This window comes from Allosediminivita pacifica, assembly GCF_003054175.1.
GTDB classification, from domain to species: domain Bacteria; phylum Pseudomonadota; class Alphaproteobacteria; order Rhodobacterales; family Rhodobacteraceae; genus Allosediminivita; species Allosediminivita pacifica.
Genome location: NZ_QBKN01000023.1, coordinates 1 through 57,450 on the forward strand (window position 1 = coordinate 1; position 57,450 = coordinate 57,450).

A 57,450-nucleotide genomic window follows, 5' to 3' on the forward strand; every position below is an offset into this window, starting at 1 on the left:
TCCTCCGAATAAGACACGTGCATAACGACGTCGTTATGCACGTGTCTTACCTCGGAACCCCAGCCTCAGGCAGGCGGCCCCAATCGGTCGGTTACAGAGCGAGCGTCGACGCGCCTCGTCATTCGACGCCGGCACCATTGTGCGTATCGATCTCGACTACTTCAAATCGGTTAACGATACTCTCGGACACGAGGCCGGCGACGCCGTCCTGCGACGTGTTGCCGATGTCCTTCGCGCGAGCATGGGCGTCGACGACTTCGCCGCTCGCATCGGCGGCGACGAGTTTTCAATCCTGCCCGCCCCCGGAAAGTCGCTGTCCGAAGTCTGCACCATGGTCGAGCAGATACGCGAGAAGATCGCAGAGCCGCTGTATTTCGAAGAAAGGCAATGCAGGTTCGGCGCGAGCTTCGGTATCGCGCGCACCGAGGATATGGCTGCCGACGCAGGCGATCTACCGGTCTTCGCGGATACCGCACTCTACAAGGCCAAGGCGGGCGGGCGCAACCGGCTCGAGTTGTTCACCCCGGAGTTGCGGCAGAATATTCTGAGCGATCGCAGTCTGGCCGTGGAACTTCATGAGGCGCTCGAGCGAGACGAATTCGAACCATGGTTCCAGCCCCAATTCTCTGCAAAGGACGAAAAGCTGGTCGGCGTTGAGACGCTCTTGCGCTGGCGCAGACCAGACGGAAGCATCCTTGCGCCGGAGACCTTCATGCACGTGGCGGAACACTTGCGTATCGTACCTGAAATCGATCGTATCATGATGCTCAAGGCCGAGGCGGCTCTAAAGGGATGGCGGCGCGCCGGAGTGGCAGTCCCCAAGATCAGCTTCAACGTGAGCTCCGGGCGAATGCGCGATCCGGACGTAGTCGAACTGGCACGACAGATCGCGAAAGGCGAGGCACGGGTCACTTTCGAGCTTCTGGAGTCGATCCTTGTCGAAGAGGAGTCGGATGCTTTCTGCTTTCATCTCGACCTGGTCCGCGACGCCGGAATCGAGATCGAAATCGACGACTTCGGGTCCGGTCATGCGTCCATCATAGGCCTGATGCATATCGCGCCCTCGGCACTCAAGATCGACAAGCGCATCGTCCTGCCGGTCGCGCAAGACGCCCGCTCACGCAATCTCCTCCGCGCCATCATCGAAATCGCCGAGACGCTCGGGATCGCGACGATTGCGGAAGGGGTCGAAACCCGGGAACAGGTGCAGATCTTGCGCGGGATGGGCTGTGATGTCCTTCAGGGCTTCTACTACGCCCAGGCGTTGGACGCGGCGAAGTTTACCGAGGCGGCGCGAGGATGGCGTGTGCGAGCGGCCTGACCGACAATGAATTTTCCCACTTCCCGCAGTGATCCCTTAGGAGAGTTCACCTTGTTCCGATGTGTTCCAAGAGTTCCAAGAGTTCCAAGACAGCCACGCGCCCCACAGCCCCCAAGCTGGATCCGTGGATCTGCGGCGAATTGCCTCGCAAGGCGCCCCGCCATGGTGATCCCCCCTTCCCGTTCTGCAGCCTGAGCGGTGCAAATTACTCGAGAGCATTTCCGAACCCACATGCCCGGACGACTGCATCGCAGCGCCCCTGTTCAGATTGATAACGATCAAGTTCGAACGCTTATGCCCCGACACCACCCTTCCGTCTCTTTGTCCGCGTCACGATGAACAAGTTCAGCACGAGCAGCATCAACACGACGAGGGGCGGTAGCGCATGGTCGTATTCGCCGTGGATCAGCACGGTCCCACCCGCTGCAAACATTAGTGCGCAGCCCAGCAGGCTCCCGTAAATCCGCGTTGCTGGAATCGCCAGAAGCAAGGCCGCAACCCATTCAAGCATGGCCGTCACGTAGTGGAACCACCCCGGATACCCCCACCTCTGGTAGTCGGAGAGAATATCTTCGGAGGCAAAGAAGTTGAGGGTGCCCCCCAGAACGAAGAATGCGGCAAGCGAACACGGTACGACATGGCGCCAAAGGGATCTTTTCACGACGGGACTTTCCAATCTTGAGATGACAGAGTTACGGCACCAGCGGGCGCAGCTGCCTTCAGAGCGGCCGGACGAGGTTAAAGCCGCGATCATGCCAGACCAGCGGTGCGCTAGCGACATCGAGGTCGATTTTGGTTGGCGAAACCACGAAGAGGCTGTGCCCGCCGACTTTCATCTCGTCGACGAGTGCGCAATCCATGCAGGCCAACGCACCGTGAAGCCGTGGCTGCCCCGAGGGCCAGGCACTCCACTCGCCCACGTCGAAGCGAACTGCCGGTGCAAGATGCCCGGCAAAGGCTTCAGCGACAGGGCGCTGCGTCTGAGACAGCATTGTGAAGGAAAGGCCTACGGCACGTCGCACAGTTGCTGCGAGTTCGGAATCCTCGCGGATGGAGATGAGGAGCGAGGGGGGATCAACTGCAAGGGAGAAGACCGCAGTCACGGTTCGACCGAGGCGCTGACCATCGCATTCGCAGGTAACGACGCAGGCAGTCGCCGCCAGCGCGGCCATCGAGTCGCGGAATTCCTTCGACGAGGCCGATGGCTCAGGGGAGATTACTTGACCGGTCGACATGTTCAGCTCCCCTGCCCCGGTTCGGGGGAAAAATGAGTTTGCAGCTTGTTTGGCACACCATCCATTGCCTCTGCGTTCGCCGGCGGATCACCGGCGGCAACAATAACTGGCCATACCTCGGAATATTTTCTGTTGAACTCGACCCAGCGTTCCATGTCGGGGTCGGTATCCGGACGGATCGCATCGGCAGGACACTCCGGTTCGCATACCCCGCAGTCGATGCACTCGTCGGGATGGATCACAAGCGTGTTTTCACCTTCGTAGAAGCAGTCGACCGGGCATACTTCGACGCAGTCCATGTACTTGCAGGCGATACAGTTCTCGGTGACGACGTAGGTCATTTGGCCTCGGCAGGAGGGAATGGTTCGCCGCGCGCGGTTCGGGCGCGCGACGGAAATGAGATCAGGAGAGGTTCGATTCCGCGAACTCGTAATTCGCCAGGTTGTCGAGGAAATTGCTGACGTAGTCCGGGCGCCTGTTGCGGAAATCCACGTAGTAGCTGTGCTCCCAGACGTCGAGGCCAAGGAGTGCCGCGCCTTCCCCGGTGGCGAGCGGGTTCACACCGTTCGGGGTCTTCGTGACTGCGAGCTCGCCAGAGGGTTTCTGGATCAGCCATGCCCAGCCCGAACCGAACTGACCGACCGCGGCCGCCTTGAAGGCCTGCTTGAACTCGTCGACAGAGCCGAAGTCGGCGACAAGTTTCGTCTCCAATGCCCCGGGCATCTTGCCACCCTCGGGCGAAAGTGCGTTCCAGAAGTGAATGTGGTTCCAGTGCTGTCCAGCCTGATTGAACACGCCAGCGAGAGCGTCGTCTCCGTAGCTCAACTTGACGATTTCATCGAGCGACTTCCCTTGGAGGCCAGAGTTTTTCTCCACGAAGCCATTCAGGGCGCTAACATAGGCTTGGTGGTGCTTGTCATGATGGAGCTCGAGCGTATCCTGGCTCATGCCGCGCTCTGCCAGTGCGGAATGCGCGTAGTTTAGGGCGGGAAGTTCGAAGGTCATGATCCGGTTCCTTTCCTACCGGCGCTTGCGTGAGCCGGCGATTTTCAATATTAAAACAAGTACTACCTTTGAAAAACGTCGGAGGCATTATGTCAAGAGATGACTTGGAAAAGAATATGTGGTCCCCTAGGGCACCTTCTGAGCGCATCCTGATGTTTCTCAAGATGCAGGGAGCGCTGACCTCCGCTCAGTTGGGTTCCCGCCTTGGCATAACAGGCGAGGCGGCCCGCCAGCAGCTTCAGAGGCTTGCGTCGGAGGGCCTCGTTTCGGAAGAGCGCCGGTCCGGGGGTCGGGGTCGTCCCTCCGTCTACTGGCATCTCACCAAAAGCGGACAAGCACGCTTCCCCGACACCCATGCGGGGCTGACGGTGGACATTCTGCGAAGCATCTCAGATGTGCTCGGACCAGACGCTCTCGATCGGATCATCAGCGCACGGGAAGCGAGCACTCAAACGCTCTACGAAGAGGCGATGGTTGGATGCCACGACCTTGTCGACCGGGTCGAAAAGCTGGCCGCATTGAGAAATGCCGAAGGCTACATGGCGACCGCCGAAACCAGTGAAGACGGCGAGTTGATGCTGGTCGAGAACCACTGCCCGATCTGCGCTGCGGCAAGCTTTTGCCAAGGTTTCTGCCGTGCCGAGCAAGGCGTTTTCGAAGCCGTCCTGGGCGAAAACACGTCGGTCGAGCGCGTCGAGCATATCGTGGGTGGCGGCCGTCGATGCACCTATGTGATCCGCGAGGTGACGACGTGATGCCCACGAAGTCCACTGCCGTACCGAAATCGGAGGAAGCAGTCGCCGAAGGACTTGATGAAGCAATGATCCGTCTGGTGGTGCATGCCTTCTACGCCGAGGCGCGCGAAGACCCCGTCATCGGCCCGGTCTTCAGGGCCCATGTCGCGGACGAACGCTGGCAGGGTCACCTGGAGAAAATAGTAGCTTTCTGGTGTTCAAGCTTGCTCGGCACGCGAACCTATGACGGTCGCCCTATGCCAAAGCACCTGGCAATTCCCGAGCTGACAGACGATCACTTCCGGCGCTGGCTTGCGCTGTTCCGGCACACTGTCAACAATCTCTGCCCGCCAAAGACCGCCGGCCTAATGATTGCCCGCTCGGAACGCATCGCAGAAGCCTTCCGCATCAACATTGCCATGCACCGGGGCGAAGACCTGACGTTCCGCCCCCCACTGACACGCGAGCCCTACCCCTGACACCCACACCCGATTTCCTCACCCCCGACTTCGATCTTTCGCACCGCAACACCCTCCAACTTCGCTCGATCGCTCGCTACGGGGGGCTGCTTCAGAACGTGGAGCGGATCTCCGAGGCAATTCGGTTCGCCGAAAAGTTGGGCCTTCCCTTTCACCTGCTCGGCGGCGGCAGCAACTCCGTGCTCCCGCCGCGGCTGGAGGCGGTAGTCGGAATCTCGGCTATGGCGGGGCGAAGTATCGAGCAGGTCCGCGAGGGGATACGCCTTACCTCGGCTGCAGGAGAGACCTGGGACAATCTGGTGGGCTGGAGCGTCCTCCAAGGTATTGGCGGCCTCGAGAATCTTGCCGGCATCCCAGGCACCGTCGGCGCCGCCCCGATCCAGAACATCGGGGCTTATGGGCGCGAAATTAGCAACGTTTTCGAAAGTCTCACGGCCCTCGACACAGAAACCGGTGAAACCCGAACCTTCTCCAGCGAGGAATGTGGTTTCGATTATCGCCACAGCCGCTTCAAGGAACAGCCAAGCCGCCATCTGGTCACGGAGGTCACACTGCTCCTGCCCTACGAGTGGCAACCCTGCCTCGAATACGACGGCCTTGACAATTTGCCGGGCATTGTAACCCCCGAGGATGTCAGGACGGCGGTACTTGCCCGACGCAGAAGTCGGCTTCCCGACTGGCGCCTCACTGGAAATGCTGGTTCATTCTTCCAGAACCCGATCGTGTCGGAGGAAGTCGCGAGATCCATTCCCGAAGTACCAGGCCGAGCAGTCCATGGCGGCATCAAGATTTCCGCCGGCTGGCTTCTCGAGCAATGCGGGCTCAAAGGACATCGTCATGGAGGTGCCGGATTTTCCGAGCAGCACGCACTCGTGCTCGTGAACAACGGCGGCGCGACCCTTGATGATGTCCTCCACCTCGCCGATCAGGCACGCAGCGAGGTACGGAGACGTTTCGGGATCGATCTTGCTCAAGAGCCTGTGGTCATCGCCGACAGTTGACCTGAAAAGATCAACCGGCGTCCGCTCCAGCGAGGGCACCGCAACGACCCAACCTACGCTCGCAGCATTCTGCGCTAGGGTCATTCCGGAAAACCCTCCCAATACATCATCATGCCTTTCGGGCAGCCGGAAGCTTGCCAGCTTCGCAAGGCGGCCCCCGTATTGCCAAGAAATCCGGCATTCGTGGCGGCGGCCACTGAACTAGGCACGGCCAATAGGCCGAAAGATTGTTCCATCCTCCGCCCATCCGTAGGCTACCGCTCATCCAACCGCAGCCGCGACGGGAACTCTGTCAGGTAACCGGGATCGGCCGCTCCAATTGTCAGACGACCCATTCACAGAACATGGTCCGGCCGCGACGACTTGAGCCCACCCGGGGGCGAATGGAGACAAGAATGCAAGAACATTTCAGCGCCCTCCCCAAGGGGGCTGCCAACTACGTTGCTCTGTCGCCGGTGTCCTTCCTCGAGCGAGCCGCCGACGTGCATGCCGACGCCATTGCCGTCGTCGACGGCGGGGTTCGCCGGACCTGGGGTGAAACCGCAGATCGTGTCGCCCGCGTCGCTCGGGGGCTTGCGGATCTCGGCATCAGCAAGGGCGACACGGTCAGCGCGCTGGCAGTAAACTCTCCGGAACTCTTCGAGCTTCATTTCGCCGTCCCCGTCACGGGCGGCGTGCTTTCGACCATCAACACCCGGCTTGAAGCCGAGACCATTGCCTACATCCTGGATCATTCGGACAGCCAGCTTGTCCTTGTCAGCGCTGGCCTTCGCCCCCTTTTGGACGAGGCCCTGTCACTTGCCGAAACCGCGCCAAAGGTCGTGCAGATCGGAGGCGAGGACGATACGTTATCCGATCTCCTTCAGGCTCAACCATGGCAAGGCAGCTGGCTGCCCGACGACGAATGGGACGCCATCGCGCTCAACTATACATCGGGGACTTCGGGTCGCCCCAAGGGCGTGGTCTATCACCACCGCGGCGCGTATCTGATGGCGCTGGGGACCGTCGCCGCCTGGCAGGTCGCGCATCACCCGGTCTACATGTCGGTTGTCCCGATGTTTCACTGCAATGCATGGGGTCACCTCTGGAAGGCGGCGATCGTCGGCGGTACCCTGGTTTTCCCGCCTTCGAACCGCCCCGAGGATCTGTTCGAAACGATCCTTCGGGAAAAGGTCACCCACTACGGCGCCGCACCGGTCGTTCTGCAGATGATGGCCGAAAGCGAGGCAGCGCCGACCGAGCCGTTGGAGCCGCGCCTTCAAGTCACGACCGCGGGCTCTCCGCCGCCCCCGTCCGTGCTCGAAAAGACCGATGCGATGGGGATGGACGTGATGCACGTCTACGGCCTGACCGAGACATACGGTCATATCCTGCAGTGCCTCCCACAACGTGCCTGGGACGAGCTGGACACGGAAGAGACCGCCGAACGGCGCGCGCGTCAGGGCGTTCGCTTCCCCACGGTGGAGGCCGTCGACGTGATCGAACGCGAAAGCGGGAAGAAGGTGCCGCGGGACGGAGAAACACAGGGAGAGATCTCGATCCGGGGCAACACCGTGATGAAGGGCTACTACAAGGATCAGGCGGCGACCGAAGAGGCGTTCGAGGGCGGCATGTTCCGCTCCGGGGATGCCGCGGTGATGCAACCCGACGGCTACATTCAGGTCAGAGACCGGCTCAAGGATGTGATCATCTCGGGGGGAGAGAACATCTCGTCCGTCGAAGTGGAGGCGGTTCTCTATCGGCATCCCGCCATCTCCGCCGCCGCGGTTGTCGCACGGCCCGACCCGAAATGGGGCGAGGTGCCATGCGCGGTTGTCGAGTTGCGCGACGGCGCCCAGACCGATCCGGCAGACATCATTTCCTTCTGCCGGGAACGGCTTGCGGGCTTCAAGGTGCCAAAGAGCGTCCTCTTCCATGAGATCCCCAAGACCGCCATCGGCAAGGTCCAGAAGTTCCGGCTCAGGGACCTCGTGCATTCGCTCGACGAATAGCGCCCGGAGGCACCCACATGGAAACGTGGCGGCGGTTGCCTTGATACGACGGACTGAGGTGAACGCCCTCCGCGACACGGCGGCCAGGTCCGGAATTTCGCGCCTGACGAAGGCCCCACCGTTTGGGAACTCAACTCGCGACTGCCGGTTGGCTTTCCAATGACCCCAACGGCGCCGTGCTGAGACCATGATCCAATTCCGAACTCTGGCCCGACGCGGGGCTTCGCTGCGTCGGATCACCCCCTTGTTGGCCGCGTTCCTGCTTTGCCTGCTTGCGTTGCCGGTCATGGCACAGGATGGGTCGGAGTACTGGTATGAAACCGAAGCCCTGAATCCGGGTCTGTCCGGCGCGGCCTCGGCAGAGGTGGCCCCTGAGACACCAAGGCAATCCCTCCGGGAATTCACCGCAGCGGCCGGGGCGGACGACTACGACAAGGCCGCCCACTACCTGAACCTGTCTAGGCTCAGCCCGGACGAGCAGGCCCAAGAGGGCCCAGAGATCGCGATGAAACTCGCCTCGATCCTGGCCCGTCGGGTCTGGATCGACTGGTCCAGCTTGCCTGCTCGCCCGGATGCCCGGATCGAGAGCTCGCAGGACTCCAGCGGACGCGCCGGCCAGCCGCGGCGGGACCTGCACATCGAGACCCTCGAGGCAGGACGAAGCGCCTATGACATTCGGATCGCGCGCTACAAGCCATCTGACGCAGACGCCGTGTGGTTGTTCACGCCCCAGACCGTCGCAAACGTGGGTCCGCTATACGCGGAATTCGGCCCGAGGCGCTACGAGAGCATGGTTCCCGACACGCTGAAGCGACGTCTTTTCGGACTATGGCTCTGGGAGTGGATCGCAGTCCCCGCGTTCGCGTTCGCGGTATTTCTGCTGGGATGGGGTACCTACAGCATGGTGGAGGCCTTTTCACGCCGCGTAAGCCGGGGCTGGCTGAAGGCCGGCCTTGATCGCAGCGCGCTGCCGATGGCCATGCTCGTGATGGCCGGCCTCGTGCATATCCTGCTGACGTGGGTGATCTCCTTTTCCGGACCGGTCCAGACATTCCTTCGCCCGGCTTTGACCATCGTCATGGTGTGGGGTGTCGGCATGACCGCCCTGCGGATGCTGGACGCCGGATTGCACCGGATCACGCTGCGCTACGTCGGCGACATCGACGACAAGCTCGGACGCGACGAGCGCGAGTTCTACACCTCGATCTATGCGCTGAGACGGCTGATCGTTCTGGTCATGGTCGGGTTCGCCGCCATCGCGATCCTCTCGCAACTCAACCTGTTCGAGAGCGTCGGCACAACGCTTCTGGCCTCGGCCGGTGTGCTCACGGTCATCTTCGGGATCGCCGGGCAGGCCGTGCTCGGCAACATCGTGGCGTCGCTGCAGATCGCCTTTGCAAAGCCGATACGGATCGGCGACGCGATCCTCTTCGAGGGCGAGTGGGCCTATGTGGAGTCGATCTTCTACACGTTCCTCAGGCTCCGAACGTGGGATCACAGGCGCATCGTTGTCCCGGTGAAACACTTCGTCGGCCAACCGTTCGAGAACTGGTCCGTGACCGAGGCGCGCATGATGCGAGGCGTGCATCTCTGGCTCGACCCGCTTTGCGATCTCGATGCCTTGCGGAAAACCTTCGACACTCTGCGCCACGAAGACCCGGACATAACGGAACCGGACGAGGCCTTCACCTATGTCACCGACCAGCGGCCAGAGGCAATCAAGGTGAGTTTCTACGCGATGATGCCGGACCCCTCGACCGGCTGGGCCATCCACTGCCGTCTGCGGGAAGGGCTCCTTGCCGATATTCGCGACAACCATCCTGAATGGCTCCCGCGGGAACGAATTCTCGACGTGGCAGAACCGGAAGAGACGATGTCGGCGCCGGCCCATCGTGCCGGCGCCGCGGACTAGGCCAGGGCGTCACGCTGGTCCTTTCAAGGGCCATGATCCTCTGGCGTCCGGACGCGGAACTATGGAGATCCGGGACCTTTCTCGCGTGGCTCCGGGCAAACCTGCCTAGTTTGAAGGCACATGCGCGCCTGGCAATGAGACCGAAGGTTGGTGGAGCATCTCGAAAATCAACGGATGGCCAGCCAGCCAAGGCGGCCAGAATTCCTCATATTTTTCAGAAAATTGAGGCAGATTTCAGGCCACCGGAACACTCAGGGCGCCTCCATCTCTGACGCCATAATATAAACCTCGCTTATTATTATAGTCATATTATAATCTGGATTTGTATTGCCCAATGTCGTCGTCACCGGCTTCGTGAGGCCACGTCTCGCATCGTCGCGATGCCAAGAAGACAAGCCCCCAACACGGAGCCACAACATGAAGTACAGGAACATTCTTCTGCCTGCCGCCCTCGCGGCGCTCGCCATCCCGGCGCATGCCGAAAGCTACAAGGTTGCGCTCGACGGCACCTTCGCCCCCCACGCCATGCCCAGCCTTTCCGGCGGCGTCGAAGGCTTCAACGTCGATCTCGCCGCGGCCATCGGCGAGGCGCTCGGCGCGGATATGGAAGTGGTCGCAGCGCAGTTCTCGGGTCTGATCCCGGCCCTGCAGGCGGGCACCTACGACTTCCTCGTCGCGCCCACCACCGTCACCGAGGAGCGGGCCTCCAACCTTCTCTTCAGCGAAGGGTTCATGGACACCAACTTCGCCTTCACCGTCCCCGCGGGAACCGACCCCATGGAAAGGCTCGAAGCCTTCAGCGGCATGACCATCGCGGTCAACAAGGGCTCGGTCTACGAGAGCTTCCTGAACGACGGAGCCGAAGAGTACGGCTGGAACGTCGTGGCCTACGGCACGAATACCGACGCGGTCGAAGCGGTGTCGTCCGGCCGCGCCGACGCGAACCTTGCAGGCGCAACGGTCTCGGCCTGGGCTGCCAAGCAGAACCCGCGCATCGACCTCAGCTACGAATACCCCACCGGTCTGGTCTGGGCCTTCCCCTTCCGGAAGGACGACACCGAGACGCGCAATAAGATCGACGCCGTGCTCGAGTGCCTCAAGACAAACGGCACGATGGTGGCGCTTTCCGAGAAGTGGTTCGGCGTGACCCCCAAAGAAGGCACGACCATCGTGACCCCGACCCCGGGCTACGGAACGCCCGGTTTCGAGGGCTACGACGAGACCGAGCACAAGGTTTCCTGCGACTTCTGATCCCTGACATCGCCGGGCGGGGCGCATGGCGTCTCGCCCGCCATCGGAAGACATAAGATGACTGCTGCCATTTCCCCCACCCCCTCAGCCAAGGTCCACGCGAGGCCGATGCTCGAGATCAACAAGCTCGGCAAGAGCTTCGGCACGACCGAAGTGCTGACCTCGATCGACCTCAGCGTGAGACCCGGCGAGCTGGTCTTCGTGATCGGGCCGTCGGGATCCGGCAAGTCGACGATGCTTCGCTGCTGCAACCGGCTGGAGGAGCCAAGCTCGGGGACGATACTTCTTGACGGTGAACATGTGACTGCCTGCCAGGGCCGCGCGCTCGACAAGATGCGGCTCAAGATCGGCATGGTGTTCCAAGGCTTCCACCTCTACCCGCACAAATCGGTTCTAGCGAACGTCATGCTGGCGCAGGTCAAGGCGCTGAAACGCTCGAAGGCCGACGCCAAGACACGCGCCATCGAGATGCTGGAACACGTCGGGCTGGCGCACAAGGCGGAGTCGATGCCTTCGGAGCTCTCGGGCGGCCAGCAGCAGCGCGTCGCCATTGCCCGTGCCCTGGCGCTGGATCCCAAGGTCATGCTCTTCGACGAACCAACCTCGGCGCTGGACCCCGAACTCGTCGGCTCGGTCCTCAAAGTGATGAAGCAGCTGCGTGAAGAGGGCATGACCATGCTGGTGGTCAGCCACGAGATGGAATTCGCCCGCGAGGCCGCGGACCGCGTAGTCTTCATGGACGGCGGCGTGGTCGTGGAATCCGGTCCCCCGGAAGAAATCTTCGGCAACCCGCAATCACCGCGTCTGCAATCCTTCCTCTCACGCGTGAACCGGGGCGGCGAATGAGGTTTCTCGACACCTTCTTCGACGGCGCGGTCATGGCGAAGTACCTGCCCGAGCTGCTGTCCGCCATCGTGACCACGCTCTGGATCAGCTTGATCGTCGTGGTGGCCGGACTGGCGCTCGGGCTGGTCATGGCCTGCCTGCGCACGCTCGGCCGCTGGTACCTGACGCTGCCGATCGTCGCCTTTGCCGACATCGGCCGGGCGCTTCCGCCGCTGGTCGTGATCCTGATCTTCTACTTCGGCCTGCCGGGGCTCGGCATCAACCTGTCGGGGCCCATGGTGCTGATCCTGGTGCTGGGCGGCGTCTTGGCGGCTTTCGCGGAAGAGATCTTCTGGGCGGGCCTCACCTCCGTCTCAAGAGGCCAATGGGAGGCGGGGCGCGCCACGGGTCTGGGCTTCGGCCAGACACTGTTCGAGATCGCGCTGCCGCAGGCCGTTCGCATGGGCATCCCGCCACTTGTGAACCGCGCGCTGGCGATTACCAAGATGACCGCGCTTGGATCGGTGATCGGCGTGAAGGAGATCCTCACGGTGTCCTCCTCGGCGCAGAGCTTCTCCGGATCGGCGACGCCGCTCACCATGGCCGCCCTCGCCTACCTAGCGATCTTCCTGCCGGTCGTCATCCTCTCGCGCGTGCTCGAACAGCGCTACGCCTGGGCGGTTTAGGGGGCCTCGCGACATGAACGACTTCATCGACCTCTTCTTCAATCTCGACATCATGGCGCAGGCCTGGCCGCTTCTTCTCAAGGGCCTGATCGTGACGCTCCAGCTCTGTGGGGTGGTGATCGGTCTCGGCCTCGTGGGCGGTCTGCTGCTGGCGCTCGGTGCGCTTTCGCCGCGCCGCTGGCTCAAGTGGCCCGCGGTCGGCTTCATCGACCTCTTCCGCGCCCTGCCCCCTCTGGTGCTGCTGGTTTTCGTCTTCTCGGGCCTCCCTTTCGCCGGGCTGGACCTGAGCCCCTTCGTGGCCGTGGTCATCGCCTTCTTTCTCAACAACTCGGCCTACTTTGCCGAGGTGTTTCGCGCGGGCATCCAGTCGGTTCCGAAGGGCCAGGCCGAAGCCGCACGCGCCACGGGGCTGAGCCAGCCACAGACCCTCGCCCACGTGGTCCTGCCGCAGGCCGTGCGCAACGTGCTGCCCGACCTGCTTTCCAATACCGTCGAGGTGGTGAAGCTAACCTCCCTCGCGTCGGTCGTTTCGCTGTCCGAGCTGCTCTACTCGGCCAACATGGCCCGCTCGGTCACCTACAACTCCTCGCCGCTCATCCTCGCGGCGCTGGTCTACCTCGCGATCCTTTGGCCTCTTGTCCGGCTGATCTCGCGGTACCAGCGCGGCCTTGCGGTGCATTGATCGCCCCCCGGAAGGAAAGACCCATGACCAAACTCATCATCGGCGGCGCCCAGATCGGCGGCATCCAGAAGGACGAGACCCGCGAAGAGGTCGTCGCCCGCATGATCGCCCTGATGGACGCGGCGCACGACAAGGGCGTGCAGTTCCTCGCCTATCCCGAGATGACCCTGACGACCTTCTTCCCGCGCTTCTATGTCGAGGACCGCGCCGAGTTCGACCATTGGTTCGAAACCGAGATGCCCAATCCCGCCGTGCAGCCGCTGTTCGACAAGGCCAGGGAATACGGCATGGGGTTCACCTTCGGCTACTGCGAGCTCACCCCGGAGGGCCTGCACTACAATACCTCGGTCATCGTCTCGCCCGAGGGAGAGATCGTCCTGAAGTACCGCAAGACCCACCTGCCGGGCCATGCCGAGTATGAATCCGAGCGCACGCATCAGCACCTCGAGAAACGCTACTTCCTGCCCGGCGACACCGGCTTCAATGTCGTGAAGAACCAGGGCGTGATCATGGGCATGTCGATCTGCAACGACCGCCGCTGGCCCGAAAGCTGGCGCGTCCTCGGACTGCAGGGCGTGCAACTGGTCGCAATCGGCTACAACACCCCAAGCCAGAACAACCTCTCCTCGGAAGAGGGCATAGAGCGCCGCATGTATCACCACGAACTCTCGGTCTGCGCGGGCGCATACCAGAACTCGACCTACGCCGTGGCTGTCGCCAAGTGCGGCATGGAGGACGGCAACCACATGTTCGCGGGTTCGATCATCGTCGATCCGGACGGATTCGTCGTGGCCAAGGCAGAGGGCGAGGGAGACGAATTGATCGTGCACGAGGCGGACCTTGCCAAGTGCGATTTCGGCAAGTCGACCGTCTTCAACTTTGCAGCGCATCGCCGGGTCGAGCACTACGGGCTGATCGCGACCCAGACAGGCGTCAAGCTGCCCGACTGAACCATGTCCACCCGTAGCCGGGCTGGCGCCTGGAGCGGCAATCGAAGACACTTCGTTAGGGCAGCCGGGCAAGCGCCGCACCAGCGGAGAGAAAGGAAACCGAAATGCAGTTCGATACCGTGATCCATGGCGGAACGATCGCAACCGCGGACCATACCGCCAAGGCGGATGTCGGCATCAAAGACGGGCGCATCGCCGCGGTAGCCGAAAACCTTGCTGGCGGCGATCATCGTATCGATGCCGGGGGGCGCATCGTGATGCCCGGCGGGATCGAGGCCCACGCTCATATCGCGCAAGAAAGCTCCTCGGGCGTGATGTCCGCCGACGACTACCTGTCGGGCTCGATCTCGGCGGCCTTCGGCGGCAACTCGTCGTTCATTCCGTTCGCCGCCCAGCACCGCGGCCAGTCGATCGACGAAGTGATTGCCACCTACGACGCCCGCGGCGCCCGCTCCGTCATCGATTATTCCTATCACCTGATCGTCTCCGACCCGACGCCAGAGGTTCTCGAAGACCAACTGCCCCGTGCCTTTGCGCGCGGGATCACGTCGTTCAAGGTCTTCATGACCTACGACCTGATGAATCTCGGCGATGGCGGGATGCTGGACATCCTGACGGTCGCGCGTGAACATGGCGCCATCACCATGGTCCATGCCGAGAACAACGACATGGTCAAATGGATGAACAAGCGGCTCGCCGACAAGGGCCTCACCGCACCGAAATACCATGCCATTTCGCGCCCCGAACTGGCCGAGCAGGAGGCCATCAACCGCGCCATCCAGCTCGCCAAGCTGGTGGATGCGCCGCTTTTCATTGTGCATGTTTCGACGGAAGGCGGTGCCGAGATCGTCCGCCGCGAAAAGTTCAACGGCGCGAAGCTCTACGCGGAGACCTGTCCGCAATATCTGGCGCTCACCCGCGACGATCTCGACCGCCCCGGCATGGAGGGCGCCAAGTACATCTGCTCGCCGCCGCTGCGCGATGCTGCCACCCAGGACGCGCTCTGGCACCATGTCCGGATGGGGACCTTCGAAAGCGTCAGTTCGGACCACGCGCCCTATCGTTTTGACGAGACGGGCAAGTTCCTGAACGGCAGCGATGTCGCCTACCCGAAGATCGCCAACGGCATGCCCGGTATCGCGGCCCGTCTCCCCTACCTCTTCTCCGAGGGCGTCGTCCGTGGGCGCATCACGCTGGAACAGTTCGTGGCGCTGTCGTCCACCAATGCGGCCAAGACCTTCGGCTGCGACACCAAGGGCCGGATCGCGCCGGGCATGGACGCCGACATCGCCATCTGGGATCCCGAGGCACGCACGACCGTCACCGCCGCCGACCAGCACGACAACATGGACTATAGCCCCTTCGAGGGCATGGAGATCACCGGCAAACCCGAGATCGTCATGAACCGCGGCGCGGTGATCGTCGAGCATGGCGAGCTGAAGGCCAAAGAGGGACAGGGGCGCTTCATTGCCCGCCAACCTGCGGACCTGCGCGGCAAACCAGGCTACACCGCCAAGGAATTCGATCCCGCGCAGAACTTCGGCACGGAGCTGTGCTGATGGGACCGATCCTAATCGTAAACCCGAACTCCTCGCGGTCGGTCACCGAAGGGATCCGCGAGGCGGTCGCGCATCTGGTGCCCGCCGGCGGCCCGGCCTTCGAGGTCACTGATCTACCCGACAGCGCCGCGACGATCATGACCGCGGAAGACGTGGCGCGCGCCGGGCTAGGCTTTGCCGCGGAGATTCAGACGAGACCCGACGCGGTTGCCTACGTTTCGGCCTGTTTCTCAGATCCCGGCGTCGACGTTGCCCGCAGCCTTACGAAGAAGCCGGTTTTGGGCGTGCAGGAGGCCGGCATCCTCACCGCCATGGGCCGCGCCGATCTCTTCGGGATCATCGCGCTATCGCCTGGATCGGTCGCCCGGCATCGGGTGAGGATCCGTGCGATGGGTGTCGAGGCACGCCTCGCGGGTGAGCTTGCCCTCCCTGGCGTCTCGGCCGAGGCATCGGGCCGCGATCCCGAGGTCTATGCGATGTGCGTCTCGCTTGGCCGCGAACTGGCAGATGCAGGCGCAGGTGCAATTGTCCTTGGCTGCGCGGGCATGGCCCCGATCCGAGCCAAGCTCGAACACGACATTGGTGTCGCGGTGATCGACCCGGTGCAGGCCGGTGCCGCCATGGCACTGGGACTGGCAGGAGTGCCTGAATGACGACAGAGCCGGGCCTGCCGGACGTTTCGTTGCGGCTGCTCGAGATTTTCGCCGCGATGATGCGTTGTGCCACCACCGTCGAGGCGGCGGAACAGTTGCGCATCTCTCAGCCCGCGGTCTCTGCAGGTTTGCGTCAGCTGGAATCGCAGCTCGGGCTGTCGCTCTTCGACCGCACGGGGCGCCGGCTTCTGCCCACCGCCGAGGCGAAATCGCTCTACGAGGAAATCCGCCCGGTCTTCGGAATCATGCGCGGGTTCTCGCAGCGGGCGCGGGACATGAAGCTCGGTATGGCCGGCCGCCTTAAGGTGATCGCCACACCGCCGCTTGGCTATTCCATCGCGCCTGTTGCCCTGCGCAGGTTCCTCGACAGCCGCCCCGACGTGTCGGTGGCCTTCGACGTGCGACGGCTCGAGAACGTCAAGGATGCCGTCCAGAGCGGGCAGGCCGATATCGGGCTCGCCATTGATCACGACCGGCAGACCGCAGTGAACAGTGACGTGCTCCAGCGCTCGCACATGGTTGCCCTGGTCCCCAGGAACAGCGCCCTCGCCACCAAGCCGCATCTAACCGCGCTCGATCTCCAGGACCAACCCATGATCGGGCTCGAGATGGCCTCGAACCTCGGGCTCCTGGTGCGCAAGGCCTACGAACAGGTCGGCGCCGCCTACACGCCCCGTATCGAGGTTCGCTACTGTGCAACCGCCACGGCGCTGGCCGCCCAGCACCTTGGCGTTACCGTGGTCGACCCCTACTCCGCCTCGACGCATGCCAGCGACGCCCTCGTGTGCAAGCCTTTCCTGCCCGCCTGTGAAGTGAACGCCGTCATGTATACCCGCCGGGGCGTCCCCTACTCGGGACTGCTGCACAGCTTCATGGCCGATCTGCGCACGGCCTTTTCGGATTGCGACCTTCTGATCGCCGAGCCTCGGGGCAACTGACCCGCGCAACTCTTCCGACAGGTCGGTCGCCTCAATCTTTCCAGTGCGCCAGCCGTTCGTGAACGTCCGACGTGATGCGCTGCAGTTTCTCGGCATGACCAATGTAGGGGCAAGGCTCCTCCAGCCGCTCCTTGACCGCGCCCATGTCGAACATGTTCGCGGCATCCAGCACCTTCAGCTCGTCCCATTGAACCGGAACGGCCACCGGCCCGCCCTCGCGGGCCCGCAGTGAATAGGGGGCCACTGCGGTGGCACCGCGTTCGTTGCGAAGCCAGTCGACGAAGATGCGGCCCTTGCGCTTGTCCTTGGACATGTTGGCCGTGAACCGTTTCGGTTCAAGCTCGGCCAGCAGGTGGGCCACCGTCTTGGAGAACGTCTTGACCAGGTCCCAGTCGTGACTGCGGTGCAGCGGCAGCCAGAGATGCACCCCCTTCCCGCCCGTCACCATCGCACCGGCCTCCAGCCCCAAGTCAGCCAGACGGTCACGCAGGTCAAAGGCAGCGGATCGCACATCGTCCCAGCCCAGACCCGCGTCGGGATCGAGATCGAACACAAGCCGGTCGGGTCGTTCGAGCCGGTCGGTCCGACTGCCCCACATGTGAAACTCGATGGTCCCCATCTGGGCAGCCGCGACAAAGGCCTCCGGCCGGGTGGCGTACATGTACTCCGCCGCCGCGCCGTCTTTTTCCTCGATCTCGATGCGCTGCAACTCCTCCGGAAAGCCCTTGCTGGCGTGCTTCTGAAAGAAGCTCTCCCCATCGATGCCTTGGGGTGCCCGCAACAGGGACAGGGGTCGATGGCCCGCGATTTCGACCAGCCTGTCGCCCACCCGTTCGTAGTGGCTGGCAACGTCGAGTTTTGTGCAGCCCGAGCCGGGAAAGACCTCGCGGTCGGGCGAAGAGATGCGCAGCCCCGCCACGCTCTTGACATCCTCGTCCATCTTTTCCTCGCTGTCTGGCTTCGGCGCCTCAAACGACACATCGTCGGGCGCCTTGTCCTCTCGAATGCCCAGATAGGCGCCGTGCCGAATATGCCCGTCTTCCGTCAGTTCGGTGAACTCCACCTCAATGACGGTGTCGGGCGTCACCCAGCCCGCATCGCGCGCGATGCTGTTCGGCACATCCTCGAAGGGCGCGGTCTTGCGCGTGCGGAAACCCTTGGACAGCATCGCCAGATCGTCCTCCGAGTATCCAGTGCCGACGCGCCCGCGATAGCGCAGGCCGTCGGCCCCGTATTCCCCAACCAGGAGCGAGGCGAAGGCCCGGTCCTTGCCCGAAGGTGTGAAACCGCCCACGACGAATTCCTGCCGCTTGCTGCATTTCACCTTGCGCCAGGCCCGCGTCCGCGTGCCCTTGTAGGTCGCGTCCGCCTTCTTGCTGACGATGCCTTCGGCCCCGGCCTTGCAGGCGGCGTCAAAAAGCTCCTGCCCGCCGCCGCGGGCCTGGTCGGTCAGGCGCAGGGGGCTATCCTCGGGCAGATCCTCGAACAGCGCTTCAAGCCGTGCACGGCGGTCGTCCTGGGTCGACCCGGTCAGATCCTCGCCGTCCAGTTCGAGAATATCGAAGCAGAAAAAGACAAGATCGCCGCCTTCCGACAGGGCCCGCTGCAGCGACGAAAACGCCGATCCACGTATCTTCGCCGCCATGACCTCGCCATCCAGCAGCGCACTGTCGCAGGGCAACTGATCGAATGCGCCGTGAAGCGCCGCGAACTTGTCCGTCCAGTCCTTGCCGTTCCGCGTCCAGAGACTCACGCCCCCTTTTCCAATTGCAGCAAGCGCGCGATATCCGTCGAACTTGGTCTCGTGCAGCCAGTCGTCCCCCTCGGGAACCTCGTCCACCAACGTCGCGAGCTGTGGCTTCCGGAACTTCGGTGCGCGAAGGCGGCGATCGGACGCGTCCTTTTTAGGCTCTTCAGACTCCGCGATCTCCGTCATGAGACGCCCAGTCTCGACCGAGGTCTCGTAACTCCCGGTCAGCGCATCCGATGACCCTTCGGCTGCATCGTCCTTTTCCTTGATCAGAAGCCAGGCCCCCTCGCCCCCCTTCCTGAACCGCACCAGCGCCCAGCCGCCCTGCATCCGGTCACCATCCACGTCGAACTTGAGATTGCCCTCCTGAAGCATCTCGTCCACGTCGCCGCGCGGCTCCCAGCTGCCCTTGTCCCACAGCATCACCGTCCCGCCGCCGTATTCTTTCTCGGGGATCGTTCCCTCGAAATCACCGTAGTCGAGCGGGTGATCTTCCGTACGTTGCGCCAGCCGCTTGTCGCCCGTCTTGGGACTGGGCCCCTTGGGGATGGCCCAGGACATCAACACGCCATCATGTTCCAGTCGCAGGTCATAGTGCAGCGACGACGCGTCATGCTTCTGGATCGAGAACCAGCGCCCATTGCGCTTCTTCCTCGCCGCCTTGCCACGCGGCTCGGAGGTCTTGGAGAAATCGCGGCGCGCGTTGTAGTCTTTCAGACGGTCCGACATCAGGAGGCCTTCTTGCGGCTGCCCGAGCCCTTGGCCGAAGACTTGGAGGACGAGGATTTCGACGACGACTTCGAGGTCCCCTTCGACTTCGCGCCGCCTTTCGACTTGCCGCTCGAACCGCCCTCGGATTTTTCGAGACTCTTCTTCAGGGCCCCCATGAGGTCGACGACGTTGTCCCCGTCGTCCTCGCTGTCTTCTTCGGTCTCGGCCGTCTCGGCGCTCTTGTCCTTGCGTCGGGCGTCGATCAGCTCCTTCAGGGCCTGATGATAGCTATCCGAAAACGCCGAGGCGTCAAAGGACTTGGTCTTGCGGCCGATCAGTTCCCGGGCGAGGTCGAGCATTTCCTCGTCGGCCTCGTCGTCCGAAATCTCGCTGAACATCGGCTCCGCCTCGCGGATCTCGTCGGCGTACCTCAGGGTTTCGAGCAGCAATCCGTCCCCGCAAGGCCGGATCGCCGCCAGGCGCTCCTTGCCGCGCAGGGTGATCTGGCAGAGCGCGGTCTTGCGCTCGGCGCGCAGCGCATCCCGGATGACGCGGTAGGCATCCTCGGCAAGATCATCTTGCGGGACGACGTAGTAGGGCTTCTCGAAATAGAGCGGCGGGATCTCCCCGGTCTCCACGAATTGAACCAGCTCTAGCGTCTTCGAAGTTTCGACCTTGAGCTCTTCGATCTCTTCGGGTTCGAAAAGCACGTATTCGCCCTTGCCCGTCTCGTAGCCCTTGACGATATCGTCACTATCCACCGGCCCGACGCCCTTGACGGTCTTCTCGTAGCGGACGCGCTTGCCGGTCGGCTTGTGGATCTGCCGGAACGAGATGCGAGGACCCGACGTCGTCGCGGGATAGATCTCGATCCCGATCGAGACGAGTGACAGACGTATCTGTCCCTTCCAGACAGCGCGCGACGCCATGACGTGACCTCCGGGTAAGCTCTTCGGCACAACGCTCGAAATGCTGGCGCGAGTTCCAAGCCAGTACGCGCCCGCCCCCGTCCGGATCCATGTGCACGACATTCCGGCGGATCGGGGGTCCAGTTCGGTTGCAGAGCACAAGCACAGCAACCTCTTCTCTGGCGCACTATTGAATCGCTTGCAGCCGCGACACAGGTTGCGAAACACTGCGCAGGACCCGACGGCGGTCGCTGCCGACGAACGGTACCGGGCTTCCGGTCGCCGCACGGACCTTGCAAGGAGCCCTCATGTCATTCGCGCCCGATGCATTCCGCCATCATCCCGGTCTCGCCGGCAAGATCCGCGACCCCGAGCAGAGCTTCTTCCGGGATCTCGATCTTGCCGCCATCGACGCGATCTGGGCCGAGGCGGGCAATCAGGACAACCCGCGCTACAGCGACGAGGTCCGAGAGGCGATGCGCCACGAGGCGCTTGCGCCATGGCAGGGCAAGGAGCTTTGGGTGTTTGCCTACGGCTCGCTCATGTGGGACCCGGCGGTTTACTTCGCCGAGGTGCGCCGGGCGCGCCTGCAGGGCTACCAGCGCAGTTTCTGCCTTGTCGACCGGTCCGGCGGACGCGGCACCGAAGGGGCGCCCGGGCTCATGGCCGCCCTCGACAACGGCCCGCACTGCGATGGGCTCGTGTTCCGCCTTTCCGCCGAAAACGCGGACCGCGAGTCCGAGATAATCTGGAGACGCGAGATGATGGCCCCGTGCTACAAGGCGGTCTTCGCCCCAGCCGAGACGGCACACGGCACGGTCGAAGCGCTTTGCTTCGTGGCCGACCCAGAAGCCGACATGATCGACACCCAGCTCAGCCACGAAGACAGGGTCCGCTTCCTCGCTACCGGGACAGGACGGCTTGGCACGAGCCGCGAATACCTCGAAAACGTCATCGAGGGCTGCCGCGAACTCCGCATTGAGGATCCCAGGCTCGACGCTCTGCTGGCCGAGGTCGATGCCTGGCCCGCGCGCACGCCCGCCGTTCCGCATCGGACACGGGCCAGCTGAGACAGCGGGCGGTTGTCACGACGAAGGGTCACAGGCTCATTCGCCCTTCCAGATCTCCCTTACCGCACGCGACAGGGTCTCGGACGTGAACGGCTTGGTCACCACCGGCACGGCCGGGAATCTGGCAAGCGTATCGGACTGGCTTCCATAGCCGCTCGCGAGGAAGAAGGGCACGTTCTTCGAGGAGAGCAGCTGCGCGATTGGCAGGCTCGTCTCCGAACCAAGATGCACGTCCAGTACCGCAAGCGAATGGTCATTGGCCTCGATGACCCGCATCGCCTCGGCCACGGTAGAGGCGGTGCGCACTGTTTCGACGCCCATGTCCTGAAGGATATCGGCTGCGTCCATGGCGATGATCATGTTGTCTTCCACGACCAGCACTGCGCCAGAGAGCATGGCGGCGGACTCTTCTACAGGGGCGTCGACCGGCTCTGCCGGCTCCGGGCCGGCCTCCTTGGCAGTCACGAAGCGCTCGGGCACCAGAAACTCCGCCCTCACTCCCGTCAGGTCGAAAGCCATCGAGGCGTGTCCCTTGAGCTCAAAAGGAATGGATTTCTCGATGATGGTGGTGCCGAACCCCCGGCGCTCGGGCGGCTGAACCGCAGGGCCGCCTGTCTCGCTCCAGGTGAACCTGAAGAACCCGTCGTCCTGTTTCTCCACCTGCAGGATCACCCCGCCATCCGCGGTAGACAGCGCCCCGTATTTCACCGAGTTGGTGACCAGTTCGTGGAAGACCAGCGCCATGGTCGAAAAGGCTTCGGGCGCAAGCATGACCGGCGCCCCGCGCATGTAAACACGGCTATTGCCGTCGCTCAGGTAGGCCTTCAGTTCCACCGCGATCAGATCGGAAAAGGCCACCGGGCTCCAATCTGTCTCGGTCAACTGGTCATGGGCCTTTGCCAGTGCCTGGATGCGACCGTCGACGGCGGTCGAGAACTCCTCGATCGTTCTAGACGACTTCTTGGACTGCGCGACAAGCGACCGGATGAGCCCAAGCACGTTGCGGACGCGGTGGTTCAACTCGGCGATCAGCAGTTCCTGCTGATCCTGTGCCCGCTGCCGTTCGACGTTCATCTCGTCCGAGAGCCTGAGAACCACCTCGAGCAGCGTGACCCGGATCGCCTCGGCCGAGCGAATTGCCGTCTGTGACCAGGCTGCGCTGCGGTTGGCCACATCTTCCTTCCAGACCTCGAAACTCTTGCGAGGGGTAAGACGGGCTCCGTAGCTGCCGACGTCGACCGGCTTGTGCGGATTGCCCGCCCAGGTGACCTGCTGCACGACCTCGGTCCGGAAAAGCACGATGTAATCCCGGGGCAACCTCGAAATCGGGATCGCGAGGATGCCTGCACTGGAATCCACCGCATGGGCGATCGACGGCAGCCGGGCCACAAGGTTGTCGGTCGCGTAGACCCGCGACGCCGCCGCCGTATTCAGGAACCGCACGATGGTCTGGAAGTCCTCCTCCGAAGGCGTGTTCCCGATGGTCACGTATTCGCCCGACAGATAGAGCCCGATCCCGTCGTAGGGAATGACCTTGCCGATCTCGCCGGCGATGCTGCGGAAACCGCTTGCAAGATCCGCCCCCGAACTCAGGCTCATCATCAGCTTGTCGTGAAGCTTCTGCGCCCGGCCCATGGTCTCCGAGATCTCGCGGGCTTCGCGACGCTCCAGCTCGTAGCCATAGAACTGAGCGAGAAGCTCAATCGCCGTCCTGCGCTCGTAGTCGACGTATAGCGGTTCGCGGTGATGGCAGGCAAAGAGCCCCCAGAGTTCGCCACGTATGATGATCGACACGGACATGGAGGCCCGAACCTTCATGTTGCGAAGGTACTCGAGATGGATCGGCGAAACGGCCCGTGTCACCGCCAGGGACAGATCCAGCGGGGCACCTTCCGGACTGTACTGCGGCTGGATCGGCGCGACCTCGTCGTCGACATCGGCGATCAGCCGCAGGTGGTTGCGCTTGTAGAGCTCGCGGGCCTGCCTCGGGATGTCGGATGCGGGAAAGTGCAAGCCAAGGTAGGTCTCGGTATCCGTGTCCTCCTTGGCCTCGGCGATCACCGTTCCGTCGCCCTCGGGGCCGAACTTGTAGACCATGACCCGATCGAACCCGGCGAGCTCGCGCAGCTGCTGCGCCGCAACCTGCGACACCTCGAGCAGATCCTTCTGCGCGGCGACCTTTCGCATCATCGGCGTCACGATGGCCATTTCATCGTGCTCGGCCCCCCGCGACTTCGCCTCGAACTCGAATATGAAGCTCAGGTTAGACTGGTGCGCACTCACATCGAACCGACGCCCATCCTCGAAAAGTTCGACACCGAACATCCGCATGACCGCATTTTCATGCGATGTCGCTCCGAGCTTCTGGCGCATCTTTTCGATGGATGCGGAGGGGAAGAACGCGTTCAACCGCATGCCGACCATCTCTTCGGCTGGAATGCCGAGGATCTGCCCGCAGTTCGTGGAGGCATGCTGAACGTTCCAGTCTGCCGAAATCGCGATCAAGGCCCCGAAGGACTGTACGTTTCCGAGGATATGAATGGGTTCACGGTCGCAGTTCGTGAGATCGACAGGGGTCTCGGTCGAAATGTAGGGATCGTTCATCTGGTCTCTTGGTCATGGGAGGGGAGTGCAGGGTCTGCCACCGAAAGGAAGATGTCGAAGACTCGGGCACTGTCGTTCAGGATGCGCTCACGCTGATCGCCTTCCGGCGGATCGGCGGCGATGCGGGCAAGGAAGCTCTTCCAGGATCGAAGGTCGGGTTCCGCCTGAAAGACCCCGGTCCGATCCGAAACGTGCAGAGATTTCCGGAGATAGGCGAGGCCGAGTTGCGACCCGAGAATAACATAGGCGACCGCGTCAGGATGAATGATATCATCCGGGGCATACTGCTCTTCGAGGTGGGCAGCAGCATCTTGATCAGTGGCCCGAGCCAGATAGTCTGTCGCCTCTGCGGCATTTCCACGGCACGCGGCAAGAACCCGTGCGTTGGCCCGATCGTGGATCCTCTGGAACTCTGAACGCCCGCCGGGGGTCGAAAGATCGATTGCGCCCATGCGTGCGTCAAGCCTCTGATGCCTCTCGGCCGTGGCCTGGCGCAATTGCGATCTGAAGTCGATCTGGGCGGCTGCCTTCGTGTTACATGCCATCTGGGAATTTGACTTACTGTAGTTATGTCCAGTTCACGCGATTGCAGCCGCGGCCTACATAGACGGTGACGGACTTTAAAATGCCGACACCGGCAAAATGTTCCAAGTAAAAAGCCACCACAACCCACGCAGTCATCCGCCATGTGCACGACCTCGGCTGCCTGCTGCGCGTGAGCAGACGTCTGCCGCACGAAGGAACCGGCCAAGAGACCGCCCTCCAGGCGGCAAGGCGCACTCGCTCACATCGCAAATCCCGTAGGGAACCCAACAGGTACAAGCCCGCGTTCACGTTCTGAGTTTAGCCTCCGGGCGCTCTACCACATCTTCATCTCGACCTCAGGAAACATGACGACAAAGACATCAGAACTCCTGTCTCTTGTCCTCGGGCGAAGGGACAGGCTTGAACCCGAAGAACGGACGGCCCTCAGTCGGCTCTCGGTCAGGACGCTCAAGTTTTCGCACGGCGATACGATCATTCCGGCCGGGCCGACGGCCGCGGAAAGTTGTCTTGTGGTTTCAGGCATGGCCCTCCGCGTCCAGTCAACCTGGGCCGGGCGCGATGTTGTCTCGGCAGTCCATGTCCCGGGAGATTTCGTGGACCTGCACGCCTTGGTTCTCGAACGACTCGACCATTCGGTGATCGCGCAAGGAGACTGCAAGGTCCAATTCGTTGATCAGCAGCAGCTACGGAAAATCACGAACGATTTTCCGCACCTCACTCGGCTCTTCTGGATGCTGACCCTGATTGACGCCAAGATCCATCGCGCTTGGCTCGCCGCCGCGGCGACACTGCGGACAAACGAGCGGATCGCGCATTTCCTCTGCGAACTCTACACGCGCTACGCGACCATCGGCTTCGTCAAGAACGGAAGCTTCGAGATGCCTCTTCAGCAAAAGGACATGGAACGGCTCTTTGGTTTCTCGCGATCTCACGTCAACCGGGCAGTACAGGAACTCCGGGCCCGAGGGCTGATCGACTGGTCCCGTGATCAGGTGACCGTCCACGATCTCGATAACCTGAAGATCTATGGCAAGTTCGACGCCGATTACTTGGAGATCGTCAGCGCGAGGAGATGACGGTTCCGGGCATCGACGGAGATCAAGCACGCCCTTCAGTCCGCCCCTGACGGCATGGCATCGACGGGCAAATCGTGTAGGCACTATTTTTGCCGCTCCAACCACGCCAACGAGACCACCTTGCGCTTCTGGACCACGATCACCCTGATCCTCGTTTCCTCTGCCGTCGGCCTCACTTACGAGATTGCCGCGGGCCGGGTGATGGCCCCCTTCTTCGGGACCTCCCTTCTGACCTGGACCGCTGTGATCGCAGCTGTTCTGGCGGGTTTCTCGCTGGGAAACGCCCTTGGCGGGTTGGCTGCCGAGGGGGATCGCAGGACCGCGATCTCGAAGGCCCGCAAGGCACTCGCCGGTACCGCGGCACTGATGGCGATCTCGCCTGCCGTCCTCGCGATACTCCACGGATCAGGCGCACAGGGGACAGGAGGCATGCTCTTTACCGTCGTCGTCGCATTCTTCCCGGCCTCGACGCTCATCAGCTTCCCCTCGCCGCTCTTGGCCAAGCTCGCTATCGAGGCACGCCCGGGCCGCGAGGGATCATCCCTCGGCTTCGTTCTCGCGGCAGGCTCGGTCGGTGCCATCGTCGGTGCGATCCTCGCGGGCTTTGTCACCCTGCCGCTGATCGGGTCCGCCGCAACCTTCGCGGCCTCTGGAGCAGCGGCCCTCCTCTGCATTCCCTTTGTGCGGGACACCGCGCCAATCGCCGAGGACGAAACCGTCCCAAAGACGGTGCACTCAGTCGCAGCCGTCGGCGCCGCCGCGCTTCTCTTGGCAGCGAGCCTGCTGATCGGCCCGGTCTGCCGATACGAATCCGGCATGTCCTGCCTTGACGTCGTCAGCCGGGGCACATCCGTCCATCTCTATGCGGACCGGACCGAGCAGGCGGCGGAACGCCAACCGTTGGACCCTGGCGACGACGCCCCGCGTCTTGTACTTCCCTACTCCGAATGGGTCTGGGACCGTATGGATCGCGACCTCGGCCCGGCACCTTCCGTGCTTTTCATCGGCGGAGGCGGATACACGCTTCCCACAAAACTGCTCGCCGCACGCCCCCAGGCCAGAGCCACGGTGGTCGAGATCGACCCGCTCGTGACGCAGGTCGTGCGACGGCACATGCCGAAGGCGGGCGAGATGATCGAAAGGACGGGATACGCCGCCGGACACGACGCCGTTTCGGGCGATGGGCGCCTCGGCATCGTCCATGAGGACGGCCGCGTCTACATCAACCAGACGCCGCGCCGCTTTGACGCCGTCGTGATGGATGCCTTTTCCTCGTCCTCCGTGCCGGCGCACCTCGCGACGCTCGAGACATACGAAAGACTGCGCGACATCGTCGACGGGCCGGTCTACGTGAACCTGATCGACGCTCCGGACGGTCGCCTTGCGCGCGGGCTGCACGCGATACTTGCGAGGCTATACCCTCACGTCGAGGCCGTGCAGGGCCCGGTGAGCGGACGCGGACGGGCGAACATCCTCTTGGCCGCCGCGCCCCAGGCACTCGCCCCACTGAACACCCTGCCCGAAGACTACGCGCCGACCCGCATCACGGCCGCCCGTGCATTCACGGACGACCGCGGCTGGGTCGGTCACCGGTAGAGCAGCACCGGGATCCGAACCGAACGGATCATCGCCGTCGTGGTCGACCCGATGATCAGGTTCCGAACCCGGCCGTGGCCGTAGGCCCCCATCACCAGCAGGTCGAAGCCCTCGTCCGCAACCACAGCCTCGAGCACCTCTTCGGGTTCACCAGACGCCGTGCGCGGCGATGCGGTGAGCCCCGCCTCACCCAGCTTTGTCACGGCCTCCTTGGCCGTGGCCTCTGCCCGCGCGGCGTCCTGCGAGACGCTCAGCACGCAGATCTCGAGATCCTTGAAGACCGCGCTGGCGGACATGCGGTCGATGGCGACCCGCGCGCTGTCGCTGCCGTCATAGGCGACCAGCACCTTCGAAATCGGGCTGAACGACCGCGAGGCCACGAAGACCGGAACTTTCGATGCGCGCACGATCCGCTCAAGATTCGACCCGAGGTGATCGGAGGCGAAATCGGCCCCCTCGCCCCGCTTGCCGATGGTGATCGCCCGGATGCTGCCCTCGAGCGTCTGGACAGCCTCCAGCAGGTCGCCTTTCCTCAGCCGGGGCGTCACCTCGGTCACGCCGTCGGCCTCGAGGATCTTCTGCGCATCTTCGAGGATGGCATGCCCGCGCGCCTGGGCAAGCTTGGCGCGCTGTTCGTCCATTGCCGAAAGCTCTTCAAGCAGTGCCGACCGCGCCCCGAGGCGCAGCGTGCCGGAGAGATCCGTGGCAGCGGCGCCTTCGCGACGGCCCAGCACGTGCATGGCCTCGACGCCGGCGCCAAGCTTGCCCGCGATCCAGGCAGTGTGATGGCAGACGCTTTCGGAATAGGCCGAGCCGTCCAGCAGGGTCAGTATCTTGTCCATGGTGTCCTCCCTCAGTGTCCCAGAAGCTCGTCCATCGCGCCGGGCTTGTCATGGATGGCAAGCTTGTCGACGAGCGTCTCGGACGCCTCGTTCATGCCGACCACTTCGACCTCGGCCCCCTCGCGGCGGAACTTGAGGATGGCCATGTCCAGCGCCTGGACCGAGCTGATGTCCCAGATATGGGCGCGGCTCACGTCGATGACGACCCGATCCAGTGCTTCACCGAAGTCAAAGGCATTGGCGAAATCCTCGGTCGATCCGTAGAACAACTGGCCCTCCAGGACATAGGTCCGCATGCGGCCGTCCGCAGAAAGCGTGGACGAGACCCGGAAGAGCTGGGCGATCTTGGCGGCAAAGAAGATGCCCGACAGCAGCACGCCGACCAGAACCCCGATGGCGAGGTTGTGGGTGTAGACCACGGTCACCACCGTCGCGATCATCACGATGGAGGACGAGCGCGGATGCACCCGCAGATCCTTGATCGAGGACCAGGAGAAGGTCCCGATCGACACCATGATCATGATCGCCACCAGCGCCGGCATCGGGATGCGCGCCACGAGGTCGCCGAGCCCCACAACGAGGATCAGCAGCACTGTCCCGGCGGTAAAGGCTGACAGGCGCCCTCGTCCGCCGGACTTTACGTTGATGATCGACTGACCGATCATGGCGCAGCCCGCCATACCGCCGATGAAACCGGTGCAGCTGTTCGCAATACCCTGGCCGATGCACTCCTGATTGCGGTCCGATTTGGTGTCGGTCAGGTCGTCGACGATGTTTGCGGTCATCAGGCTTTCCAGCAGCCCGACGACGGCCACGGCCGCCGAGTAGGGGAAGATGATGACCAGCGTCTCGAAAGTCAGCGGAATGTCGGGGATCATGAAGACAGGAAGGGTATCGGGCAGCTCGCCCATGTCGCCCACCGTCCGCACATCCCAGCCCATCGTCACGACAAGGATCGTCAGCACGATAATGGTGACCAGTGGTGAAGGTACCGCCGTGGTCAAGCGCGGGAACAGGTAAATGATGGCCAGCCCCGCCGCTACAAGCGCATAGGTCAACCACGTCACGCCCGCATTGGCCGGGTTCAGCTCGGGCAACTGCGCCATGAAGATCAGGATCGCCAGCGCGTTCACGAAACCGGTCATAACCGATTTCGACACATAGCGCATGAAGCGCCCGAGCTTCAGAAGCCCCGCTCCGATCTGGAGTAGGCCCGCCAGGACAGTGGCCGCGAGCAGGTATTCCAGCCCGTAGTCACGCACCAGCGTCACCATCAGCACGGCGGTGGCCGCCGTCGCGGCCGAGATCATGCCGGGACGCCCCCCGGTGAACGAGATTAGCACGGCAATCGAGAACGAAGCGTAGAGCCCGATCTTGGGGTCAACGCCTGCGATAATGGAAAAAGCGATTGCCTCGGGGATCAACGCCAGCGCGACGACGATCCCGGCGAGCAGGTCGCCGCGGATGTTGCCGAACCACTGCTGGCGGTATTCGGAAAGAGATATCATGTGCATAGTCCAATACCCTCTGTCGGGGTCGCCCTGCGAAAGACGCTCCGGCAATTCAGTTTGGGCTTCTTGCTGGTGTTATCCGGCGGATCAGCGGCCGGAAGAGCCACCCGGGTTTTCACCGGGTCCTTGCGGTATCATCGGCGCATAGACCCGATTTCATCATGAAGCTCAAGGCCCGCACACGCCGGTAGGGCAACTCCGGCCCAAGGAACTCTCCACGGGACGTGTCGTTGAGCAAAAGGCAAGCGCAAAGCGCAGCAAACGCCCCACCGAAAGCCGACACGACAGCGGCACTCGCCGCATTTCGCTGAAAGGATCTTCCGATGAAGGACCATCTCGACGCCATGCTTCCGCCCGCCGAGTACATTACCGACGCCTACAGGGGCGCGGACAAGCTCAGGGGCAGGCGCGTCCTGATCACCGGCGGCGACAGTGGCATCGGACGGGCCGTCGCGCTGCACATGGCACGCGAAGGCGCAAAGGTGGCGATCCTCTACCACACGGACGAGGACAGTGCCCGGGAAACGCGCGAGGGGATCGAGGCCGAAGGCGCCGAAGCGCTCGTTCTGCAGGGCGACACCGGCAGCAGCGAAAGCTGCGCCGAAAGTGTCGAGGCAGTGGTCACCGCGTGAGGCGGCATCGACGTGCTGGTGAACAACGCCGGCCTGCAGGAAGCCTATGCAAGCCAGGCCGACATCAGCGACGCCGACTGGCAGAAGCACTTCGATGTCAACATGAACGGCATTTTCTACACCACGCGCGCCGCACTTGAGCACATGGGCGAAGGCGGATGCATCATCAACACGACCTCGGTCAACGCCTACCTCGGCAACGACGCGCTGGTGCCCTACACCGCCACCAAGGGGGCCATAGTGGGATATACCCGCGCCCTTGCGCTTGAACTCCTCGACCGCGGCATTCGTGTGAACCAGGTGGCCCCCGGTCCGATCTCGACCGAAATCCAGCTGATCTTCAAGGACTACGACGAGGAAATGCTGAAGAACATGGCCTCGCCGATGGGCCGCATGGGCCAACCGCGGGAGTTGGGTCCGGCCTACGTCTTCCTTGCCTGCCAGGACAGCAGCTTCATCACCGGACAGACCATCCACGTGAACGGCGGGATGATCACCAACGGATAGCCCGGATCAAGGCAAGGCCCCGCAAACCTGCGCGCTCAGGCGTCCCGCCCCCCGACATCAGCGGTGGCGTCCTGCGCCGCCGCGCATCGCGACAAAGTCCTATCCCTACGGCTCTCCCAAGGCAACGCAGGGCATCAGGCGACACGCTCTTTGTCCGGAATCAACTCCGACGGATCAATTCCACGCTTTTCGGCACTGGCCCGCACGGCCGAGCGCAGGGCGGCGCTGCGCTTGAGCAGCCGCCTGAAACGCTCCTCGTCGAGGATCAGCAGTGTCGTGGGCGCGATGGCACGGACATTCGCGCGACGTGCACGCTCCATCAGGATGGCCATCTGCCCGAACATTTCCCCGCGTCCCAGACGCCAGCTCTGACCGGCGCTTTCCAGTTCGACGGCGCCAGACGCAATGAGGAACACGCTTCTGGCGGTGCTGTCCTTTCGCAGGATCGTCTCGCCCGCGTCAACGTATCTGGTCTTCAAGGACCGGCCAAGCCGTCGCAAAGCCCCGTCATCGAGATCGGCAAACAGCGAGAACTGCCGCAGAAAGGCGGTTCGTTGCACCGCCACGTCGAGGTGCGCGCGTTCCTCCATGGCGGCCCGACGCGTCGCCAGTTCCTGCATCAGCGCAGTATGGACCTCGGCCCCGATCAGGCCGTCCTCGCGCATGGCGACATATTCCCGCTCTTCCATCCGAAGCGCCGTTCGGCGAATGAAGCGCCGCTCCAGTTCTTCCGCGTAGCCGGGATACTGAAGCCTCAGCCCCTGCAGCGCCGTTTCGATTGCCTCGACTCTCCTTGAGAGAAGCTCGTGAAGAAGCTCGGCCACCCGGCGTCCGTGGATCCGTCGGATGCGCCCATCGATAAAGGCCCCCATGTCGCGCAGGATCAGTCGCTTCGACAGCAGCAACTCGAACCGGTCCGCCGTCAGGCGGGCAAGCGGCCGGGACTGTCCGAAGCGGCTGTGCAGCTGCACCGCGGCGCGGAACGCCCGATTGTAGGCGACACTGCGCCGGGCCGCGCGCTGGTAGCCGTTGCGCCCCTGCGACCGCGCGCCCTCAATCAGCCTGTCGGCATCCGAGATGACGCGCTCGGCCATGCGCGCCGAAATCGTCCGCTCCCGCACACGCTCGAGGATCGTCTCGCGTTCGTGCCCGGCCAAGGCGATCAGGCCCAGCGCGATGCGATCACGGTCCAGGATCTTCGCGTCTTCCGCCTCGCTCACCACGCTGTCCAGCCGCTCGCCAAAGCGCTTGGCCTCGGACCGGACGATCTCGTGGTTGAGTTCGTAGTTCTCCGTCGTCCGCTTCACGTCCTCGCGCACGGTCTGGAGCGCGACGGCGACCACCTGCCTCGAAAGCGCCAGGTCGATAGGCGACAACCGGTCGAGCCCCAGCCGTTTGATCACCCAGCGCAGTGTCGTGCCCTGCACCAGAAGCGTGAACAGGGTGAACCCCGTCGCCAAGATGCCGACCAACCGCTGGATGTCATCGGGAACTCGGACGCTCTCGGTCACGGCCAGCGCCAACGCGAGTGTCACCGCACCGCGCAGCCCGCCCCAGAGGATCGCGACCCGGAAAGGCCGCTCCACCGAAGGCGACAGTCTGAGCAGCGTCAAGACAGGCATCAGTCCGAAGACGATCACCGCCCGCGCGACGACTGCCGCAAGGATCACCACGCCCACCAGAAGGAAATCGGCGAGACGTGTCTCAGACAGAAGCTTGGGGATCAGCAGGGCGGCTAGAATAAAGATCAGCGCCCCCGCCCAGTGGGCGAGGACTTCCCAGATTTCGCGCAGCTTGGCCCAGGATTGCGGCGGCAGGCGGCTGGGCGCGGTCAGGTTAAGCGTCAATCCCGCCGAGACGACCGCGATCACGCCTGAAGCGCCAACACCGCGTTCGGCCACGATGTAGGCAAGGTAAGGCAACGCCACCGAGATCGAGACCTGGGCCAGCTCGTGCCGGCTGACGAGCGTCATCATCCAGACTGCGATGCGCGCCGCGACCCAGCCCGTCAGCGCGCCCCCGGCGATCAGCACCGGAAAGCGGACCAGCGCCTCGCTAAGTTCGGGGTCAGGTATGCCGAGCATCACGAAGCCCATGAACAGGCCGAACAGCGCGATCGCCGCGGCGTCGTTCAGCAGGCTCTCGCCCTCGATGATACGCGCGAGCCGCCGCGGGGCAGAGATCGACCGGAAGATCGAGACCACGGCCGAAGGGTCGGTTGTCGATACAATGGCCCCGATCAACAGACAGGCCACCAGCGGCAGCGGGCTGACCCACGCAAGCGCGTAGCCGACGCTGAGCGTCGCCACGACAACGGCCACCACAGCCAGCACCAGAATCGGCACCCAGTCATCCAGCATCCGCCGCAGGTTCATGCCGAGCGTTGCCTGAAACAGCAGCGTCGGCAGGAAGACATAAAGGAAGACATTGGACCTGATCGGCAGTTCCACAATCGCCTCGGCGACGGGATTGAGCGCATCCGTCAGTTCCGTTCGCAGCAGGAACGTCGCCCCGGCCCCGATCAGCGTGCCGAACACCGCGAGGATCACGCTGTAGGGCAGACGCAGACGCGCGGCGAAAGGCTCGGCCACGCCGATTACGAGAAACAGGGAAGCGACGACGGTGGTGACCAGGATAATGTCCATGCTACGGAAATAGCAGAAGAATCCAGACACGCACCGGTCTTTTGCGGCTGGCGCCCCAAAAGCGAATATCCGCTTCACCCGGTGGCTCGACATCCGTCAGTTTGGCGAGGTTCGAGGCTTCCTAACCGGCAGCCGCTCTTGAAAGCCAAGACCTTGCAGCTGCGACGAAACCGGTCCGGGCAAACGCAACCAAAGGACAGTTGCCCGAGATAAAGGCTCGTTGCGACGACACGCGCCGAACATTCGTGAGAAGTCTCAGAGGTCCCTGCGGGTCGGTCGCGGCTGTGACGCTTACCCGGTGCGCCGTTCGCACCTGCCAGGGCAGGAACAAAAACCGAGGGGCCTCCGTGCCTCCGGCAAGGTACCGATCAATCAGTTCCGGCCCCGGCGCTGCGGGCATGCCCGCCATCTCTCTCCGCGCGGTTATGGCGACCGATCGGGATCATCATCGGCGTATCGGATACCGGGTCCCTGATGATACGCGTACGAAGACTGAACACCTCCGCCACTGTCTCTTCAGTGAGAATGTCCCCCTGGGTACCCGCCGCGTGGATCTTGTCCGTCGCCAAGGCGACGATTCTGTCCACATACCGTGCAGCGAGGTTCAAATCATGCAGCACCATCACCACCCTCGTGCCGTGTTCGCGGTTGAGGTCGGTGAGCAGATCCAGCACCTCGATCGGGTGGTCGATTTCGTCGTTGAAGGACAGCATCCTCTGGCAGGTCGGTCTACGGCTGGACCGCACCCGCAACGGCCGCTCAGCCCGCGGCGGGGTCATATGTGCGGAACGACATAGTCTGGAACGATTCCCGAACGTGTGATCGCTTCCTCGACATTGAGGCCCGCGAGAGCACCATGGCCGGTCACGAGCGCCGTAGCAAAGCCCATGTGCCGTCCTCCGAGGATATCGGTGTGAAGTGTATCGCCCACCATCAGCACCCGCGCTGGATCCACTTGGTGCCGCCCCAGGGCAAGCTCGTAGATCCCGCGGAACGGCTTGCCGAAGAACCGCGGCCTCACATCAGCCTTGTCGAAAAGGCGATGGGCGAAATGGCCCGGTTCCTGCGACAGCCCGTCCTCACGCGGCGCCACGAGGTCCGGGTTGCCGACCAGTACCGGACGCGGGCGATCCCGAAGCGAAGCCTCCAATAGGACTTGCCGGGTTTCGGTCCACCCGTCCGAACCGATAAGGAGGAACCCCTCGGCCCGGTCATATGCTTCCCTAGCGTCGCCAAGCCATGTGAAGTCGAAGCTATTCAGCTCCTCGTCATACGGATCGGGTGTCAACATCACGCCCCAACTCCGCCACGGCTGATAAGCGAGCTGCTCGAGCAGCGCTTCGCGGCTGGTGACAACCTCCTCCGGCGTGAAGTCGAACCCAAGCCGGGCATAGCGCTGCATCATCCGCCGCTTAGGATACCCGGCCGAGTTCGAGACGACCATCACCGCCTTTCCCAGCGCTCTGAGTGCCGAAATGCGCCCCGCCGCACCCTGAATCGGCGATTCACCAACATTCAGCACCCCGTAGGCATCTAGCAGGATCAGGTCGAAGCCGTCGGCGACATCGCCGAGGTTCCGGGCCGCTTGCCAGCCTGCGGGGAACACTGCATCGGGGAGCCGCGGGCGGACCTCGAGATAGGCCTCGAAGGCGCGGACCGGGTCCATCGTTGTCAGCACGCTCACAGAATGCGACGCCTCAGGAAGGCCGAGACCACCTCGCCCAGGATGACCAGCACGAGTATCGCAAGAAGGACCGTCGCCGCCTCGGGCCAGTTGAAAGTGTCGATAGCGCCCTGGAGGATGATACCGATGCCGCCCGCACCCACGAGGCCCAGAACAGTGGACTCCCGCAGGTTGATGTCCCAGCGCAGGATCGCGACGGCCCAGAAGGTCGGCATGACCTGCGGCACGATGGCGTACGCGATGACCTTGAAGCGCGATGCGCCGGTGGCCTCGAGCGCCTCGACCGGGCGCTTGTCGATCTCTTCGATGGCCTCACCCAGCAACTTGCCAATAAAGCCGATGGAGCGGAACATGATCGCGATGATGCCCGCAACCACGCCGGGGCCGAAGATCGCGACGAACAGGAGTGCCCAGATGATCGTGTTGACCGACCGCGATGTGACGAGGATCAGTCGCCCCAGCCAGAGCGTCGCCCGGTTGGGCGTGGTGTTCTGCGCGGCGAGATAGGCCACAGGCAGGGACATCAGAACGGCAAAGGCGGTGGCGAAGGTGGCAATGTTCACCGTTTCCCACAACACCCGGAGGATCGTGGCGAGGTTGGTTGCGTCGGGCGGATACATCCGCTCGAAAAGGTCGCCCATCTGACTGGGTGCATCCCAGACCCAGGCCCAGATCACCTCGATCGAGGTGATCGACCAGGCGATGGCCCCGCCACAGATCGCGAAGATCGCGAAACGCTGCCATTTTTGTTTCGGCGTGAAGCGGCTCCAGTCCTCGCGGCCGAACTGTTCGGAAATACTGCTCATCCGATTCGCTTCCTGATCTGTCCGCTGATCCCTTCCGAGATCAGGATGACACCGACGATCACGATGGTGATGGCCAAGGCAAAGTCATAGTCGTAACGGCCGAAGGCATTGGCGAGCGTCGCGCCGATACCACCAGCCCCCACGATGCCGACCACGGCCGAGGCCCGCAAATTGCTGTCGAGCTGGTAGATGGTCAGACCGATCTGGCGCGGCATGATCTGCGGGAAGATGGCGTAGACCACAGTAGAAAAGAATGGAGCGCCGGCGGCGCGCATTGCCTCGACCTGGCCGAAGTCGATCTCCTCGATCCGCTCGGCCAACATCTTGGCGACAAAGCCGATGGAATAGACAATCAGCGTCAGAACGCCCGCGAATGGGCCGAACCCCACCGCCTTGACGAAGATGATCGCGACGATCACCGGATGGAAGCTGCGCGCCACGATGATGACGAAACGCCCCAAGTAGTAGATCGGTAGCGGCGCCACGTTCCGCGCCGCCATGAAGGAGATCGGGATCGACAGCAACACGCCGCCGGCGGTGGCGAGGATGGCGATCTTCAGGCTCTCGAGGAAACCATCGATAAGCAGCCCGCTGCGCTCGAAGCTCGGGGGAAAAGCCCCGCCGAAGATGCGCTGCGCGCGGCCGAACCCGTCGGCGACGCGACCCCAGTCGATTGGCATGGTCGCGCCCACCCAGAGGAAATAGGCCAGCACACCGAGGTAGACCGCCCAGCGGATCCCCGGGTTCCCGATGAAGGGCGGTTTGCGCCAGGTATAGGGCGTCTCGCTCATGACGCCTTCCTCAGGTCTTCGCTCCGATCTGCGTGCGGGCTTCCCGAGTAGATATGGTCCATCGCCTCTTGGTCGAGGCTCGTCGGCTTGTCGTCGAAGATGATGCGGCCATAGCGCATCCCCACGATCCGGTCGGTGTATTCCTTTGCCTCGGCCACGTTATGGATGTTGATGAGCACGGGCAGCTTCAGCTCCCCAGCGAGGTCGCGCAGCAGCCCCATGATCTGCTCCGATGTTTTGGGATCGAGCGAAGCGGTAGGTTCGTCCGCCAGCAGGATCTCGGGGTTCTGCATAAGCGCACGAACCACGCCGACGCGTTGACGCTCGCCACCCGACAGCTGGTCAGCGCGCGTATTGGCGTAATGAGCGATGCCGACCCGTTCCATCAGCTCGTAGGCGCGACGGATATCCTCCTTGGGGTAGCGGCGCATGATCGCCGCCCAGGTTGAGATGTATCCGAGGCGTCCGGACTGCACGTTCTCCATCACGGTCAGCCGGTCGACGAGGTTGAAGCCTTGGAAGACCATGCCGATCTTGCGCCGGGCCGCACGCAGGTTACGGCCGCGCAGTCTGGTCAGCTCGATGCCGTTGAGCTCGATCGAGCCCGAAGTCGGTTCCACCAGCCGGTTGATGCACCGCAGGAGAGTCGATTTGCCCGCCCCTGACGAGCCGATGATCGAAACGACGCTTTCACCCTCGATCGTCAGGTCGAGGTTCTTCAGGACCGCGTCGCCGCCGCCGTAGCGTTTGACGAGGCCGGTTATCTTCAGCATGAGATGCTCCTCTGCCGGACCGGCGCCCCGTGGCGCCAGTCCGTGCCAAGCCAATTACTCCGCGGCGAGTCCCTCGGGCGTGTACTGCACACCGTTCGCGCTCTGGATCTGCCGGATCACCGCCCACTGCTCCTCGTAGGTGATGGGAACGAACTTGGAGACGCCGGTGAACTCTTCGCCGAGGGCCGTACCCTCGAAGTCAAAGCTGAAGAAGGCTTCCTCGATGCTCTCCTTAAGCTCGGGCGCGAGATCGTGCGCGTAGGCATAAGAGGTGGTCGGGAACGGGTCGCTCTCCCACACGATCCGAACCTCCTCGGGGTCGTATAGGCCGCGTTCGGCCATGCGCTCGACCACCTCGGAGGCGACAGGCGCCGCGTCGTAGTCACCGGCCACGACACCCAGCATCGATTGGTCGTGGCTGCCCGAGTAGTTCACTTCGTAATCTTCGCCCGGCACGACGCCGAGATCGGGGAACAAGGCGCGCGGCGCCTGGTTGCCGGAGTTCGAAGTTGGCGAAGTATGCGCGATGCGCTTGCCCGCGAGATCCGGCATTTCCTGGATATCGCTGTCTACCTGCGTGTAGACCTGCAGAGTGTAGCCGAAGCGCCCGTCATCCGCGCCCATGATCGCAAACGGCACCGCGCCCGCGAGGTTCACCGCGAAGGGTGTTGGCCCCGTCGAAAAACCCGCAATGTGCAGACGCCCGGAGCGCATCGCCTCGACCTCGGCCGAGTTCGATTGAACGGCAAAGAACTGCACGTCCTTGCCCGTGGCCTCTTCAAGGTGGTCGATGAAGGGCGTCCAGATATCCTCATAGATCGCCGGGTCCTCGACCGGCGTGTAGGCAAAGACAAGCGTCTCAGGATTGCGCAGTTCGCCCTCGTCCTCCGGTGCGTCGGCGACGAGATCACCGTCGGCGTCGCAATACTGCGCGTCGAGCGCGCCGCGGTTCTCGCATTCCCCCTGCGCGAATGACGCGCCGGCCGTCAGCATGAGCGCGGCAAGCGCCGTCGCCCCGAAGATCATGTCCTTGGGCATCTTTGGTCTCCTCCCATGTCAGTCCTCGCGCCGCCTCCACGACGCATTGCAAGAATGACAGCACCAAATTCTGCGATATGCAACATAATTGGTTCCGAAATCTGCGATTTGCCGATATCCTTCGACCGGTATCAGATGCGAAGCAAGGATCATGGTTGAGGCGCTGCACCCCAAGCGACTGAAGAAAGCGGAACGCCGGCAGCAGATCCTGCTCGAGCTCCGGCTGAAGCCCCATGTCCGGGTGAGCGAGCTTGCTTCCCAGTTCAGTGTGACCACCGAAACCATCCGCCGCGACATGGAGCAACTGAGCCGCGAGGGACTGCTGCGGCGGGCCCACGGCGGTGCCTCGCCCGCCGCGCCGGGCGTGCACCGCGACATGGACGAGCGTCGGCTTGAACGCGTCGCGGAACGCGAACGACTCGGCCGTTTTGCCGCGAGCTTGATCACGGACGGGGCCACGATCATGATCGACTCCGGCACCACGACGATGGAACTGGCCCGCGCGCTCGCCTTCGCCGAACGTCGTGTCACCGCAATCACCAACTCGCTCCAGGTCGCCATGATGCTGGGCCAGAGCCCCGTCGCACGCGTCCTGCTCGCCCCCGGCACCTACATTCGGGAGGAGGCCGCGACCGTTGGGCCCGAGGCTTGCGAGTATCTCTCGGGCTATAACGTGGACGCCTGCTTTCTCGGAGCCGCAGGCCTGGACGAGGCCGGCGCCACCGAAGCCGTCGAAGGCTTCGACGCGATCAAGCGCGCCATGATGCGCCAGAGCACAATGCGCCACTTTCTCATCGACAGTAGCAAGTTCGGTCGCACCTATCTGTCACGCGTCGCGCGTTGCGACGAGATCGGCGCCCTGGTGACCGACTCAGCGCCGACGGGCGCTCTGGCCCGCGCGCTCGGGGCCGAAACGCGGGTTCTCGTGCCGTCCGATCGGCCCCTGCCCGACGGCACGCACTAGGTAAGGCTTGGATGACCCGTCTCTGGGCCATCCACTATCGGCGCCTCATCAATCCGGGTGTGCGAGCTTGACCAGACCATCCACCTCCACCGGGAGCCCGGTCTGGAAGGACCGGTTTGCCGCAATGCCGGTCAGGATCGACATGGCACCGTCGCGGTGACTGGCCGCGTAGGCTTCGCCCGAGTTCGAGTGCCCGAATATGTCCGCCAGCATGCGGTTATCTCCACCACCGTGGCCGCCTTCCACCGTGTCAACCGGCACGACACGCGGCGTCCCGTGCAGCGGGAAATGATAAAGCTGGATGCCTTCGGCTGCTCCCTCGTCATCCTTGTCGCCGCCACCGTTGATGTAGGAGGTTTCACGCACCATCAGTTCGATGCGCCCGCCGGACCCGTTGAAGCTGACATTGAATCCCTCCCAGGGCGCGTAGGCGTTGAGCGAGTAGGTCAGCACCGCGCGGTTCCTGTAGCGCACCATGACCTGCATTGTGTCCTCGATGCTGATCCCGTCGCCAAAGACGTTCTGGTCCCGCTGGTAGCCGTCCTCGTGTTCGGCGTCCCAGTAAAGCGCCTTCTGGACAGGACTCTCGGTCAGGTCCAGGGCGAAGGGATCATTCTTCGCGGCCTCCGCCCCCGTGGTTCGGGTGTAGGGCGTGAAAAGCCCCCGTTCCTCGGCGTTGGCACGGCCGTAGAAGCGCAAATCCCCCATCCCGAAGACCGTTTCCGGCCGGCTGCCCAGCCAGAAGTTCACCAGGTCGAAATGGTGGGTCGACTTGTGCACCATCAGCCCCCCGCTGTTGCGCTTGTCGCGATGCCAGCGACGGAAGTAGTCGGCGCCGTGCTTGGTATCCAGCAGCCACTCGAAATGCACCGAGAAGACCTCGCCAATCTCGCCTGCGGAAATGAGTTCATGCACGGCGGAGTTGTGCGGCGCGTAGCGGTAGTTGAAGGTCACACGTACGTCGCGTCCCGTCCGCTCCACCGCATCTAGGATCTGCTGACACTTGTCAGCATCGGTGGTCATCGGCTTTTCGGTGATCACATCGCGCCCGGCCTCAAGCGCGGCGATGATATAGCTGTGGTGGGTTCGATCGATCGACGTGACGATGACAGTCTCCGCCCCGGTCTCGTCGAGCATCCTCTGGAAGTCCTCTGCCTTGTAGGTGGGCAGCCGGCTCAGTCCGAACTCTTCTTCCAGAACCTTGTTGGTGTAGGTCATGCGGGTCTGGTTGGTGTCGCACAGCGCGACCAGCTCAGCGCTGTCGCTGTAGTCCTTGGCAATGGCCTCGTAGAACATCCGGCACCGCGAACCGGTCCCCACGAGCGCGTATTTCTTGCGCATTTCAGTCTCCTGCTATCTTCGGTCCGCGCCGGTTCGACGGGACGAGTTGATCTGCCCGGAACCTGCTGGGATCCGGCCTGACACTTGGAATTTCGGAACCGCTTCAGCCGCGGATCGCGCGGCCCTCCCCGTCGAAGAAATGGCAATCAGCGGGGTCGATCCGCAGCGTAACGACGTCCCCGGTGCGACAGGTGTGCTGCCCGGGAAGCACGACCGTGAGCGGTTCGTGGCCAAACTGCGGGCGAACGTGCAACACCGTGCTGCCGCCAAGGTGTTCGACCAGGTCGACCTGCGCCTCGCCAAGGGTCTGTCCCGGCCCCTCCCCGATACCGATGTGTTCGGGCCGGATGCCGAGCGTCAGGTCCTCACCCGGCGCGACCTGGAGCGGTCGGTTCACCTCGATCCGATGCCGGTCGAGTGTGACAGCCCCGCCATCCGCGACCCTGACCGGTGCAAAGTTCATCTTCGGCGATCCAAGGAACCCCGCGACGAACTGGTTGGCCGGCTCATTGTAGAGTTCCAGCGGCGAGCCGGCCTGCATTACCTTCCCGCCGCGCAGCACGACGATCTGGTCGGCCATGGTCATGGCCTCGACCTGGTCGTGGGTGACGTAGATCATCGTGTTGCCCAGCCGCTCGTGCAGCTTCGTGATCTCGACGCGCATCTGCACACGCAGCTCCGCATCGAGGTTCGAAAGCGGCTCGTCGAAGAGGAAGATCTTCGGGTCCCGCACGATGGAACGACCGATGGCCACGCGCTGGCGCTGGCCACCCGAAAGCGCCTTGGGCTTGCGATGGAGGTAGTCGGTGATCTGCAGGGTGGCGGCCGCGTCATTGACGCGCTGCTGGATTTCCTTGCGCTTGTAGCCCGCGGTCTCCAGCCCGAAGGCCAGGTTCTTGTAGACGCTCATGTGCGGGTAGAGCGCGTAGGACTGGAAGACCATCGCGATACCGCGCCGAGCCGCCGCCACATCGTTCATGCGCGCACCGTCGATCATCAGGTCGCCTCCCGAAATGCTCTCGAGCCCGGCGATCATCCGCAGCAGCGTGGACTTGCCGCAGCCCGAAGGACCCACGAAGACCGTGAAGGCGCCGGGCTTGATGTCGAGGTCGATGCCCCGGATCACGTCGTGCGCGCCGTAACGCTTCTCGACGCTGTTGAGTTGGATAGTAGTTGCCATGCGTCTGTCCGGTTCTCAGCGTTTCATGCCGGTTGTGGCGATGCCCTCGATGAGCAGCCGTTGGAAGAAGAGGAAGATCAGGAAGATCGGGACGAGCGACAGGATCGACATCGCGAAGAGCTCGTTCCAGCTCGAGGTACCGCTCGAGTCGATGAAGGACCGCAGGCCAAGCTGGACCGTGTAGTTCTCCATCTCGCTGATGTAGATGAGCGGCCCGAAGAAATCTTCCCAGGTCCAGATGAACGAGAAGATCGCGGCGGTCGCCAGCACCGGCATCGACAGCGGCAATATGATCTTGCGGTAGATCCGCCAGGCGCTGCAGCCGTCCATGCGTGCCGCCTCGTCCAGCTCGCGCGGGATGCCACGGAAGAACTGCACCATCAGGAAGATGAAGAACGCATCCACGGCAAAGTACTTGGGCACGATCAGTGGCAGCCAGGTGTTCACCCAGCCGAGCTCGCGAAAGAGCACGTATTGCGGGATCAGCGTGACGTGATAGGGCAGCATCAGCGTGCCCAGCATCAGCGCGAACCAGAAGTTTTGCCCGGCAAACCGCAGTCGGGCAAAGGCATAGGCGACCAGCGAGGCGGCAAGCACGTTGCCGATCGTGGCTAGAACCGAAATGATCAGCGAGTTGGCAAAGAAGCGCCCGAACGTGACCTGAAGCCCGAACCATCCGTCGGGATAGGCGCTCAGGGTCACCTGCGAGGGGATCAGACCGGCCTCGCCGCCGAACAGCTCGGAAGCGGGACGCAGCGATCCCGATAGCATCCAGAGGATCGGGTAGATCATCACGATGCAGACCGCGATCAGAAGCGCGTGGCGCAACGTGCTGTTCAGCCGGGGATAGGCCGAACCACGGCCCGGCATGTCGTTGACCGCATCAGTCATCGTAATGCACCCAGTATTTCGTGGTCAGGAAGGAAAAGGCGGTGAAGATCGCGATGATGATCACCAGCACCCAGGCCAGCGCCGAGGCATAACCCATCCGGAAGTAGCTGAACGCTTCCTGGTAAAGGTAAAGCGTGTAGAAGAGCGTCGAATTGATGGGTCCGCCCGATCCGCCCGAGATGATGAAGGCCGGCGTGAAGGCCTTGAACGCCTCGATGGTCTGGATCACCACGTTGAAGAAGATGACCGGCGACAACAACGGCAGCGTGATCCGCAGGAACTGCCGCCGGGACGAGGCCCCGTCGAGGCTCGCGGCCTCGTACATGTCGGCCGGGATCTGGCGCAGACCCGCAAGGAAGATGATCATCGGCGAACCGAACTGCCAGACCGAAAGCACCACCAGCGTGTAGAGCGAGTAGTTGGGGTTGGAGATCCAGCTCGGCCCCTCGATGCCGACCGTGGCCAGAAGGCTGTTCACGAACCCGTCCGCCGCGAAAAGCTGCCGCCAGAGGACCGCGATCGCGACCGAGGTGCCCAAAAGCGACGGCAGGTAGAAGATCGCCCGGTACGCGGGCAGCGCACGCATGCCGCGGTTCAGAACCATGGCGATGGCCAGCGCGAAGGCCAGCTTGAGTGGCACCGAGAGCGCCACGTAGACCAGAGTGACCCTGATCGCCGCGGCGAATTTCGCGTCTGCGGTGACCATTCGGACGTAGTTCTGCGCCCCGACAAATTCAGGGGACGTCAGCAGGTCGAAGTCGGTGAACGAGAGATAGAGCGAGACCAGCGCAGGCCCGAGCGTCAGGCAGAAGAAACCGATGAGCCACGGGGCAAGAAAGAGGTATCCCGCGCCGTTGCGGTGGATGGCTCTCGCGAGCCATCCAGAGGTTTCGGGACGCGCGGCGGACTTGCCGCCCTCGATGGCGTCGTATGCGGACATGGCTCAGGCCCGCTCTAGGATCGCCGCGGCCTCGTCGACGAGCCTAGCGCCGCCATCTTCCGGCGAGACCGCCTCGAAGGCGACTTCCTGGGCGATGCGGATCTGAACCGCGTTGATCTCGCCCGCGCCCTGCGGCGGTGCCGGGGGCAGCGCGCCGATCTGCGGCGAGAGGTTCGAGATCAGCTCCACGACCTTGCGGCCGGTCTCATCTAGATCGGGAATGATGGCTTCGCGGATTTCGGGCGAGGCGGGAACGCCGCGATCCAGTCCAAGAAGCTTGGCCCCTTCGGGTTCGCGGATCAGGAAGTTGATCATCCGCGCCGCGATCTCGGGCTCGTCCGAGGTCGACGAGATCGAGAACATCTGGGACGGCTTGAGGTACTGACCGGGTTCGCCCCCGTCGAGAACCGGAGCCCCCACCACGGACAGTTCTTTCGGCACCAGCAACTGGTAGGATGCGAACTGGTTGGAATAGGCGAAGTCGGTGACGGAGCGCCCGGACACCAGCGGCGCCGTCTCCGGCGAGTTCTTGTAGAGCGCCTGCACATCCGCGGGCACGCAGCTCCCGGCCTTGCGCATCTCGGCCCAGTACGCGAACCACGCGCCGGCATCCTCGGCGTCATAGCCAAGCGTACCGTCCGGCGCGTAAAGCGCCTTGCCCCGCGTGCGCAGCCAGACCTCGAACAGGCCCTCCTGGACACTGCCGTCGGCGGTCGCATGGACGCGACTGCTGACATTTCCTTCGGTGAAGGCCGCGCATTTCTCCGCGAACCCGTCCCATGTGGTGCCGAATGAGGGGGCCTCGACGCCCGCTTCCTGCCATGCTGCGCTGTCGAAGATGACCGAGAACGAGTTGACCCCGACATTGCCGCCATAGAGCTTGCCGTCCACCGAGCAGCTGTCGAGGTTCACATCCCCGAAATCGCTGATCTTGAGCTCCTCTCCGAGAAACTCGTCGAGCGGGCGGATCGCACCGCGCCGCGCGTATTCGAACATGTAGCGGTAATCCATCTGAATGAAGTCCGGGGCGTTCCCGCCGGCCACCTGGGTCGCGAGCCGCGCCCAGTAGTCATCCCAGCCCATGCTCTCGGCCTCTACCGAAACCTCGGGATGGGCCGCCGTGAAGCGGTCGATGGCCGAGTTCGTGCGGCGCGCGCGCTCGTCACCGCCCCACCACATCATGCGGATGTTGCCACCCTCCTGCGCAAGGGCCCGGCGGGCCCCAAGCAATGGCAGGCCGGCCACCGCCAGCCCGGTGCCGAGAAGCCGGCGCCGGTCGATACGGGTCGAAGTCATGTCTGTCCTCCCTGACTGGACGGCGGCCGCGCGCGGCGCAGCAGCGTCCTTCTCCTCCTTGTCCGGTGGTCCTCCTCACCGGGGCGACGGGCCACGAGAGCGCCGTCACTCCCAGCCTAGGCAGCGTTAACTATACGAACAAATACAAAATATCGACGCATCCATAGAATTCATCTATACCTTGAGTCTCATGGGAGGAGACGGGACTTGGACAGGGCGATCGAGCAATTCGTGGCCGTTGCTGAGGAAGGCTCGGTGATGGCCGGGGCGGAAAGGCTGCGCCTGTCGCAGCCGACGCTCAGCTACAACATCAAGCGGCTCGAGGCGTCGCTCGGCGTGCCGCTCTTCCATCGCTCGGCGCGTGGGGTGCAGCTGACCACCTACGGCGAGACGCTCTACAACAGCGCCGTCGTCATCGGCCGCCTCTACTCGAACGCGCTGACCACGATCGCGCGCCAGAAGGCTGAACTCGAGGAAGGAATCAGCATCGGGACCGGCTATTCCACCTGGTTCCTGATCCTTCGCGACTACCTCGTCGATCATTTCAAAGCGCACCCCAATGCCCCGATCAATCTCAGCATCGGCAACATGATGCGCTGCATGGACCAGCTCCTCGCCGGCGACATCTCGCTGTTCATCGGCCACCAGATCGACCAGCTGAAAGAGGGCATTGCCGTCGATTTCATTCCGATCGGACGCGCGACCGACGGATATTTCGTCCGCCGGGGACACCCCCTCCTGGGGGCCGAGCGCACCCTGGACGAGATCCGCGCCTATCCCACTACAATGGCTTATCCCCTCGACGTGAGCCAGAAGCGGCTCGTCTCGGGGGGCGAACTGCACGACGCGTCGCGCTTGGGTCACGCCTTCACCTCGAATTCGCTCGGAGCCTGTCTGGACTTCGTGCAAGCCACGGACGCGGTCCTGATTCACAGCACGGTTCTGGCGGAGCACCTCGGGGCGCAGGGGGTCGACCAGGTCGCCTTGCGGCCGGGCCAGGAGGTCAAGAAGGCCGTAATGGGCATTCACGTCCTGCCCGAACGGCAATCTAACCCCAAGGTCCAGGCCTGCATCCGCGCCATCCTCGACCGGGCCGAGCAGTTGCAGCTCTTTCCCCCTCAGTAGCTCACTTGCCGTCCAAGCTGGGGATTACCTTGACTTCCTGCCCGGGCGTGAAGCTTGGGCTTCCGTCGACGCGGATGAGGGGCCCATCGCGGGGCTCTCGAGGTGGACGATGGGGTCGGCGCCGCACCGTTGGACGTAGCGCACCTGGCCGGTCCACGCCCGAACGCCCATCATTGCAGCTTTCACTCAGGTCCAGGCGCAGCAGCCGGGGACAAGCCGGGGAACCGAAGGTCACCCTCTTCCGCTCACCGCTCACAGCACAGTACTCGCAACGGCCCACCCGCACCGGAGGGCCTTTCCAACAGCACGCCTGCGCCAGCCGTTTCGAAAGCAGGAGCCTTCATCTGAGGGCTTTATGTTCCGACACAGAAAAGGAAATGCCTACCCTTCGGCCCTGGAGCCTAGAAGCCACTGACCGCCGGCAACCAGGTCGAGAGGACCGGCACGAACGTGATGAGCAGCAGGGCCGTGGCGAGCGCGATGAAGAAGGGAGGCATCTCGCCGATCAATGTCGAGGGCCGGAGTTTCACCGCCGAGGAGACTACAAAGATCAGACTGCCCACCGGTGGCGTCGTGAGGCCGATCGTCAGGTTGACGATCACGATGATCGCAAAGTGATCGGGGTCGATGCCCAGCGCCAAGCTGATCGGGGCAAGGATCGGCACGAGGATCATCACGCCGGGCAGCGGGTCCATGAACAGGCCGAAGGCCAGCAGCAGTACGTTCACCGCCAGCAGGAAAACCACGGGCGACAGGTCCCAGGCGATGATTGTCTCGGCCAAGAACTGCGGGATCCCCTCGATGATCAGGATCCAGGCAAAGGCACGCGCGGCGCCGAGGATCAGCAGCACCGCCCCGGCGATCAGCGCGGCCCGCAGGATGGTTTCCGGCAGGTCCCGAAGCTTAATCGAACGGTAGACGAACATGCCCACGAAAAGCGCGTAGAAAACCGCGATGACCGACGCCTCGGTCGGCGTGAAGATCCCGAAGCGAATTCCGCCGACGATCAGCACGATCAGCAGAAGCGCCGGAAGCGCATGCACGGCGATGCGCCCGATCTCGGCCAGCGGCGGCATCGGCGCGCCGGAGGCATAACCCCGGATCCGGCTCACGCGGGCGTTGGCCACAAGAACCAGGACAGTGATCAGCACGCCGGGAAGGACCCCCGCCATGAAGAGCGATCCGACCGAAACCTGCTGATCCTGCATGGCATAGATGATCATGGTGATCGAGGGCGGGATAATCGGCCCGACCACCGAACTCGCGATGGTCAGCGCGCCCGCATAGGCGCGATCGTAGCCCCCGCGTTCCATCATGCGGATCATCATGGAGCCCGGGCCGGCCGCATCGGCCAGCGCACTGCCCGAGATTCCCGCGAACATGGCCGAACTCACCACGTTGGCATGCCCAAGGCCGCCCTTGTGGTGCCCGACCAGTGCCTGCGCCAGCCGCAGCACGGCCAGCGTGACGGCGCCTGCGGTCATGATCTCGGCCGCGAGAATGAAGAAGGGGACGGCCAGCAGCGGAAAGCTGTCGAGCCCCGAGAACATCTCTTTCACGACAACGATGTTGGGATAGCTCGAGGCGAGGCTCAGCGCCGCAAAGACGGAAATCGCCATGGCGAAGGCCACGGGCAGGCCGAGCGCCAGCAAGATGAAGAGCGCGGGAAACAGGATCTCAGCCATGGGCGCCCTCGCGGACCGCGATGTCGCTTTCGCCCGAACCGTCGTCCTTGTAGGTGCCCGCCCTGATGAAATCGCGCGCGATCAGAAGCAGGTGTAGGACAAGCAGGGAAAAGCCCACGGGCATGGCCGCGTATACATAGCTGAAGGGCAGCCGCATGGCGGGTGTGGACTGGTACTGCATCCTCTGGGCGTATTCGATTCCGACCGAGACCATGAAGCAGAAGAAGGCGAGCAGCCCCAGCACGAGGGCAGCCCGCAAAAGCTTCTGCCCCGCGCCGGGAAGGGCATCCTGCAGATTGGTGATGGCCACGTGGCCGCCGACGCGCAGCGCAAGTCCCGCGCCCCCGAAGGTCATCCAGATCATCAGGTACCGTGCAGCCTCGTCAGCCCAGGGCAGCGAATGCCCGGTGGCAAAGCGCAGGGTGATGTTGGCGCCGACGATCAGCGGCATGGCCCCGAGGATCAGGATCAGGAACCAGCCGTTCGCGCTGACAAATATCTTTTCGAGCCGCTTCACGCTCGCCTCCGGAAGGTGCCGGCGCCCTTGGGCGCCGGCGCTGTATCATTTGAAGTTGACGATGGAATCCACGAGCTCCTGACCATAGGTCTCGTAGTAGCCCTCGTAGGCCGATGCGATATCCTCCTGGAAGGCCGCCTTCTGCTCCGCGGAGAGTTCGTTGACCTCCATGCCGCGTTCCTTGAGCGTCTCGACACCTGTGGTCTCGACCTCGTCCACGAAGCCGCGCATCGCCTGGGCCGCTTCCTTGCCTGCTTTCTCGAAGGCCGCTTTCTGATCGTCGTCGAGGCTTTCCCAGAACGGCTTGGATACAAGCAGCATCGCCGGCGAATAGACGTGGCCCGAAAGCGTCAGGTATTGCTGCACCTCGTCGAGCTTGACCGACACGATCACCGAAAGCGGGTTTTCCTGCCCGTCGATGACGCCCTGCTGAAGCGAGGAGATCACCTCAGGCCAAGCCATCGGGGTGGGCGCGGCGCCCATGGCGTTGAAGGCAGCAAGGTGGACCGGGTTTTCCATCGTGCGGATCTTGAGGCCCTGAACGTCCTCGGGCGTCTCGATGGGATTGCGGTTGTTGGTGATGTGGCGGAAGCCCTGCTCCCCCCAGGCGAGACCATGCAGGCCAACGTCGTCGAACCGGCCAAGGATCTCCTGCCCGATATCGCCGTCAAGCACCGCGCGCGCGTGTTCGAGATCGCGGAACAGGAACGGAATGTCAAAGACGCCGGTGGCCGGCACGAAGTTCGCCAGCGTGCCCGACGACACGATGGTCGCCTCGATCGTGCCGATCTGCAGGCCTTCAATCACCTCGCGCTCACCGCCCAGACCGGAGGACGGGAAGTGGTTGAATTCGAAGTCACCGCCGGTTTCGGCCTTCACGACCTCTTCGAAGGTCTTTGCGGCGACGCCATAGTGGCTGTCGGGCGCAAGGGCATAGCCGATCTTCACTTCGGTCTGCGCGTATGCCGGCAGGGCGAGTGCAGCAAGCGAGCCGGCAGCCGCCAGCCCACGAATAACGAATGTCATGGATTTCCTCCCAGTGTATTCCGGTTGTTGCTACACAAGCGAGTTTTGAGTGACAACCCTGCGCACAGCCCGGAATTTGTGTCACTTTCAGTCGGCGGACGACTTGCGGAAGAATGTCACGAGTTCCGGCACATAGGCCGCGCCGTGGCCCCCCTCGACGCTTGCCCCAAGTGCCTTGGAAACCCCGTCCGCCACCGTCTGCTGCGCCCCGGCGGCCTCGGCCATGGCACGGTAGTAGTCGATGTCCTTCTGCGCGTTCGCAACGGCAAAGGGCAGCGCGTCGCGGTCCTGCGCGGTGATGTAGGGCGCGAGCCGATCAAGCGCCGCACTGGCCCCGCCGCCATTGGCCAGCACCTCGACAAAAACCTGCGGGTCGATCCCGGCATCGGCCGCTTGAGCTGCGGCCTCGGCCAGCAGGGTCATATAGCCGACCGAGACGTAATTGTGGAGCAGCTTCATCCGGTGGCCGTGGCCGAGCGGCCCCACGTGCGACACCGCCTCGGTAAAGGAGGCCAGCACCGGGCGGATCTTCTCCAGCGTTGCGGCCTCACCACCGACGAGCAGATTGAGCGTGCCTTCGTGGGCGTGCTTGGCCGTGCGGGTCATCGGCGCGTCGAGGTAGTCGCCCCCTGCCTCGCGGACCAGTGCTCCCATCCGCAGGGTCGACTCGGGCAGCGCGGTGGAGCAGTCGACCACCACCGTGCCCGGGCGCAGCGCGCCCGCGAGGCCGTTTTCCCCCGCGACGATGGCTTCGACCTGCGGCGACCCGGTCACGCAGAGGATGATCACATCCGCGACCTGCGCGATCTCGGCCGGCGTGCCGAGCGGCTTGCCACCAAGCCCCTCGATTTCGTCGACCGGCTGGTTGCCGGGGTGATCGAGGAAGCTCAGCGCGAAGCCGCCGCGCGACAGGACATTGCGGGCGATGCCGTGGCCCATGAGGCCCACACCGATGATACCGACGTGCATTTCAGGTCTCCTTGCGCCGTGGCGCGGTCTTGGAAGGACGCCCCCTGCCCTTCAAGGGTGTCAGGGGCAGCGGATCAATCGGCGTTGATCCAGATCGCCTTGGTGTCGAGGTATTCTTCCATGTGCTCGGTCCCGCCCTCGCGGCCGTAGCCCGACATCTTGACCCCGCCGAACGGCACCGCCGGGTCGATGGCGTGATACATGTTCACCCAGACAGAGCCCGCCTTGATCCGGTTGGCCAGCTTGTGCGCCGTGCCAAGGTGAGTCGTGAAGATCCCCGCGGCCAGACCGTAGGGCGTGGCATTGGCGCGGGTCACCACCTCGTCGAGCGTGTCAAAGGGCAAGGCCGAAATGACCGGCCCGAAGATCTCTTCTCGGGCGATGGACATCTCGTCCGTGACGCCACCGAAGACCGTCGGATGGAAGAAGTGCCCCTCGTCGAGCCCTGTGCCGGTGGCCCGGCCGCCGCCCGTCACGATTTCGGCGCCCTCTGCCGGCCCGGCCGAGAGATACCCTTGGATGCGTTCCGCCTGGCGGGCCGAGATGATAGGGCCGATGTCCGTATCGGGGTCGACACCATGACCGATCTTCAGACCGGCGGCGTAGTCGGCGACCCGTTGCACGAACTCGTCATGAATCTCGCGCGCCACGAAAAGCCGCGATCCCGCGATGCAGATCTGCCCCGAGTTCGCGAAGACCGACATCGCCGCGACGGGTACGGCCTTGTCCATGTCCGCGTCGCGACAGACGATCACCGGGGATTTCCCTCCAAGCTCGAGCGAGACACGCTTGAGATTGCCGGTCGCGGCGCGTGCGATGGCCTGCCCGGTCGCGGTCGACCCCGTAAAGACGATCTTGTCGACGCCGGGATGTTCGGCCAGCGCGGCGCCCGCCTCGGCCCCCGTGCCGGTCACGATGTTCAGGACGCCCTCCGGCAGCCCTGCCTCCTGCATGAGTCGCGCGATCATCAGCACGGTCAGCGAGGCTTCTTCTGAAGGTTTGAGAACCACGGTACATCCGGTGGCAATGGCCGGTGCGATCTTCCACACCGAACCGGCGATGGGCGCGTTCCAGGGAATGATCGCCCCCACGACGCCAATGGGTTCGCGCATGGTCGAGGAATAGATCTCGCCGGGGAAGGAGTTCGGGATCGTCTGGCCGTGGATGCTGACCGCCTGCCCCGCGTAGAAGCGCAGCATGCCAAGGACGCGACGGGAGTTGCCCAGCGTTCGCTGGATCGGCATCCCCATGTCGAGCGTGTCCGAAAGACAGAGATCCTCCCATTCGGCCTCGAACCGCTCGGCGATACGCAGCAGAAGCGCCTGCCGCTCAAAGGGCGTCCATTTTGCCCAAGGCCCCTCGAAGGTCTTGCGCGCCGCGGCAACCGCCGCGTCGATGTCGGCGGCATCACCCTGCGGAACGGTGGCAAGTAGCGATCCATCGGCGGGGTTGGTGGCGTTCATGGTCTGACCCGACCGGGCCTCAACCCAGTTCCCACCGATAAACATCGGACGGAACGACCCGTCATAAAGCTCTGCCGCGGATGTCTTCCAATCTTTCATGTCACCCTCCCACCTGCGCGATCCTGCCAGTCGGCGCTTCCATGCCCCGAGCCGCGCAGGGACGCAACCTGATCAGATGACACCGCCGCATGATCCTCCCGGAGCACGGCAACTGTCGCATTGCCCCCGAAGCGAGAACTGTGATGCCCTCCACCCCGGGGACCACACGGCGGCACGGCGGGCCTTCAGCGTTACCGAGGTGGAAGGAGACCGGAAGCAACTAACACCCTACCTCACGGGTGCGTGCCGATGCTGCCCGGAGCATAGTCGGGACAGGCACATTCTCATCACTGAGCCACGCGAGGCCTGGTCAGGACCCGCCGCGCGATCCGCAACTCTCACCCAAGGTCGACAACGACGTTGCTGAGCAGCGCTCAGAGGAAGTCGTCGCGGCGAGGTGAGAAGGTGTCGATCAGCTCACCGCTTTCCAGGCACACACATCCGTGGCGTGCCCCCGAAGGAATGACAAAACTGTCGCCGGGCCCGACGTCGAAAGTCTCGTTCTCGACGGTAAAGCGGAAGCGACCAGTGCGGACATACGTCGATTGAACATGAGGATGGTCGTGAAGCTTGCCTTCGGCATCGACCTCGAAGCGGAAGGAAACGACCATCAACGCGGCGTTCTGGCTTAGCACCTGCCGGGTGACGCCCGGATCCGGATTCGCCTCGGGATAGGTTTGCAACAAGTCGGTCATGCGGTCCCCTCTGCGCGAGGCGAAACCAGCTTCACCTCGCCTCATCATATGATGCAATCCGTAAGTCATCATATGAATATTGACAACCCATCACAGGCGCGCGACAAACGGCGGGACAAGATGGAGACGATGCATGGACCCCACGCAGATCAAGGCCGCTCTGGGATCGGGACTTCTGTCCTTCCCCGTGACCCCATTCGACGCGGGCGGCCGCTTCGCGCCCGACCCTTACCAGCGCCACATCGCTTGGCTGACAGAATACGAGGCCCCGGTCCTGTTCGCAGCCGGCGGCACCGGAGAGTTCTTTTCACTGACACCGGACGAAGTGCCCACCATCGTGCGCGCGGCCAAGGAGGCCTCGGGCGACACCGCCATCGTCTCCGGCTGCGGCTACGGTACGGAAATGGCGAAGCAGATCGCCCGCAAGGCCGAGAAGGCCGGGGCTGACGGCATCCTGCTGCTGCCGCCCTACCTCATCGACAGCCCTCAGGAAGGGCTGTTCAACCACGTCAAATCGGTCTGCGACAGCGTCGGCATCGGTGTCATGGTCTACAACCGCGACAATGCTCAGCTGACCGCCGAGACGCTGGCCCGCCTCTGCGAACTCTGCCCGAACCTGATCGGCTTCAAGGATGGCACGGGCGACATCAACACCATTCGCCAGATCACTGCCACGCTCGGCGACCGCTTGACCTACCTGGGCGGCATGCCCACCGCCGAGCTGTTTGCCGAGGCCTATCTCGGGGCGGGCTTCACCACCTATTCCTCGGCCGTGTTCAACTTCATTCCGGCTCAGGCGAACCGTTTCTACAAGGCGCTGCGCAAGGGTGATCGGGCGACCTGCGAAAAGATCCTAAAAGACTTCTTCTATCCTTTCATGAAGCTGCGCGGCCGCCAAAAGGGCTATGCCGTGTCGGCAATCAAGGCGGGGGTGCGCCTTCGCGGCTTCGACGCCGGACCGGTCCGCCCGCCCCTGACCGACCTCACCGTAGACGAGGAAAAGACGCTGACGCGCCTCATCGAAGCCGCCGACGAACGGGTCATGGCATGATCATCACTGACATATCCGTCCGCGTCTTCCGCCACGAAACACGCCGCCATTCCGACAGCGCGGGGCACGCCCATCCGGGGGAACCACACGATGTCGAACAAGCGCTCCTGACCATCAGGACGGAGGACGGGCACGAAGGCCACACCGTGGTTCCACCCCAGATCGTGCGCCCTCACGTGATCGACAAGTTCGTCAGAAAGGTGCTCATCGGTCAGGACCACCGCGACCGCGAACGTCTCTGGCAGGATCTGGCGCACTGGCAGCGTGGCTCGGCTGCCCAGCTGACCGACCGCACGCTCGCCGCCGTCGACTGTGCGCTCTGGGATCTTGCCGGGCGCACGCTGAACCAGCCCGTCCACAAGCTGATCGGCGCCTACCGGGACAAGGTCCTCGCCTACGGGTCCATCATGTGCGGCGACGAGATCGAGGGCGGCCTGGCCACACCCGACGACTACGGGCGCTTTGCGGAAAAGCTCGTCGCCCGTGGCTACAAGGGGATCAAGCTGCATACCTGGATGCCACCGGTGTCCTGGGCCCCGGACGTGAAAATGGACCTGAAGGCCTGTGCCGCCGTCCGCGAAGCCGTGGGCCCGGACATCCGGCTGATGATCGACGCATTCCACTGGTATTCGCGCACCGATGCATTGGCGCTCGGAAAGGGGCTCGAAAAACTCGACTTCGATTGGATCGAAGAGCCCATGGATGAGCAGTCCATGTCATCGTACAAGTGGCTCGCCGACAATCTCGATATTCCGGTCGTTGGCCCCGAAAGCGCTGCGGGCAAGCACTGGAACCGGGCCGAATGGATCAGGACCGGAGCCTGCGACATCCTGCGGACAGGCGTCAACGACGTGGGCGGCATCACGCCCGCCCTCAAGACCATGCGCCTGGCCGAGGCCTTCGGCATGGAATGCGAGGTCCATGGCAACCAGGCCATGAACCTCCATGTTGTCGCCGCCTCAAAGAACTGCCGCTGGTACGAGCGCGGTCTCCTGCACCCTTTCCTCGAGTACGACGACGGTTTCGACTACCTGACCGAACTCAGCGACCCCATGGATGAAGACGGCTTCGTTCACGTGCCGGACCGTCCCGGCCTGGGTGAGGCCTTCGACTTCGATTATATTGAGAGCCGGCGTGTTCAATGAAGACTGTACTCGCCTACGGTGACAGCCTGACTTGGGGCGCCGATCCCGTCACGACGCTGCGCCACCCCTACGAGGATCTTTGGCCCTCGGTGCTCGAGGCGGGCCTGTCCGGCGAGGTGCGCGTCCTTCAGGACGGCGTCGGTGGTCGGACCACCTGTCACGACGACCACAGCGGGCCGTCCTGCCGCAACTCCGTGAAGAGCCTGCCCATCGCCCTTGCAGCGCACATGCCGCTGGATCTCGTGATCCTCATGCTGGGCACCAATGACCTGAAACCGATGCATGGGGCCACGGCCACCAGCGCACAGGCCGGGACGCGCAGGCTCGTGCAGATTATCAAGACGCAGCGCTACAAGCCCAAGGGGCATGTTCCCGATGTCTTGGTGGTCGCACCACCCCATTGCAGGCAGCCGGTGCGACGTCAACTGGACGGTCCGAACCGGATCACTGAATCGCAGCGGTTCGGCGCGCTATACGCCGCGGTCGCCGAAGAGGAGGGGGCGCACTTCTTCGATGCCGCCACCGTGGCCAGCGCGTCGCAGGAGGACGGCGTCCATCTCCACCGCGATCAGACCCGATTGATCGGCGAGGCGCTGATCGGACCGGTATCAGGGATACTCGGGCTTTCCCCGCCGGAACAGGCGAGGTGAATCCCGGCCGGCATCCGCCGGAGCGAAACTACCATGCCCGCGCAAGCGGGCGAACCTAGGGAGGAAGACCATGAAACATCTACTCGCGAGTGCCGCACTTGGCGCGCTGCTATTGGCACCGGCCTCGGTGACCATGGCCGAAACGCCGGACGACCAGCTGGTCGTCGGCTTCAACATGAACAACGTCCTGACGCTCGATCCCGCGGCAATCACCGGCGCGGACGCGGTGCAAATCCTGAACAATGTCTACGACACGATCGTAAGGCTGGATCCGCAAACGCGCGAACTGATCCCGTCGGTTGCGGAGAGCTGGGAGATCTCCGAGGACAACCGCTCGATCACGTTCCACATCGACCCGGACGCAACATTCGCCTCGGGGAACCCCGTGACCGCCGAGGATGTCGCCTACAGCCTGCGCCGTCCGATCCAGTTGAACCTCGCGCAATCGACCTGGCTCGTCAGCCGCGGCTACACGGCCGACAACATTGAGGAAATGACCGAAGTCGTCGACAACAAGACGCTTCGCCTGCACCTTCCTCAGCCTGACGACCCGCGTCTCGTGATGATGACGCTGACGATCAACGGCCCCGGCTCGATCCTCGACAAGACCCTTGTCGAAGAACACGCGGAAGACGACATGGGCACCGCTTGGCTAACCAACAACTCGGCCGGCTCGGGAGCCTTCACGCTGAACCAGTGGCGCGCGAACGAATTCGTCATCCTGACCCGGAACGAGGACTACTGGGGTGACGCCCCCGAGATGGCGCGCGTTCTGATGCGTCACCTCCCCGAAAGCCAGAGCCAGCGGCTTGCGCTCGAACAGGGGGATCTCGACATCGGCTACTCACTGGCTGCGGCAGACCTGCGCGCGCTAGAAGAGAACGAGGACATCATCGTCGAAACGGTTCCGAGCGCCGGATTCTATTACCTCGCGGTGTCGATGAAAAACGAGATCCTCGCGGACAAGAAGGTGCGAGAGGCGCTGCGTTATCTGATCGACTACGACGGCATCAACGATGCGATCATGCCTTACTTCGGCACCAAGCGTCAGGTTCCCATCAACTCCTATGCCTTTGCGGCGGCCGAGGACCCGGGCTACGAGCTGGACGTCGAGCGTGCGAAAGAGCTGCTCGCCGAGGCCGGCTACCCTGACGGCTTCGACACGACGCTTCGCGTGATCTCGACGCAGCAGTTCATCGATAGCGCCACGGCGATCCAGGCCACGCTGAAACAGGCCGGGATCAATGCCGAAATCATCACAGGTGACGGCGGTCAGATCTATGGTGCGATGCGCTCGCGCGAGTTCGACCTTCTGGTCGGTCGGGGCGGTGGCGGCGTCAGTCCGCACCCCGACAGCAACCTGCGCGCCGTGGTCTACAACCCGGACAACTCGGACGACGCCGGCCTGACAAACTATCAGGGGTGGCGGACGAGCTTCTACGATGAAGAGCTGAACGGCATGATCGAGGATGCGCTCGTCGAAGGCGACGTCGAAACGCAACGGCAAATGTATTCCGACATCCAGAACTACATGCAGGACGCGGTAATCTCGATCCAGCCCTTCTCCGAGCGCGTCGTGACGGCGGCCTTCCAGTCCGACGTCGACGGCGTGATCGTGGATGTCTGGAGCTCTCGTTTCGAGGACGTCACGAAGGACCGCTGAGCAATCTAGCACAGGACTTCCGTGGGGGCGCGGCTTCG

51 protein-coding genes, 1 pseudogene and 1 other annotated feature are annotated in these 57,450 nt (G+C 63.5%); of the genes and pseudogenes, 24 read left to right on the forward strand and 28 right to left on the reverse strand.

Annotated elements, in window-relative coordinates; translation table 11 throughout:
- Window positions 1–82: 82 nt before the first annotated feature.
- On the forward strand, window positions 83–1,321 hold the full coding sequence (locus tag C8N44_RS16435; RefSeq protein WP_280514090.1) for a putative bifunctional diguanylate cyclase/phosphodiesterase: 1,239 nt from the start codon (window positions 83–85) through the stop codon (window positions 1,319–1,321).
- 292 nt (window positions 1,322–1,613) lie between these two features.
- Here the strand turns inward: C8N44_RS16435 and C8N44_RS16440 are convergent, their stop codons facing one another.
- The 4 genes from C8N44_RS16440 to C8N44_RS16455 all read right to left on the reverse strand — a co-directional run bounded on the left by C8N44_RS16440 (window position 1,614) and on the right by C8N44_RS16455 (window position 3,561).
- A complete protein-coding gene (locus C8N44_RS16440) occupies window positions 1,614–1,982 on the reverse strand; it encodes a DoxX family protein (RefSeq protein WP_244641113.1) in 369 nt (122 codons plus the stop codon).
- 58 nt (window positions 1,983–2,040) lie between these two features.
- A complete protein-coding gene (locus C8N44_RS16445; protein WP_107977873.1) occupies window positions 2,041–2,556 on the reverse strand; it encodes a flavin reductase family protein in 516 nt (171 codons plus the stop codon).
- Between the two features lie 2 nt (window positions 2,557–2,558).
- Window positions 2,559–2,897: a ferredoxin FdxA gene (fdxA, locus tag C8N44_RS16450; protein ID WP_107977874.1), complete on the reverse strand. Its 339-nt coding sequence runs from the start codon at window positions 2,895–2,897 to the stop codon at window positions 2,559–2,561.
- Window positions 2,898–2,958: 61 nt separating this feature from the next.
- Window positions 2,959–3,561 carry a superoxide dismutase gene (locus tag C8N44_RS16455; RefSeq protein ID WP_107977875.1) on the reverse strand — a complete coding sequence of 201 codons (603 nt, stop codon included), beginning with the start codon at window positions 3,559–3,561 and terminating at the stop codon, window positions 2,959–2,961.
- A 152-nt stretch (window positions 3,562–3,713) separates the two neighbouring features.
- On the opposite strand from C8N44_RS16455, the gene C8N44_RS16460 reads away from it, so the two are divergent.
- From C8N44_RS16460 to C8N44_RS16520, 13 genes are all read left to right on the forward strand, one after another.
- Window positions 3,714–4,316, forward strand: a complete 603-nt coding sequence (locus C8N44_RS16460) for a helix-turn-helix transcriptional regulator (protein WP_210204175.1) — start codon at window positions 3,714–3,716, stop codon at window positions 4,314–4,316.
- Entirely contained in the window at window positions 4,316–4,774 is a 459-nt protein-coding gene (locus C8N44_RS16465) for a group III truncated hemoglobin (protein ID WP_107977877.1), read from the forward strand. Before C8N44_RS16460 ends, C8N44_RS16465 begins: the two co-directional genes overlap by 1 nt.
- Window positions 4,771–5,775, forward strand: a complete 1,005-nt coding sequence (gene murB / locus C8N44_RS16470; protein ID WP_107977878.1) for a UDP-N-acetylmuramate dehydrogenase — start codon at window positions 4,771–4,773, stop codon at window positions 5,773–5,775. The genes C8N44_RS16465 and murB overlap by 4 nt, the downstream gene beginning before the upstream one ends.
- Before the next feature lie 395 nt (window positions 5,776–6,170).
- Entirely contained in the window at window positions 6,171–7,766 is a 1,596-nt protein-coding gene (locus C8N44_RS16475; protein WP_107977879.1) for an AMP-binding protein, read from the forward strand.
- Window positions 7,767–8,010: 244 nt separating this feature from the next.
- Entirely contained in the window at window positions 8,011–9,678 is a 1,668-nt protein-coding gene (locus tag C8N44_RS16480; protein WP_158274076.1) for a mechanosensitive ion channel family protein, read from the forward strand.
- Window positions 9,679–10,095: 417 nt separating this feature from the next.
- On the forward strand, window positions 10,096–10,929 hold the full coding sequence (locus C8N44_RS16485; protein ID WP_107977881.1) for a transporter substrate-binding domain-containing protein: 834 nt from the start codon (window positions 10,096–10,098) through the stop codon (window positions 10,927–10,929).
- A gap of 108 nt (window positions 10,930–11,037) precedes the next feature.
- Window positions 11,038–11,775, forward strand: coding sequence for an amino acid ABC transporter ATP-binding protein (locus tag C8N44_RS16490; protein ID WP_107977882.1), 738 nt, complete (start codon window positions 11,038–11,040; stop codon window positions 11,773–11,775).
- Entirely contained in the window at window positions 11,772–12,440 is a 669-nt protein-coding gene (locus C8N44_RS16495; protein WP_107977883.1) for an amino acid ABC transporter permease, read from the forward strand. The genes C8N44_RS16490 and C8N44_RS16495 overlap by 4 nt, the downstream gene beginning before the upstream one ends.
- Before the next feature lie 13 nt (window positions 12,441–12,453).
- The gene (locus C8N44_RS16500) at window positions 12,454–13,122 is read left to right on the forward strand and encodes an amino acid ABC transporter permease (RefSeq protein ID WP_107977884.1); all 669 of its coding nucleotides are present in this window, start codon (window positions 12,454–12,456) and stop codon (window positions 13,120–13,122) included.
- 23 nt (window positions 13,123–13,145) lie between these two features.
- The gene (locus C8N44_RS16505; RefSeq protein ID WP_107977885.1) at window positions 13,146–14,072 is read left to right on the forward strand and encodes an N-carbamoyl-D-amino-acid hydrolase; all 927 of its coding nucleotides are present in this window, start codon (window positions 13,146–13,148) and stop codon (window positions 14,070–14,072) included.
- A 104-nt stretch (window positions 14,073–14,176) separates the two neighbouring features.
- The gene (gene hydA, locus C8N44_RS16510) at window positions 14,177–15,631 is read left to right on the forward strand and encodes a dihydropyrimidinase (RefSeq protein WP_107977886.1); all 1,455 of its coding nucleotides are present in this window, start codon (window positions 14,177–14,179) and stop codon (window positions 15,629–15,631) included.
- Entirely contained in the window at window positions 15,631–16,284 is a 654-nt protein-coding gene (locus C8N44_RS16515; protein WP_107977887.1) for an aspartate/glutamate racemase family protein, read from the forward strand. The genes hydA and C8N44_RS16515 overlap by 1 nt, the downstream gene beginning before the upstream one ends.
- Entirely contained in the window at window positions 16,281–17,222 is a 942-nt protein-coding gene (locus C8N44_RS16520; protein WP_107977888.1) for a LysR family transcriptional regulator, read from the forward strand. The genes C8N44_RS16515 and C8N44_RS16520 overlap by 4 nt, the downstream gene beginning before the upstream one ends.
- A 31-nt stretch (window positions 17,223–17,253) precedes the next feature.
- Here C8N44_RS16520 and ligD read toward each other — a convergent pair whose 3' ends face one another.
- Both ligD and ku read right to left on the reverse strand, forming a co-directional pair.
- Complete coding sequence (ligD, locus tag C8N44_RS16525) at window positions 17,254–19,701, reverse strand: DNA ligase D (protein WP_107977889.1); 2,448 nt, start codon at window positions 19,699–19,701, stop codon at window positions 17,254–17,256.
- The gene (gene ku, locus C8N44_RS16530; protein ID WP_107977890.1) at window positions 19,701–20,612 is read right to left on the reverse strand and encodes a non-homologous end joining protein Ku; all 912 of its coding nucleotides are present in this window, start codon (window positions 20,610–20,612) and stop codon (window positions 19,701–19,703) included. Before ku ends, ligD begins: the two co-directional genes overlap by 1 nt.
- A 287-nt stretch (window positions 20,613–20,899) precedes the next feature.
- On the opposite strand from ku, the gene C8N44_RS16535 reads away from it, so the two are divergent.
- A complete protein-coding gene (locus C8N44_RS16535) occupies window positions 20,900–21,661 on the forward strand; it encodes a gamma-glutamylcyclotransferase (RefSeq protein ID WP_107977891.1) in 762 nt (253 codons plus the stop codon).
- A 36-nt stretch (window positions 21,662–21,697) separates the two neighbouring features.
- On the opposite strand, the gene C8N44_RS16540 is transcribed toward C8N44_RS16535, so the two are convergent.
- Window positions 21,698–24,265: an HWE histidine kinase domain-containing protein gene (locus tag C8N44_RS16540; RefSeq protein WP_107977892.1), complete on the reverse strand. Its 2,568-nt coding sequence runs from the start codon at window positions 24,263–24,265 to the stop codon at window positions 21,698–21,700.
- Window positions 24,262–24,717 (reverse strand): heme oxygenase-like domain-containing protein, encoded by a 456-nt coding sequence (locus C8N44_RS16545; protein ID WP_146178855.1) that lies wholly within the window; start codon window positions 24,715–24,717, stop codon window positions 24,262–24,264. The genes C8N44_RS16540 and C8N44_RS16545 overlap by 4 nt, the downstream gene beginning before the upstream one ends.
- Window positions 24,718–25,155: 438 nt before the next feature.
- On the opposite strand from C8N44_RS16545, the gene C8N44_RS16550 reads away from it, so the two are divergent.
- Both C8N44_RS16550 and C8N44_RS16555 read left to right on the forward strand, forming a co-directional pair.
- Window positions 25,156–25,887: a Crp/Fnr family transcriptional regulator gene (locus tag C8N44_RS16550; protein WP_107977894.1), complete on the forward strand. Its 732-nt coding sequence runs from the start codon at window positions 25,156–25,158 to the stop codon at window positions 25,885–25,887.
- Between the two features lie 120 nt (window positions 25,888–26,007).
- On the forward strand, window positions 26,008–27,483 hold the full coding sequence (locus C8N44_RS16555; RefSeq protein WP_244641112.1) for a fused MFS/spermidine synthase: 1,476 nt from the start codon (window positions 26,008–26,010) through the stop codon (window positions 27,481–27,483).
- Here the strand turns inward: C8N44_RS16555 and C8N44_RS16560 are convergent.
- Together C8N44_RS16560 and C8N44_RS16565 are read right to left on the reverse strand one after the other, a co-directional pair.
- A complete protein-coding gene (locus C8N44_RS16560) occupies window positions 27,474–28,325 on the reverse strand; it encodes a universal stress protein (protein ID WP_107977896.1) in 852 nt (283 codons plus the stop codon). The two genes, C8N44_RS16555 and C8N44_RS16560, sit on opposite strands and share 10 nt — an antisense overlap.
- A gap of 11 nt (window positions 28,326–28,336) precedes the next feature.
- Window positions 28,337–29,833 (reverse strand): SulP family inorganic anion transporter, encoded by a 1,497-nt coding sequence (locus C8N44_RS16565; RefSeq protein WP_107977942.1) that lies wholly within the window; start codon window positions 29,831–29,833, stop codon window positions 28,337–28,339.
- A gap of 76 nt (window positions 29,834–29,909) precedes the next feature.
- Window positions 29,910–29,965: a sequence feature (sul1 is cis-regulatory element that is thought to sense ions involved in sulfur or methionine metabolism; They are found in Alphaproteobacteria), on the reverse strand.
- Window positions 29,966–30,180: 215 nt separating this feature from the next.
- On the opposite strand from C8N44_RS16565, the pseudogene C8N44_RS16570 reads away from it, so the two are divergent.
- A pseudogene (locus C8N44_RS16570) lies at window positions 30,181–30,975 on the forward strand (SDR family oxidoreductase).
- A 134-nt stretch (window positions 30,976–31,109) separates the two neighbouring features.
- Here the strand turns inward: C8N44_RS16570 and C8N44_RS16575 are convergent.
- The 7 genes from C8N44_RS16575 to phnD all read right to left on the reverse strand — a co-directional run bounded on the left by C8N44_RS16575 (window position 31,110) and on the right by phnD (window position 38,712).
- A complete protein-coding gene (locus tag C8N44_RS16575) occupies window positions 31,110–33,620 on the reverse strand; it encodes a cation:proton antiporter (RefSeq protein ID WP_107977943.1) in 2,511 nt (836 codons plus the stop codon).
- A gap of 368 nt (window positions 33,621–33,988) precedes the next feature.
- Entirely contained in the window at window positions 33,989–34,333 is a 345-nt protein-coding gene (locus C8N44_RS16580) for an ATP-binding cassette domain-containing protein (RefSeq protein WP_107977897.1), read from the reverse strand.
- Between the two features lie 62 nt (window positions 34,334–34,395).
- Window positions 34,396–35,286, reverse strand: coding sequence for an HAD-IIA family hydrolase (locus C8N44_RS16585; protein WP_107977944.1), 891 nt, complete (start codon window positions 35,284–35,286; stop codon window positions 34,396–34,398).
- A gap of 14 nt (window positions 35,287–35,300) precedes the next feature.
- Window positions 35,301–36,110, reverse strand: a complete 810-nt coding sequence (gene phnE / locus C8N44_RS16590; RefSeq protein ID WP_107977898.1) for a phosphonate ABC transporter, permease protein PhnE — start codon at window positions 36,108–36,110, stop codon at window positions 35,301–35,303.
- Complete coding sequence (phnE, locus tag C8N44_RS16595; RefSeq protein ID WP_107977899.1) at window positions 36,107–36,901, reverse strand: phosphonate ABC transporter, permease protein PhnE; 795 nt, start codon at window positions 36,899–36,901, stop codon at window positions 36,107–36,109. The genes phnE (C8N44_RS16590) and phnE (C8N44_RS16595) overlap by 4 nt, the downstream gene beginning before the upstream one ends.
- Complete coding sequence (phnC, locus tag C8N44_RS16600; protein ID WP_107977900.1) at window positions 36,898–37,674, reverse strand: phosphonate ABC transporter ATP-binding protein; 777 nt, start codon at window positions 37,672–37,674, stop codon at window positions 36,898–36,900. Before phnC ends, phnE (C8N44_RS16595) begins: the two co-directional genes overlap by 4 nt.
- A gap of 54 nt (window positions 37,675–37,728) precedes the next feature.
- The gene (phnD, locus tag C8N44_RS16605; RefSeq protein ID WP_107977901.1) at window positions 37,729–38,712 is read right to left on the reverse strand and encodes a phosphate/phosphite/phosphonate ABC transporter substrate-binding protein; all 984 of its coding nucleotides are present in this window, start codon (window positions 38,710–38,712) and stop codon (window positions 37,729–37,731) included.
- A gap of 151 nt (window positions 38,713–38,863) precedes the next feature.
- Here phnD and C8N44_RS16610 point away from each other — a divergent pair, with 151 nt between their 5' ends.
- The gene (locus tag C8N44_RS16610) at window positions 38,864–39,676 is read left to right on the forward strand and encodes a DeoR/GlpR family DNA-binding transcription regulator (RefSeq protein ID WP_107977902.1); all 813 of its coding nucleotides are present in this window, start codon (window positions 38,864–38,866) and stop codon (window positions 39,674–39,676) included.
- Between the two features lie 48 nt (window positions 39,677–39,724).
- Here the strand turns inward: C8N44_RS16610 and C8N44_RS16615 are convergent, their stop codons facing one another.
- The 5 genes from C8N44_RS16615 to C8N44_RS16635 form a co-directional block, all read right to left on the reverse strand.
- A complete protein-coding gene (locus tag C8N44_RS16615; protein WP_107977903.1) occupies window positions 39,725–41,017 on the reverse strand; it encodes a Gfo/Idh/MocA family oxidoreductase in 1,293 nt (430 codons plus the stop codon).
- 103 nt (window positions 41,018–41,120) lie between these two features.
- On the reverse strand, window positions 41,121–42,197 hold the full coding sequence (locus C8N44_RS16620; protein WP_107977904.1) for an ABC transporter ATP-binding protein: 1,077 nt from the start codon (window positions 42,195–42,197) through the stop codon (window positions 41,121–41,123).
- A 15-nt stretch (window positions 42,198–42,212) separates the two neighbouring features.
- The gene (locus C8N44_RS16625; protein WP_170121096.1) at window positions 42,213–43,088 is read right to left on the reverse strand and encodes a carbohydrate ABC transporter permease; all 876 of its coding nucleotides are present in this window, start codon (window positions 43,086–43,088) and stop codon (window positions 42,213–42,215) included.
- Window positions 43,081–44,028, reverse strand: a complete 948-nt coding sequence (locus tag C8N44_RS16630; protein WP_107977905.1) for a carbohydrate ABC transporter permease — start codon at window positions 44,026–44,028, stop codon at window positions 43,081–43,083. Before C8N44_RS16630 ends, C8N44_RS16625 begins: the two co-directional genes overlap by 8 nt.
- Before the next feature lie 3 nt (window positions 44,029–44,031).
- On the reverse strand, window positions 44,032–45,324 hold the full coding sequence (locus tag C8N44_RS16635) for an ABC transporter substrate-binding protein (RefSeq protein WP_107977906.1): 1,293 nt from the start codon (window positions 45,322–45,324) through the stop codon (window positions 44,032–44,034).
- Between the two features lie 207 nt (window positions 45,325–45,531).
- Here C8N44_RS16635 and C8N44_RS16640 point away from each other — a divergent pair, with 207 nt between their 5' ends.
- Complete coding sequence (locus C8N44_RS16640; protein ID WP_107977907.1) at window positions 45,532–46,449, forward strand: LysR family transcriptional regulator; 918 nt, start codon at window positions 45,532–45,534, stop codon at window positions 46,447–46,449.
- A 401-nt stretch (window positions 46,450–46,850) separates the two neighbouring features.
- Here the strand turns inward: C8N44_RS16640 and C8N44_RS16645 are convergent, their stop codons facing one another.
- The 6 genes from C8N44_RS16645 to C8N44_RS16670 form a co-directional block, all read right to left on the reverse strand.
- Complete coding sequence (locus C8N44_RS16645; RefSeq protein WP_107977908.1) at window positions 46,851–48,134, reverse strand: TRAP transporter large permease; 1,284 nt, start codon at window positions 48,132–48,134, stop codon at window positions 46,851–46,853.
- Entirely contained in the window at window positions 48,127–48,651 is a 525-nt protein-coding gene (locus tag C8N44_RS16650) for a TRAP transporter small permease (RefSeq protein ID WP_107977909.1), read from the reverse strand. Before C8N44_RS16650 ends, C8N44_RS16645 begins: the two co-directional genes overlap by 8 nt.
- Window positions 48,652–48,696: 45 nt before the next feature.
- Window positions 48,697–49,677, reverse strand: a complete 981-nt coding sequence (locus C8N44_RS16655) for a TRAP transporter substrate-binding protein (protein ID WP_107977910.1) — start codon at window positions 49,675–49,677, stop codon at window positions 48,697–48,699.
- Between the two features lie 87 nt (window positions 49,678–49,764).
- Window positions 49,765–50,646, reverse strand: a complete 882-nt coding sequence (locus C8N44_RS16660; protein ID WP_107977911.1) for an NAD(P)-dependent oxidoreductase — start codon at window positions 50,644–50,646, stop codon at window positions 49,765–49,767.
- A gap of 74 nt (window positions 50,647–50,720) precedes the next feature.
- Window positions 50,721–52,208 carry an aldehyde dehydrogenase family protein gene (locus tag C8N44_RS16665; protein WP_107977912.1) on the reverse strand — a complete coding sequence of 496 codons (1,488 nt, stop codon included), beginning with the start codon at window positions 52,206–52,208 and terminating at the stop codon, window positions 50,721–50,723.
- Between the two features lie 374 nt (window positions 52,209–52,582).
- Complete coding sequence (locus C8N44_RS16670; RefSeq protein ID WP_107977913.1) at window positions 52,583–52,903, reverse strand: cupin domain-containing protein; 321 nt, start codon at window positions 52,901–52,903, stop codon at window positions 52,583–52,585.
- 133 nt (window positions 52,904–53,036) lie between these two features.
- On the opposite strand from C8N44_RS16670, the gene kdgD reads away from it, so the two are divergent.
- The 4 genes from kdgD (at window position 53,037) to C8N44_RS16690 (ending at window position 57,412) form a co-directional block, all read left to right on the forward strand.
- Window positions 53,037–53,954: a 5-dehydro-4-deoxyglucarate dehydratase gene (gene kdgD, locus C8N44_RS16675; RefSeq protein ID WP_107977914.1), complete on the forward strand. Its 918-nt coding sequence runs from the start codon at window positions 53,037–53,039 to the stop codon at window positions 53,952–53,954.
- Window positions 53,951–55,099, forward strand: coding sequence for a mandelate racemase family protein (locus tag C8N44_RS16680; RefSeq protein ID WP_107977915.1), 1,149 nt, complete (start codon window positions 53,951–53,953; stop codon window positions 55,097–55,099). Before kdgD ends, C8N44_RS16680 begins: the two co-directional genes overlap by 4 nt.
- Complete coding sequence (locus C8N44_RS16685; protein ID WP_107977916.1) at window positions 55,096–55,749, forward strand: SGNH/GDSL hydrolase family protein; 654 nt, start codon at window positions 55,096–55,098, stop codon at window positions 55,747–55,749. Before C8N44_RS16680 ends, C8N44_RS16685 begins: the two co-directional genes overlap by 4 nt.
- Before the next feature lie 70 nt (window positions 55,750–55,819).
- Window positions 55,820–57,412, forward strand: coding sequence for an ABC transporter substrate-binding protein (locus tag C8N44_RS16690; RefSeq protein ID WP_107977917.1), 1,593 nt, complete (start codon window positions 55,820–55,822; stop codon window positions 57,410–57,412).
- Window positions 57,413–57,450: the final 38 nt, after the last annotated feature.

Coding starts and splice junctions, on each gene's coding strand:
- C8N44_RS16445 (WP_107977873.1), bottom strand. CDS start 2,556: ATGTCGACCGGTCAAGTAATCTCCCCTGAGCCATCGGCCTCGTCGAAG.
- fdxA (WP_107977874.1), bottom strand. CDS start 2,897: ATGACCTACGTCGTCACCGAGAACTGTATCGCCTGCAAGTACATGGAC.
- C8N44_RS16455 (WP_107977875.1), bottom strand. CDS start 3,561: ATGACCTTCGAACTTCCCGCCCTAAACTACGCGCATTCCGCACTGGCA.
- C8N44_RS16460 (WP_210204175.1), top strand. CDS start 3,714: ATGTTTCTCAAGATGCAGGGAGCGCTGACCTCCGCTCAGTTGGGTTCC.
- C8N44_RS16465 (WP_107977877.1), top strand. CDS start 4,316: ATGCCCACGAAGTCCACTGCCGTACCGAAATCGGAGGAAGCAGTCGCC.
- C8N44_RS16475 (WP_107977879.1), top strand. CDS start 6,171: ATGCAAGAACATTTCAGCGCCCTCCCCAAGGGGGCTGCCAACTACGTT.
- C8N44_RS16485 (WP_107977881.1), top strand. CDS start 10,096: ATGAAGTACAGGAACATTCTTCTGCCTGCCGCCCTCGCGGCGCTCGCC.
- C8N44_RS16490 (WP_107977882.1), top strand. CDS start 11,038: ATGCTCGAGATCAACAAGCTCGGCAAGAGCTTCGGCACGACCGAAGTG.
- C8N44_RS16495 (WP_107977883.1), top strand. CDS start 11,772: ATGAGGTTTCTCGACACCTTCTTCGACGGCGCGGTCATGGCGAAGTAC.
- C8N44_RS16500 (WP_107977884.1), top strand. CDS start 12,454: ATGAACGACTTCATCGACCTCTTCTTCAATCTCGACATCATGGCGCAG.
- C8N44_RS16505 (WP_107977885.1), top strand. CDS start 13,146: ATGACCAAACTCATCATCGGCGGCGCCCAGATCGGCGGCATCCAGAAG.
- hydA (WP_107977886.1), top strand. CDS start 14,177: ATGCAGTTCGATACCGTGATCCATGGCGGAACGATCGCAACCGCGGAC.
- C8N44_RS16515 (WP_107977887.1), top strand. CDS start 15,631: ATGGGACCGATCCTAATCGTAAACCCGAACTCCTCGCGGTCGGTCACC.
- C8N44_RS16520 (WP_107977888.1), top strand. CDS start 16,281: ATGACGACAGAGCCGGGCCTGCCGGACGTTTCGTTGCGGCTGCTCGAG.
- ligD (WP_107977889.1), bottom strand. CDS start 19,701: ATGTCGGACCGTCTGAAAGACTACAACGCGCGCCGCGATTTCTCCAAG.
- ku (WP_107977890.1), bottom strand. CDS start 20,612: ATGGCGTCGCGCGCTGTCTGGAAGGGACAGATACGTCTGTCACTCGTC.
- C8N44_RS16535 (WP_107977891.1), top strand. CDS start 20,900: ATGTCATTCGCGCCCGATGCATTCCGCCATCATCCCGGTCTCGCCGGC.
- C8N44_RS16540 (WP_107977892.1), bottom strand. CDS start 24,265: ATGAACGATCCCTACATTTCGACCGAGACCCCTGTCGATCTCACGAAC.
- C8N44_RS16545 (WP_146178855.1), bottom strand. CDS start 24,717: ATGGGCGCAATCGATCTTTCGACCCCCGGCGGGCGTTCAGAGTTCCAG.
- C8N44_RS16550 (WP_107977894.1), top strand. CDS start 25,156: ATGACGACAAAGACATCAGAACTCCTGTCTCTTGTCCTCGGGCGAAGG.
- C8N44_RS16560 (WP_107977896.1), bottom strand. CDS start 28,325: ATGGACAAGATACTGACCCTGCTGGACGGCTCGGCCTATTCCGAAAGC.
- C8N44_RS16565 (WP_107977942.1), bottom strand. CDS start 29,833: ATGATATCTCTTTCCGAATACCGCCAGCAGTGGTTCGGCAACATCCGC.
- C8N44_RS16575 (WP_107977943.1), bottom strand. CDS start 33,620: ATGGACATTATCCTGGTCACCACCGTCGTCGCTTCCCTGTTTCTCGTA.
- C8N44_RS16580 (WP_107977897.1), bottom strand. CDS start 34,333: ATGCTGTCCTTCAACGACGAAATCGACCACCCGATCGAGGTGCTGGAT.
- C8N44_RS16585 (WP_107977944.1), bottom strand. CDS start 35,286: ATGGACCCGGTCCGCGCCTTCGAGGCCTATCTCGAGGTCCGCCCGCGG.
- phnE (WP_107977898.1), bottom strand. CDS start 36,110: ATGAGCAGTATTTCCGAACAGTTCGGCCGCGAGGACTGGAGCCGCTTC.
- phnE (WP_107977899.1), bottom strand. CDS start 36,901: ATGAGCGAGACGCCCTATACCTGGCGCAAACCGCCCTTCATCGGGAAC.
- phnC (WP_107977900.1), bottom strand. CDS start 37,674: ATGCTGAAGATAACCGGCCTCGTCAAACGCTACGGCGGCGGCGACGCG.
- phnD (WP_107977901.1), bottom strand. CDS start 38,712: ATGCCCAAGGACATGATCTTCGGGGCGACGGCGCTTGCCGCGCTCATG.
- C8N44_RS16610 (WP_107977902.1), top strand. CDS start 38,864: ATGGTTGAGGCGCTGCACCCCAAGCGACTGAAGAAAGCGGAACGCCGG.
- C8N44_RS16615 (WP_107977903.1), bottom strand. CDS start 41,017: ATGCGCAAGAAATACGCGCTCGTGGGGACCGGTTCGCGGTGCCGGATG.
- C8N44_RS16620 (WP_107977904.1), bottom strand. CDS start 42,197: ATGGCAACTACTATCCAACTCAACAGCGTCGAGAAGCGTTACGGCGCG.
- C8N44_RS16625 (WP_170121096.1), bottom strand. CDS start 43,088: ATGACTGATGCGGTCAACGACATGCCGGGCCGTGGTTCGGCCTATCCC.
- C8N44_RS16630 (WP_107977905.1), bottom strand. CDS start 44,028: ATGTCCGCATACGACGCCATCGAGGGCGGCAAGTCCGCCGCGCGTCCC.
- C8N44_RS16635 (WP_107977906.1), bottom strand. CDS start 45,324: ATGACTTCGACCCGTATCGACCGGCGCCGGCTTCTCGGCACCGGGCTG.
- C8N44_RS16645 (WP_107977908.1), bottom strand. CDS start 48,134: ATGGCTGAGATCCTGTTTCCCGCGCTCTTCATCTTGCTGGCGCTCGGC.
- C8N44_RS16655 (WP_107977910.1), bottom strand. CDS start 49,677: ATGACATTCGTTATTCGTGGGCTGGCGGCTGCCGGCTCGCTTGCTGCA.
- C8N44_RS16660 (WP_107977911.1), bottom strand. CDS start 50,646: ATGCACGTCGGTATCATCGGTGTGGGCCTCATGGGCCACGGCATCGCC.
- C8N44_RS16665 (WP_107977912.1), bottom strand. CDS start 52,208: ATGAAAGATTGGAAGACATCCGCGGCAGAGCTTTATGACGGGTCGTTC.
- C8N44_RS16670 (WP_107977913.1), bottom strand. CDS start 52,903: ATGACCGACTTGTTGCAAACCTATCCCGAGGCGAATCCGGATCCGGGC.
- kdgD (WP_107977914.1), top strand. CDS start 53,037: ATGGACCCCACGCAGATCAAGGCCGCTCTGGGATCGGGACTTCTGTCC.
- C8N44_RS16680 (WP_107977915.1), top strand. CDS start 53,951: ATGATCATCACTGACATATCCGTCCGCGTCTTCCGCCACGAAACACGC.
- C8N44_RS16685 (WP_107977916.1), top strand. CDS start 55,096: ATGAAGACTGTACTCGCCTACGGTGACAGCCTGACTTGGGGCGCCGAT.
- C8N44_RS16690 (WP_107977917.1), top strand. CDS start 55,820: ATGAAACATCTACTCGCGAGTGCCGCACTTGGCGCGCTGCTATTGGCA.